Genomic DNA, 50,188 nt, shown 5'->3' on the forward strand with positions numbered 1-50,188 from the left:
CAGCAGCCAGGCGAAACTCGGCGAACCGATGGGTCTGGAAGAATTGTCAGGGCTGATCGACGAAGAACGCCCGAAGGCCTTCTACGATCACATCCGCAACAAGGATTACGGTCTGTCGCCGGAAATCCCGGCCGATAAACGCACCCTGAACCAGTTCCGCCGGTTCACTGGCCGCGCCGAAGGCCTGTCGATCAGTTTCGAAGCGCACCTGCTGGGCTCGAAGATCGAGTACGACGAAGAAGCCGGCACGTTGATCATCAAGGGCCTGCCCACTTCGCTCACCGATCAGTTGAAGCGTCGCAACTGATGCTCGGCGGCGTACTGAAAAAATTCCTGCTGATCCTGCTGGTGGTCGTGGCTTATCAGAACTGGGGCAAGATCGAGCGAGTGTTCAATCCTTCGCAGGTGGTGCCTGCGCAGACGGAGGCCCAGGCCAACGTCGTGCTCTACGCCACCGAGTGGTGTGGTTACTGCAAGCTGACCCGGCGCTTTCTCGATCAGAAAGGCATTCCGTACAAGGAATTCGATATCGAAAAGGATGCCGACGCTCGCAAGGACTATGCAGCCTTGGGTGGCGGCGGGATTCCGATCATCGATGTAAACGGAACCCTGATTCGCGGGTATGACCCGGATGCGATTTTGGCTGCGTTGAAATAACTGTGGGAGCGAGCTTGGTCCGGGCGGCGTTCCGACGATGAGGCCAACACATCCAACAATCTTGTTGAATGTCAGTCCGCCATCGCGAGCAAGCTCGCTCCCACAAGTTTCTTTCAGCAGGCTTCGATCCGGAAACCAAACCGCGGAAAGTGCACATGCACCACACCGCCACGCTCGTCCTTGCGTCGCACGATCAATTCTTCGCTACCGGCAAACAGCAGCTCTCCCACGACCGGATCAACGCCATAGTCCGTGGCCGCGATCACTACCTGTTGCCCCGCCTTGAATCCATTGGGATCGACAAACTGCTCATCCGGCAATGCCGCTGGCGTGGACGCGCGCGCCACTGCCAGAGCCTCCTCGGAGCTCATCTCGCTGGACGCACCATGACCGAAGCCCAAAACCCTCGCATGCCAGGCGACAACCGCCGGATAAGCATCGACCAGGGGCGCCGTGACCGGCGTCGCCTTGAGAAACCACAGCGAATGAGCCAAAGCGAAGTCGGCAATCGACGGTTCGCCAAACAGGTAATCGCCTTCTTCGCGCTGCAACTGTTGCTCCAGGCGAGACATGATCGTCGGCCACTGGTGTCTGGCCTGCTCGGCGGACAGTTTTGTCGCACTACCACCACTGAACAAACCGGCGCGGTCGGCCAGAAACGCCTTGATCGCTTCCGGCGACAAATTGCCAAAGCGCACCGCTATCGATTCCGGCTGGAACACCAGGCTGACCGCATGCTGGAACACCACCGAATCGGCCCAGGCAGCAAACGATGCGGCGATCATTTCCTGACCTTCCGGGAAGAACGCTGGCAAGGCTTTTTCCTGTTCCAGTCGCCGGGCGATCAATGCCGTGTCGCAATAAATATCGGCACCGACCTGCAACACCGGCGTCTTGCGATAGCCACCGGTCAACGCCGTGAGATCCGGTTTGGGCATCACTGGCGAGATCTTCACCGAACGCCAGGACAAGCCCTTGAAGCCCAGCAGCAGGCGAGCCTTCTCGGCAAAGGGGGACGTCGGGTAATGATGCAGAATCAACTCGGACATGCTCGGCTCCGCCGCAAGGATCAGGAATCCGCAGCTTAGCGCGCAATCAGCTGGCAGCCTACAGATCTGCCTGATGGGAACTGATCATTCAGGGTGATAAGCCAGAGGCGGCGCTCGCCACCAGGCATTCCTTTGCGCTCTTCTTGAGCTGCTTGATCAGCCGTTCCTGACGCAACGCATCGCTTTTGTCGCGACAGCGTTCGGTGTAGACCAGGGCCATGGCCGGGCTGGAAAGAAAGAATCGCGCGCCCTTGCCGCTTTGATGCTTGGCGAAACGACGCACGGGATCATCGCTGATCCCACAATAGAGCGAACCGTTCGCAGCACGAACGAGGTAGACGAACCAGGTTTTGCTCGCGGGGGTGTCGGCGGCGACGGGGCTTTCGCTGAGGGTGGTCACGTAACGTTCAGGGCTTGAAAGGAAACAAGCCGCGATCTTATCAGCGACTGGCCTGGAATGCCTTCAGCCCCTTCAGGGCCTGTGAGCGAACGGCGTTGCGGACAAGTGGCGTCCAGCCCAGCAGCAAGCCTTTGAAACCCAGGGCCTGACGCGACCATGTCCACAGGTCGAAACTGTCGTGATGCTCGCAGATCTTGCCATCGCGAAAGACAAAGCGTGCCTGGATGTCATTGACCACGGCATTGCCGGTCTGACTGAACAGATAGGTCGCGACCCAATGGGCGCTACCGGTACGTTCATCGGCACGGACATGATCGAAGGTCAGGGAGAAATCCTTGGCGCGGCTGGTGAGCATGCACCACATATCGCCAGCATCACGACCACGAAGCTCGCCGAACGCCGGGTCACTGAACACCACGTCATCGGTGTAGCAGGCAGCCATCGCTTCGCCATCGAGACGCTGGAAGGCTTGGTAGAACCGGGTGATCAAGGCGCTGTGGACTTCACTCATGGGCAGACTTCCTGTTGTGCAATGGGTATCGAAAGATTGCCAGCACGATAGTCTGCAAATGGGTCGAACACTATCGGCATTCGCAAGACGAATACCGACAGTGTGCGGGGATCAGACCTTTTCGCTTTCGACCTGCACGTACAACGCACGTCCGGCCCCCAGACCGGCGAGAATCGCACCAAGGCCGATGACACCGAAGATCCAGCCCACTGCCGTCCAGCCGCCGGTCCAGTCATGCACGATACCGACCGCGAACGGCCCCATGGACGCCAGGGTGTAACCGAAGCCCTGGGCCATGCTCGACAGGTTCGCCGCCACATGGGAGTCCCGCGAGCGCAGCACAATCAGGGTCAACGCCAGGCTGAACGTGGCGCCCTGCCCCAACCCGAGTACGATCGCCCAGCCCCACAAGCCTTCGATCGGTGCATACAGGCAACCAAACAGACCACCGAGGGTCAGGGCCATCACGATCACGATTGCCAGGCGCTGATCCTTGCCGCGCGTTGCCAGCCATGGCGCGGCGAGGGAACTGACCAGTTGAACGATCACCGAACCCGAGAGCACCAGCCCGGCCTGGGTCGGAGTCAGGCCGCGCCCGATCAGAATCGACGGCAACCAGCCGAACACGATGTAGGCCAGGGACGATTGCAGGCCCATGTACAGGGTCACCTGCCAGGCCAGCGGATCGCGCAGCAAGCCTCGAACGCGATAGGCGACGTTGTGCGCTCCGTGTTTCTGGCCGACTTGCGGCAGCCAGAACAGTGCCGCCGCAAATGCCGGAATGACCCAGAAGCCGAGACCCAGCGCCCAGCTTTTGTCGAAATGCTCGCTCAGCGGCACCGTCGCACCCGCCGCCATCGCCGCGCCCAGACACAGGGCCATGGTGTAGACGCCGGTCATGGTTCCGGCCTGTTTCGGAAAATCGCGCTTGACGATGCCCGGCAGCAACACGCCGATCACGCCGATGCTGGCGCCGGCCAGTACGCTACCGGCAAACAGGCCGATTTCACCGAACGAACTGCGCAGGATGATCCCGCCCGCCAGGGTCAAAAGAATGCCCAGCACCACCCGCTCCGCACCAAATCGTCGCGCCAGCACCGGCGCCAGCGGCGCAAACAGGCCCAGGCAAAGCACCGGCAACGTGGTCAGCAATCCTGCCGCGGACGCCGACAAACCAAGGGACTTCGAGACCTCACTGAGCATCGGCGCCATGCTCGACAGCGCCGGGCGCAGGTTCAGCGCCACCAGTATCAGGCCCATCAGCAACAGCCATGGCCGGCGCAAAACCGGGTGGGTTTGCTGGACCTGTTCGTCATCCGCCTCGGCGTCGATCAGCAGCTCTTCCAGCTCTGCCGAGCGTTTCAGGGTTGTGGATAACTCACTGCGGTGCATGGACTTCTCGGTTTCAAGGTTCATTGATCAACTGCCTCGACAGGGCTTTGGCCCGTTCCGGGTCGCGTTGTTCGACGGCATCGAGCAATTCGATGTGCAGGTCGAACACTTCCTGGCGGCGCGGGACGATGCTCAGGGTCTGGCGCAACTGCGCGCCGACGATGCTGGAGAAATAGCGGTACAACTCGCTGAGGGTCGGGTTGTGCGCGGCGTCCACCAGACGGCGGTGGAACACCAGGTCGCAGGCGATATAGGTATCGAGATCGCCGTGATAGTGGCTGCCGCTGACACCCAGGGCCTCGCGCAATGCCACCAGGTCCTCATCGGTACGGCGCACTGCCGCCAGGCCAATGGCCTCGACTTCGAGGATGTGCCGGGTTTCCCGGGCCTGTTCAAGGGAGCAACGGGACAGCGCCTTCAAGGTATCGAGCGGATCGATCACCGCGCGCAGGTAACTGCCGTCGCCCTGACGGATTTCGATCAACCCGGAAAACGCCAACACGCGCATGGCTTCGCGCACGGTGTTACGGCTGATGCCCAGCTCGGCGGACAACTCAGGCTCGGTGGGCAACCGCTGACCCACGACCCAAACGCCTTGGTTGATGCGCAGGCGCAATTGATCCAAAGCCTGATCGACCAGGGATCGTTTTACTAATGGAGAGATTTCTGACATGGAATTCGCCCTCTCATCCAATCATAGGATGAATTTTCTGACATGGTAGTCAGCTTCATCCAATCAGGCAAGCCATCCTCTATCGCGTCTCACCCTGAGGCCTGAAGTCTCCTTAAGGCAAAAGATGAAATTCCTGACGACTGAAAGTGATTTCCCACCCAGGCCACACGAAAGAGCTGACATCCGAAATTGAGACAGACCATCAGACTTTCGGACTTTGAATGCGGGCACTTACGCTCGAATATCCAAAGGGAATGGGAGCAGCCAATGGAAGAAGTCATTTTCGGCAAGAAGCACAGCCGTCGTTTTTTACTGGAAAAGGATCGGCAACTGCTCGTTGTACGCAGTCAGGCCGGGAGCAAGCTTGATGAGACGTTACGCTGCAAAAAAGCTCGACAGGCATTGGCCAACAGTGAGTTGGTACTGCACATCGAGGACGCCGACGTTCAGCTATTCAAACTGCCGGACAATTCAGATGTAGCCCAATGCAAGGCATTGCTGCGCGAGTTGCCAGACGTACGCTTCGCCGGCAGCGCCCTGGTCGATCCTCATACCCGGGAACCTGTTTTCTACACCGAAAACATTTTCCTGAAGTTCGTCGATCGACTCACTGCGACAGAGTGCCTGGTTATCCTCGACGAATTGGGTTTGACCATCAAACAGCAGGTTCCCTACGCGGCCAACGCCTTTTTCGTATATCACGCACATTGTCACGGCACTGAAGTCTGCTCATTTACACTTCAATTGCTCGATCGTCAGGACGTCGACTACTGCCACCCGGAAATACTGCGTCCGGGGCAACGCCGGGCCATCCATGACAACCAATGGCACCTGAAAAAAACCACCGTCACCTATCAAGTTCAGGTCGATGCCAGCGCCAATGTCGAGGCAGCCCATGCCTTGGCCCAAGGTGAAGGCATCGTGATCGCGATCATCGACGATGCCTTTGATATCGATCACCCCGAGTTCGCCAGTACCGGCAAAATCATCGGAGCGAGAAACTTTGACCGCCATAACGCCCGTCAAGGCCCTCGGCCGAAAAACCCCCTTGAGCGCCACGGTACGGCAGCAGCCGGTGTTGCATGCGCCAATGGTGAAGCCGGCGCCAGCGGCGTGGCCCCTCGAGCCAGTCTCATGCCGTTGAAACTGACCAAGCCACTAGGCGCCCGGGCCGAAGCAGATGCGTTTTTCTGGGCCGCGGACCAAGGGGCCGATATCATTTCCTGCAGTTGGGGGCCGCCGGAAGGACATTGGGCTGACCCTACCGACGCCAGGCACTCTCAGGAGTTTGCGCTGGCCGCGAGCACCCGCCTGGCCATAGAGTACGCAGCGACCAAGGGCCGCCAGGGGAAAGGCTGCGTCATTTTTTTTGGTGCCGGCAACGGCAACGAAAGCGTGGACAACGATGGCTATGCCAGCCATCCCATGGTTATTGCCGTGGGTGCCTGCAATGATCAAAATCGTCGCAGTGCCTACAGTGACTACGGCAAAGCACTGTGGTGTTGCTTCCCCAGCGGGGACCAGCCACACCCGGATCCAAAGTTTAAACCCGCCACCTCAACCCCCCAGACTCGAGGCATTCGAACCACGGATCTGAGCGGCCGGTTTGTCGACCCGATCAATGCTGCCTACACCGATTTGTTCAGCGGCACTTCCAGTGCCTGTCCTGGAGCCGCGGGCGTGGCAGCTCTGGTACTGGGGGTCAACCCGGCACTGGACCGCGGGCGGGTTCGACAGCTCCTCGCCGATTGCTGTGACAAAATCAGCCACGCCGACGACGGTCCCCTCGGTCAATACGATCAAAACGGCCACAGTCATTACTACGGCCATGGTCGCCTCAATGCCCTCCGGGCAGTGCAATTGGCACTGGAACGCGGCAAAACCGCAGACTGACCCAAACACGTAAAAAAAAAAGCCCCGCCGATCAATCGGCGGGGCTCTTTGAGACAGTCACTGACCAATCAATGCAGGATCTGGCTCAGGAACAGCTTGGTGCGTTCATTCTGCGGCTTGTCGAAGAAGTCGTTCGGTGCAGCCTGTTCGACGATTTCGCCCTTGTCCATGAAGATCACGCGGTTGGCCACGGTGCGGGCGAAGCCCATTTCGTGGGTCACGCAGAGCATGGTCATGCCGTCTTCGGCCAGGCCGATCATGGTGTCCAGTACCTCTTTCACCATCTCCGGGTCGAGGGCCGAAGTCGGTTCGTCGAACAGCATGATTTTCGGTTTCATGCACAGCGCACGGGCGATCGCCACACGCTGCTGCTGACCGCCGGACAGTTGCCCCGGGAATTTATGCGCCTGCTCCGGAATGCGTACGCGTTCCAGGTAGTGCATGGCGATTTCCTCGGCCTTGCGCTTGGGCATCTTGCGCACCCACATCGGCGCCAGGGTGCAGTTCTGCAAAATGGTCAGGTGCGGGAACAGGTTGAAGTGCTGGAACACCATGCCGACTTCACGACGGATCGCTTCGATCTGCTTGAGGTCGTTGGTCAGTTCCACGCCATCGACCACGATGCGGCCCTGCTGGTGCTCTTCCAGTCGGTTGAGGCAGCGGATGGTGGTGGACTTGCCCGAACCCGACGGCCCGCACAGCACGATACGCTCGCCCTGCTTGACGTTGAGATTGATGTCTTTGAGCACGTGGAACTGGCCGTACCACTTGTTCACGCCCTGCATCTGAATAATGCCTTCAGGGCTCACAGGCTTTTTGATTGCTTCGCTCATTGGAGAACTTCCTAAATTAGGTAGCGACTTAGCGCTTGTGGCCTGTGTCGAGCTTGCGTTCCAGATGCATGGAATAGCGCGACATACCAAAACAGAAAATCCAGAACACCAGGGCGGCGAACACATAGCCTTCGGTGGCCATGCCCAGCCATTTCGGATCGGCGGCGGCTTGCTTGACGCTGTTGAGCAGGTCGAACAGGCCGATGATGATCACCAGGCTAGTGTCCTTGAACAGCGCAATGAAGGTGTTGACGATGCCGGGGATCACCAGCTTCAGGGCTTGCGGCAGAATCACCAGGCCCATGCTGCGCCAGTAGCCCAGCCCCATCGCCGCAGCCGCTTCGTACTGCCCCTTGGGAATCGCTTGCAGACCGCCGCGCACCACCTCGGCCACGTAGGCCGACTGGAACAGGATCACGCCGATCAGCGCCCGCAACAGCTTGTCGAAGTTCATGCCTTCGGGCAGGAACAGCGGCAGCATCACCGAGGACATGAACAGCACCGTGATCAACGGCACGCCGCGCCAGAACTCGATGAAGGTCACGCAGACCACGCGAATCGCCGGCATGTTCGAACGACGGCCCAGAGCCAGGACAATCCCCAGTGGCAGCGCGCCGGCGATGCCGACGGTGGCGATCACCAGGGTCAGCATCAGGCCGCCCCACTGGCTGGTCGCCACGCTGGTCAGGCCGAAGATACCGCCATTCAGCAGGAAGTAGGCAAAGATCGGGTACAGCACCAGGAAGCCCAGCCCGTACACCGCTTTATGGTGAAAGCGCGAGATGAACAATGGCGCCACGCCGACAATCGCCAGCCACACCGTCAGGTCCACGCGCCAGCGCATTTCCGGCGGGTAGTAGCCGTACATGAACTGGCCGAAACGCTGTTGGATGAACACCCAGCAGGCGCCATCCTTGGTGCAGTCGGCGCGGGTGGAGCCCACCCAGTTGGCGTCGAGGATGGCCCAGTGCAGAATCGGCGGCACCACCAGGTAGATCAGGTAGAACGCAAACAGGGTCAGCAGAGTGTTGAGCCAGCTGGAGAACATGTTCGCGCGCATCCACGCCACCGGCCCGAAGACTTTGCTCGGTGGCGGCATGTCAGGTTTGAAAGTATGAGTGCTCATGCGCTTTTCCTTACCGCTCGATCAGCGCAATGCGCTTGTTGTACCAGTTCATCAGCAGGGAAATGCTGATACTGATCGCCAGGTACACGCTCATGGTGATCGCAATCACCTCGATCGCCTGCCCGGTCTGGTTGAGCACGGTCCCGGCGAACAGCGACACCATCTCTGGATAACCGATACCGGCCGCCAGCGAAGAGTTCTTCGCCAGGTTCAGGTATTGGCTGGTCAGCGGTGGAATGATCACGCGCAGGGCTTGCGGGATGATCACCTTGCGCAGGGTCGGGCCGTTGCGCAGCCCAAGCGAATGCGCCGCCTCGGTCTGGCCATGGCTGACCGACTTGATGCCCGAGCGCACGATCTCGGCGATGAACGCCGCGGTGTACACGGTCAGGGCCAGGGTCAGCGCCAGCAGTTCCGGGATCAGCACCCAGCCACCAACGAAGTTGAAGCCTTGCAGCTTCGGCATTTCCCAGTGCAGCGGCGCGCCGAAGATCAGGGCGCACAGCGCCGGGATCACCAGGAACAGCGCAAGGCCGACCCAGAACTTGTGGAACGGCACACCGGTTTCTTCGAAGCGCTTGGTGGCCCAGCGGCTCATCAGCACGATGGCGACGATGGCCACCACGACGCTGACTACGAACGGCCAGAAACCATCCGCCATCAGAGCGGCCGGCATGTTCAAGCCGCGGGCGCTGACAAAGAAGGTGTCGCCGAAGTTATGGCTGTTGCGCGGCCCCGGCATGGTCAGGAACACCGCGAAATACCAGAACAGGATCTGCAGCAGCGGCGGAATGTTGCGGAAGACTTCCACATACACCGTCGCTACCTTGCTGATGATCCAGTTCTTCGACAGCCGTGACACGCCGACGATGAACCCGAGGATCGTCGCCAGGATCACGCCGATGAAGGTCACCAGCAGCGTGTTGAGCAGGCCGATGACAAACACTCGGGCATAGGTGTCCGATTCGGTGTAGTCGATCAGGTGTTGAGCGATGCCGAAACCGGCACTGCGCTCCAGAAAGTCAAAACCGGAGGTAATGCCCCGGTGTTGCAGGTTGGTCTGGGTGTTATCGAACAGATACCAGCCCATCGAGACCACCGCCACAATGGTGATGATCTGGAATAGCCACGCACGCACTTTAGGATCGCTGAGGCTGAGCCTCTGCTTTGGTGCGCCGATTGAATTTTGCATGAAGTGCCCCGCAAATAATGGAACAGAACATCACCCGGCGGTTGGCCCACCGGGTGATAGAACCATCAGCGCACTGGTGGTGCGTATTGAATGCCGCCAGCGTTCCACAGAGCGTTCAGCCCGCGGTCGATTTCCAGCGGAGTGCCCTTGCCGAGGTTTTTCTCGAACACTTCGCCGTAGTTACCCACTTGCTTGACGATCTGCACGACCCAGTCTTTCTTCACTTTCAGGTCTTTGCCGTATTCACCGTCGGTACCCAGCAGACGGGCAACGTCCGGGTTCTTGGTGCCCTTGGCTTCGGCTTCGACGTTCTTCGAAGTGACGCCGGCTTCTTCAGCGTTGAGCATGGCGTAGCCAGTCCAGCGCACGATGGCCAGCCACTCGTCGTCGCCATTACGCACGACCGGGCCCAGAGGTTCCTTGGAAATGGTTTCCGGCAGAACCACGTAGTCCTTCGGCGAAGCCAGCTTGCTGCGTTGGGCGAACAGCTGGGATTTGTCCGAGGTCAGTACGTCGCAACGACCGGATTCCAGCGACTTGGCGCTTTCGTCGGAGGTGTCGAAGGTGATCGGGGTGTATTTCAGGCCGTTGCCGCGGAAGTAGTCGGAAACGTTCAGCTCGGTAGTGGTACCGGCCTGGATGCAGATGGTTGCACCGTCCAGTTCCTTGGCGCTCTTGACGCCCAGCTTGTTGTTTACCAGGAAGCCGATGCCGTCGTAGTAGGTGATGAAGCCCGGGAATTTCAGGCCCATGCCCGCGTCACGGGAGCTGGTCATGGTGGTGTTGCGCGACAGGATGTCGATTTCGCCGGATTGCAGCGCGGTGAAGCGCTCCTTGGCGTTCAACTGGCTGAACTTGACCTTGGTCGCGTCGCCGAAGACAGCCGCCGCTACTGCACGGCAGTAGTCAGCATCGATACCGACGATCTTGCCGGTGGAATCCGGAACCGAGAAGCCTGGCAAGCCATCGCTGACGCCACACTGCACGAAACCTTTCTTCATTACTGCATCCAGGGTTGCGCCCGCCTGGGCAAACCCGCTGACACCGAGTACCGCGGCTGCAGTCACGATAGCCAGGGTGGATTTCAACATCTTCATTCAAACCTCCAGTTTTGCTCTTGTTGTGTCGGAGCGTGAGTCCTGTCGCACCCTTTTGAGGCGTAGTCGACCCGTGTTGGCTTTTTTTGGGGTCAACCGACGTAAGACGTTAGCTATGATTCTAGTAGGAGAAAATCCACATCATGGATTACTCACTTCTCACCAATCGGCCGAACGGGCTGTAGCCCTTTCACGTTCGCGAAGCCCCGTAGCGGCCCTTGGCGAACATCCATCACCGGATTCATTGCTATCCCACAGTCGGCAGTACACTGATAGTGTTACCGCCGGGCGCGAGATGTGTTGCACCGTTTCTCCATAGCAAAGCCCGTACCACACCGCCTGCCAAAGCGCTTCAGCTGCAGGTCAATAGCAAAACTTGTACCCTTGCGACATCTTCTTAACGGATCAACCTGACGCGCACTTCGATCACGCACTTAATGAGCGCGCACGCACAACATTGGAGCAGCCATGACCAACCCCTTGATTCTTGAACCCGTCAAGACCGCAGACGCCTGCGTCATCTGGCTGCATGGCCTGGGCGCCGACCGCTATGACTTCCTGCCGGTGGCCGAAGCGCTACAGGAAAGCCTGTTGAGCACCCGCTTCGTTTTGCCCCAGGCACCGAGCCGCGCCGTGACCATCAATGGCGGTTACGAGATGCCAAGCTGGTACGACATATTGGCCATGAGCCCGGCGCGCGCAATCAATCGCGAACAACTCGAAGAGTCGGCCAACTGGATCATCGAACTGGTTGAGACGCAGCGCGCCAGCGGAATAGACGCCTCGCGGATTTTCCTGGCAGGTTTTTCCCAGGGCGGTGCCGTGGTGTTCCACACCGCATTCCTGAAATGGCAGGGACCACTGGGTGGCGTAGTTGCCCTTTCTACTTATGCACCGACCTTCAGCGACGAACTCCAACTGTCCGCCAGCCAGCAGCGCATTCCGGTGCTGTCGATGCACGGCCAGTATGACGATGTGGTGCAAAACTCGATGGGACGCAGCGCCTACGAGCATTTGAAGCTGCGTGGTGTCACCGTGACATGGCAGGAGTACCCAATGGGTCACGAAGTGTTACCCGAAGAAATTCGCGACATCGGCGTCTGGCTCGCCGAACGCTTGCGCTGAGCATTCAGGATTAAAAGCCCCCTTTGATCCATCCCACTACGCCGCGCCCGCTTCTTGCATTACACTGGCCGGCGTACATTCCTTAACCAATTGATGAGATGACCGTGCTCAAAGCACTCAAGAAAATGTTCGGTAAAAGCGAGACTGAGCAACTCGCGCCAGTTCCCAGCCCTGCGTCTTACGCTCCCGGCCACCGCACCGACGGTAATCTGTCTGAACGGGCCGCCCCTGCTGCGGCACCCAAGCATGAGCCAAAGACCGCAGAAGCTGCCCAGCCTGCGGCAGTAACAGCCCCGGAACAGCCACACAGCGAAACGCCGAAACCCGCCAAACCGCGCCGCGAACCCAAGCCCAAGGCGCCGGTCATCCCATGGAAACTCGAAGACTTCGTCGTCGAACCCCAGGAAGGCAAAACCCGCTTCCACGATTTCAAACTCGCCCCTGAACTGATGCACGCCATCCAGGACCTGGGCTTCCCGTATTGCACGCCGATCCAGGCACAGGTGCTGGGCTTCACCCTCGCGGGCAAAGACGCCATCGGCCGCGCCCAGACCGGTACCGGCAAAACCGCTGCGTTCCTGATCTCGATCATCACCCAGTTGCTGCAAACCCCGCCGCCGAAAGAGCGCTACATGGGTGAACCACGGGCGCTGATCATCGCGCCGACCCGCGAACTGGTAGTACAGATCGCCAAGGACGCCGCCGACCTGACCAAATACACTGGCCTCAACGTCATGACGTTCGTCGGCGGCATGGACTTCGACAAGCAGCTCAAGCACCTCGAGGCCCGCCACTGCGACATCCTCGTGGCCACGCCGGGCCGTCTGCTGGACTTCAACCAGCGCGGCGATGTGCATCTGGACATGGTCGAAGTGATGGTGCTGGACGAAGCCGACCGCATGCTCGACATGGGCTTCATCCCGCAAGTGCGCCAGATCATTCGCCAGACACCGCCGAAGTCCGAGCGTCAGACGCTGCTGTTCTCCGCGACCTTCACCGAAGACGTGATGAACCTGGCCAAGCAATGGACCACCGACCCGTCGATCGTCGAGATCGAAGCGCAGAACGTGGCCAGCGAAAACGTCGAGCAGCACATCTACGCGGTGGCCGGTGCCGACAAATACAAACTGCTCTACAACCTGGTCAACGACAATGGTTGGGAGCGGGTGATCGTGTTCGCCAACCGCAAGGATGAAGTGCGACGCATCGAAGAACGCCTGGTGCGCGACGGCATCAACGCCGCGCAACTATCCGGCGACGTGCCGCAGCACAAGCGCATCAAGACCCTGGAAGGCTTCCGCGAAGGCAAGATCCGCGTGCTGGTGGCCACCGACGTGGCCGGCCGCGGCATCCACATTGACGGCATCAGCCACGTGATCAACTTCACCCTGCCGGAAGTGCCGGACGACTACGTGCACCGCATCGGTCGTACCGGTCGCGCCGGTGCCGACGGTGTGTCCATCAGCTTTGCCGGTGAAGACGACTCCTACCAGCTACCGTCCATCGAAGAACTGCTGGGGCGCAAGATCAGTTGTGAAACGCCACCGACGCATCTGTTGCGGGCCGTTGAACGCAAGCGTCCCCATTAAGCGACGCTGAAAAGACAAGCGCAGCCGGAAACGGACTGCGCTTTTTTTTGCTTTGGATATTGCTCGCGATAACTAAAAGTCCATAATAGACAAATTAGTTTACTTTCAATTCCGGAGCCGACCATGTCCAGTACGCCCCAAGTGATCAACCAGAACCAGGCTCGCGAGTTGCTGGCGCAGGTCGACGTACCGCAGATCCTGCGCAAAATGTTCCGTGACCTGGCGACCGGGCAAGCAGTGCAACCGGCGCAGCAACTGGTGGAGTTCCCACAGGCTGCCGGCGACTTCATCAACTACTTGGGTGTGTTGGCCGAAGACGGCGTGTACGGGATCAAGACTTCGCCGTACATCGTCCGTGATCAGGGACCATTGGTGACCGCGTGGACTCTGCTGATGTCGACGCAGACCGGCCAGCCGCTGTTGCTGTGCGACGCCGGTGAACTGACCACCGCACGCACCGCCGCGACCACCGCCGTAGCGGTCGACGCCCTCGCGCCGCTCTCAGCCAATCGCCTGGCCATCATCGGCAGCGGTAAAGTGGCCCAGGCGCACCTGCACTACGTGAAAGGCCTGCGCGACTGGCAAAGCATCAACCTGTACGCGCCGAGCCTGAGCGACGATCCTGACACCGTCGGTCTGCTGAAAAACATCGAGCCACGCCTGAACATCCTCGACAGTCGCGAAGCCGCCGTTGAGGACGCCGACGTGATCATGCTCTGCACCTCCTCCCCCGGCCCGGTGATCGACCCGTCTCACTTACGCAAACCGGCACTGATCACCTCCATCAGCACCAATGCGCCGCGCGCCCACGAAGTGCCGCCCCAGAGCCTCAACGATATGCAGGTATTCTGCGACTATCGACTGACCACCCCGGGCTCGGCCGGAGAAATGCTGATCGCCACCGAGCAGCACGGCTGGGACACGAGCGCGATTGTCGGCGACCTGCCCGACCTGCTCAGCGAAAAAGTCCTGCGACCGGATTACGATCGCCATGTGTTTTTCCGCTCCATCGGCCTGGGTCTGGAAGACATTGCGCTGGCCAATGCGATCTATCGCCTATCTCACTAACACTTAGATCCTGTGGGAGCGGGCTTGCTCGCGATAGCGTCAAGTCAGTCGACATCCATGCTGAATGATTGACCGCAATCGCGAGCAAGCTCGCTCCCACAGGTGATCACCACAATTTCGGCATCGCACTTCACTGGAGACGTTCATGAGCCAGGCAGATTTCATCATCATCGGCGGCGGGATTGCCGGTGCTTCCACGGGTTTCTGGCTGTCGCAGCACGGCCGCGTGATCGTGCTCGAACGCGAATCCCATCCGGCCTATCACTCCACCGGCCGGTCGGCGGCGCTGTACACCGCGGCCTACGGCACCCCGCAAGTGCGGGCGTTGACCCTGGCCAGCCGGGATTTTTTCGACAACCCACCCAGCGGTTTCTGCGAACACCCGCTGCTGACTCCGCGCGGCGAAATGACCGTGGACTTGACCGGTGACCCGGATGAACTGAACAGGCAATACCAGAGCGCAAAAACCACGGTGCCGGAAATGCAATTGCTCGACGTCGACGAGGCCTGCGCGTTGGTGCCAATCCTGCGCCGGGAAAAGGTCCATGGTGCCATCTACGACCCGACCGCCAGCGACATCGACACCGATGCCCTGCACCAGGGCTATTTGCGCGGTATCCGCCGTAACCAGGGCGAAGTGCATACCGACAGCGAAGTCATCAGCCTGAGCCGCGACCGCCAGGGTACATGGCACGTCCAGACCGGCAGCCAGACGTTCAGCGCGCCGATCATCATCAACGCCGCCGGCGCCTGGGCCGACAAGATCGGTGAATTGGCCGGCGCGAAGCCCCTGGGCCTGCAACCCAAACGTCGTGCCGCATTCATCTTCGCCGGCCCCGAAGGCGTGGACATCCACCATTGGCCGATGCTGGTCAGCCTCGACGAATCCTTCTACATGAAACCCGACGCCGGGATGTTCCTCGGCTCGCCGGCCAACGCCGACCCGGTGGAACCCCACGATGTGCAGCCCGAAGAACTGGACATTGCCATGGGCATCTACCAGATCGAAGAAGCCACGACCCTGACCATTCGCCGCCCGACCCGCACCTGGGCCGGCCTGCGCAGCTTCGTCAGCGACGGCGACTTGCTGTCCGGCTTCGATCCACAGGTACCGGGGCTGTTCTGGGTCGCGGCACAGGGCGGTTATGGCATTCAGACTTCGCCGGCCATGGGCCAGGCCAGCGCAGCGCTGGTGCGCGGCGCCGCATTGCCCGAGTCGCTCGGCCGTTTCGGCCTGAATGCCGAAATGCTCTCCCCTGCCCGCCTCGGCTGACCCTGATCCTCAGGTGACGTGCCCCCACGATTACGGCACACTTTCAGCGCCCCTTTGATAGGGCGCTGACGCTGCCTGGAGTTCCACTGTATGAACGCCCCCGAAATAGACTCGGTCCCGAACACTGCGTCGCTGGATAACTTCCGGGCGATCGCCGATGCCATCGCCACACTGTTCTTTCCCCACGCCGAAGTGGTGCTGCACGACCTGCGCACGCAAAAGGTCGACTACATCGCCAACAATCTGTCCAAGCGGGAAATCGGCGACGACTCGGCGCTGGAAGACATGCTCAGCGACAATGTCAGCGAACGAAACATCGGGCCGTACGAAAAGCTCAACTGGGATGGTCAGAAGATTCGTAGCCTCAGCACAGTGCTACGGGACAGCGAAGATCGTCCGCTGGCGATGTTGTGCATCAACTTGAATATTTCGTTGTTCGAAAATGCCAAGGCCGCTTTGGACCTGTTCCTGTCGCCGACCAAGCTGATCCCGCAACCGGATGCACTGTTCCGCGATGACTGGCAGGAACGGATCAACACCTTCCTCCACGCCTGGTTGCGCGAGCGCCAGCTGAGCCTGAACCTGCTGACTCGCGACCACAAACGTGAGCTGGTGCTGGCGTTGCACGCCGAAGGCGCGTTCAAGGGCAAAAGCGCATCGAACTACGTGGCCAATGTGCTGAACATGGGCCGGGCAACGGTGTACAAGCATTTGAAGGAATTGAAGGGCTAGGCCCTGAGATTTGTATTGTTTGATCTGACCTCATCGCGAGCAAGCTCGCTCCCACATTGGTTCTGCGTAAAACACAAATTCTGTGTTCTGCAGAGATCCCTGTGGGAGCGRGCTTGCYCGCGATGGCGATCTATCAGTCGCCGTAGATATCGGACTTGAAATACTTATCGGAAATCTTCTGGTACTCGCCACTGCTGCGAATGCCATCAATGGCCGTGTTCAGCTCACTGACCAACTCGGTATTGCCCTTGCGCACGGCAATCCCGGCCCCCTCGCCTACATACTTCGGATCTTTCAGCTCCGGCCCGACAAAGGCGTAACCCTGGCCACGGGGCATCGACAGGAAATCATTCAGCGGAATGGTGTCGGCAAAAATCGCGTCGAGGCGACCGGCTGCCAGGTCCATGTAGATTTCTTCGTTGTTGCTGTAGCGCTTGACGTTGATGCCCTTGGGTTCGAACACCTCGGTGGCGTAACGGTCGGTGGTGGTGGCGCGCTGCACGCCGACGGACTTGCCCTTGAGGCTGGCGTACTGGTCATCCACCACCGCGCCGTCCTTCATTACCAGACGCGACGAGGTGAAATAGTACTTGTGGGTGAAGTCCACCGACTTCTTGCGGTCTTCGTTGATGGTCATGGACGACAGCGCCATGTCGATTTTCTTCACCTTCAGAGAAGGAATCAGACCGTCGAACTCGCCTTCGACCCACACACACTTGGCCTTCATCTGCGCGCACAGGGCATTGCCGATGTCATAGTCGAAACCGACGATTTCGCCTTTGTCGGTTTTCGAGGCGAACGGTGGGTAAGCGGCTTCAATGCCAATGCGCAGGGTTTTCTCGGCGGCGAATACAGAACTGCACGCCAACAGGCTCAAGGCCAGACCGGTGATGAGGGGGAACTTCTTCATGTTCGTTTTCTCGCGGTTGTTGTTGGTTTGGCAAGACAGAAGAAAAAGCTGAAACGGGTCGAAACCTTTTTTGTACTTATAATTCCATACTGGACTTTTATGTATAAATCGTCAATGAGGCAAATGCAGCCCGTGCCGGCCGATGGTCGGGTGGTGAATCATCAAGATTTTTAGTGGTGCCAATGACGCCATCGCGAGCAAGCTCGCTCCCACAGTAGATCTGGTTGAACACAAATTTTGTGTACGACACAGAACCCTGTGGGAGCGAGCTTGCTCGCGATGACTGACTCAAGAACGCCGCAGAAACTACTGCTTCCAGCGATCCGCCGCCGCATGATCACTGTCACGCCCCTCAACCCATCGCGGCCCATCACTGGTGTTTTCTTTCTTCCAGAACGGTGCACGGGTTTTCAGGTAATCCATGACAAAGGCGCAGGCGTCGAACGCCGCCTGACGATGGGCACTGGCCGCGCCGACGAAGACAATCGGCTCGCCCGGTTCCAGGGCGCCGATGCGGTGCAACACTTCGAGCTTGAGCAGCGGCCAGCGCTGTTCGGCCTCGGTGGCTATCTTGCCGAGGGCCTTTTCGGTCATGCCCGGATAATGCTCGAGGAACATCCCGGCAACGTCGAGGCCGTCATTGAAATCACGTACGTAGCCGACAAAACTCACCACCGCCCCCACGCCGACATTGGCGTCATGCATGGCGTTGACCTCGGCTCCCGGATCGAATGCTGTGGATTGCACGCGAATGGCCATGGCTCAGCCTCCGGTCACGGTCGGAAAGAACGCCACTTCATCGCCCTCGCTGACCGGCTCGTCGAGCTGGCAGAGGTCTTCGTTGCGGGCGCACATCAGGTTTTGCTCGCTCAACACCTCGGCACCGTCGCGTTGAGCCAACAATGCGCGGACGTCATCAATGGTGGCAAAATCGCCTTGAACCTTCACAGAGTCCAGGCCTAGCGCTTCACGATAACGAGCGAAAAATTTCACGGTAACGTTCATGACTGCTCCGCCTGGAAATGCCCGCTCTTGCCGCCGACCTTCTCCAGCAGACGCACGCTTTCGATGGTCATGCCGCGGTCCACGGCCTTGCACATGTCGTAGATCGTCAGCGCGGCGACACTGGCAGCGGTCAGCGCCTCCATCTCGACGCCGGTCTGCCCGGACAGCTTGCAGCGCGCCACGATGCGCACCGAATCGTCGCCTTCGGCACTGAGCTCGACCTTGACGCCGGTCAGCATCAGCGGATGGCACAGGGGAATCAGATCGCTGGTTTTCTTCGCCGCCTGAATGCCGGCAATGCGCGCCACGGCAAACACATCACCCTTGGGGTGGCCACCGCTGACGATCATCTGCAGGGTTTCGGGCAGCATGCGCACCAGCGCTTGGGCGGTCGCCTCACGGAACGTCACGGCTTTTTCAGTGACGTCGACCATGTTGGCGCGACCTTGGGAATCGAGATGAGTCAGCACGGGATTACTCCTGATCAGGAGCGTCGATTGTAAACCTGCGGGTCAATTTTTCGCACGCTTGATTATCGGCACACCACAAACCAATGTGGGAGCGAGCTTGCTCCGGGCGGCGTTCCGACGATAGTGGCCTGTCATTAACCCGAGATGTCGACTGACACACCGTCATCGCGAGCAAGCTCGCTCCCACAGGTTCTTCATACACACGGACTCGGTGGACAGTTTCAGATGCGATTCCTTATTAAGTTTTAAAAACACAAATTAAAGTCATACCAAACAACAGAAAGAAATGTAACAAAAGCCTACTGAAAATTCGCTTTTCCTGACATCACTGATCAATTTTAATGGGTGCGCCAGCCGATAAGTTACTGATTATTTTATAACAAATTTCGACGTGAGAATTTTCCGTAAGTACGCACTCATGGCCGCCATGAAACTTCCTACAACTAAATATTAGACCGATTTGTTAATTCGAGAAAAAATGACCAGCAAAGCTAACGATCTTAAAAATTTCAGCACTGAGGTATCGCATTAGGTTTTTTCTACTGACCTCCGGCAGCAGCTCAACGGGGCAGGTCCTACACTTCAACCATGGTGGCACACGGGAGACCAGTCATGTCAGCGCGGACAATTCACTCAGGAAAACACATCGTAATCTCTCACTGCCGGGACTGCGACATCCCTGGCTACATGATTATTTCTCTTAAGCGGGACATATCAAGACTCGCAGAACTAAATCCGGCTGAAAGTGCTGAACTGATGAAAGGCTTGGCATTTACGGAGCGAGCTTTAAATACTCTATTTTCTCCTGAGAAAATATACATAATGCGTATTTCCGAGCTCAATCATGAGCTACATTTTCATGTTTTCCCCAGGTATGCCTCCGTGACCCAGTTATATTTGGCGGAACACAATGAACGCATTATTGATGGCCCTTTCTTTTTCAGCTGGACGCGAAAAAAGTTTAGTAGCTCACAATCTGAGCCGACCCAAGAGGTATTGAACGCTCAATCAATTCTTACGGAAACCCTCAAGAGCTATTTTTCGCAATCTCTGTAAATAAGACTGCTTTCGCACCAGGCTTTGCAGAAACACATTCATCGGTATTGGGTATGCCCTGAGGCACGGGCCTTTACGTCGAGTACAAAAAAACCGGGCAACCTCGCGGCCGCCCGGTTTCGGTGGACAGTTACAAATGCGATTCGGCGTATTCGGCCAGGATCGAGCGTGGTACCCCTTGCAGGGTGATGTGCACCCCGTTCGGGAAGTCCTTGAAGCGTTCAGTGAGGTAGGTCAGCCCGGAGCTGGTCGCGGACAGGTAAGGGGTATCGATCTGCGCCAGGTTGCCCAGGCACACCACTTTGGAACCGGCGCCGGCACGGGTGATGATGGTTTTCATCTGGTGCGGCGTGAGGTTCTGGCATTCGTCGATCAGAATCAGGCTCTGCTGGAAGCTGCGGCCCCGGATGTAGTTGAGGGATTTGAACTGCAACGGCACTTTGCTGAGGATGTAGTCGACGCTGCCATGGGTGCTTTCGTCATCCATGTGCAAGGCTTCGAGGTTGTCGGTGATGGCGCCCAGCCACGGCTCCATTTTTTCCGCCTCGGTGCCGGGCAGGAAGCCGATTTCCTGGTCCAGGCCCTGCACGCTGCGGGTGGCGATGATGCGGCGATAACGTTTGCTGACCATGGTCTGCTCGATCGCAGCGGCCAGCGCCAGGATGGTTTTACCCGAACCTGCGGCACCCGACAGGTTGACCAGGTGGATATCCGGATCGAGCAAGGCGTACAACGCCAGGCTCTGATAGATATCACGCGGCTTGAGGCCCCAGGCTTCCTGGTGCAGCAGCGGTTCCTGGTGCAGGTCGAGAATCAGCAAGCGGTCCTCTTCGATCTCCTTGATCCAACCGACAAAGCCCTGTTCATCAATGATGAATTCGTTGATGTGCACCGCCGGCAGGTTGTCGATCAACTGCACCTGATGCCAGGTGCGGCCGTGGTCCTGACGGGTTTCGACCTTGCTCACGCGGTCCCAGAAAGAGCCGGTCATGTTGTGGTAGCCGTTGGGCAGCAAGGACACGTCATCGACCAGTTGGTCGGTGCTGTAGTCCTCGGCCTCGATCCCGCAGGCGCGCGCCTTGAGGCGCATGTTGATGTCTTTGGTGACCAGCACCACGGGCTTTTTCGGGTCGCGCGCGTGCAGGTCGATCAGCTGGTTGATGATTTTGTTGTCGTTCAGGTGCTCGGGCAGAATCAGATGCGGCTCGGCATTCCTGATCATCAGAATTGACAGCAAACCCTTGGGTCCGCTTTTGCCACGCTGGATCGGCACACCCTGCTCGACATCCTCGGGTGAGGCATCGCCCAGGGTCTTGTCGATCAGGCGGATGGCCTGGCGGCATTCGGCGGCAACGCTGTGATGCCCGCTCTTGAGCTTGTCGAGCTCTTCAAGCACGGTCATCGGGATCGCGACGTGGTGTTCTTCGAAGTTGAGCAGCGCGTTTGGATCGTGAATCAATACGTTGGTATCGAGTACATAAAGGATTGGCTGGTTGGAAGAAGAGCTACGTCCGTGATCATCCATACTCGGTCACCTTTGTGGGAGCCAGTCGACGCAATACCTTGACGGTGCTGCGCCTCGAAGTGACTGCCGAATACACCTGCGGGGACTCAAGTGTTCTGCATACATGCGGGGTCTTGGAAGACGCCACCTGTGTTGCAGGTTTCGGCGGTCTGTCTTCGTAATACTCCAAAACGTATGACAGAAAAAAGTACTTTGACGCTTTTTTGAAGTTTATTTTTCAGAATGACCAATAGCACTTGGCGGACTGCCATCACCCGTTTACAGTCGTAAGTCGACCTGCAACGAATCCCCTTCCAAAATCGCCAAAAACCCGATGTCTACGGGGTTTTGTCGTTTTCAGCGAAACGCATCCTGGCAATCTTCCCAGCCGATTCCGACCGGCGCCGCTTGCGTGACCAGCCACGGCAACGCCGTTTTCACCCCATCCTGCTTCACATTGAAATTGATCACCCCGTGCCGCCACAGCAGCATCAGGGTCAGCACCCGTTGCGCGCTCGGGTTGCCCTTGAGTCTGCCGGCGCCGTCCTGGGCGTCGATGTCCCACAGCGCTACCTGTAAACCCTGAGCCTTGAAGAAGCCTTCGGCATCGGCACGGCGCTGTCCATCAGGCGGACGGAACAGGGGCACGTAGTTCTCCGGCAGCTTGCTTTTGACCAGTTCGGCGCTGCGGCGCACCGAGTCCTGCCAGTCCTGCCAGTGGCTGTGGGAACGGAACTCCCAGCCTTGTACGCCGATGCACTGGCTCGAGTAGGTCGCTTGCAGGTTACTCACCGAATGCTCGGCCAAACGCGCCTGGATGTCCTTGCCGAGGACGAAGAACGTCCCGCTCATGTTCGACTTGCGCAGGTACTCGGTGACCCAGGCGGTGTTATCCGGCGCGGCGTTGGCGGCGCTGTCGAAAGTCAGCAGAAACAGCCGGTCATGCATCTCGTCGCCGGTGCGCTCATAGTCGCCGAAGCGATCGACTTCACTGCTGGTTTGCGGGAACAACGCGGCCTTGCGCAACTGCTCGTCCAGGTATTGGGTGTGAAACACACGGCTCGGCTCGGCCCACTTGATGTAGTAGCTGTCTGCGCCGACCTGGAACCTGGCGGCCTGCTCGCGCAGGGTGGGCATGTCTTCGACCAGAAAACAGAAGGAGGCATCCTGGTCGCAACTCTGTTGGGCGAAGTTGTAGTTGGCCAGCAGCCGTTGCCACATGCGCTGGCGAACCCGGTTGACCGACTCCAGGTTGATCGTGCGCAGGCCCAGGCGCTGGGCCAGGGCGGGTTCATCCAGCGACTCGCTGGCCAACAGGACACTGGAAAACATGAGGATCTCGGCCCTGGACGCCACGTCGAACAACGTCGGGTTGCCGAGTTTTTCTGGCCAGGTGCTGCGATCGAGCGTCGCCACATCGCCCGGTGCCGCGAGGGCAGCGACGCTCAGTAGCCAGATCGAGATGAGAAAAGCGATACGCAATGGGATGTCTCCATAACAAAACCCGCGCGGCACTATAGCTGATCCACACACACCTCCTGCAGCAACACTGAACCACTGTGGGAGCGAGCTTGCTCGCGATAGCAGTAGTTCAGGCACCATCTTTGGTGAATGTCATACCGCAATCGCGAGCAAGCTCGCTCCCACAGGGTTTTACGCAATCCACCGGCCATCACCTATGGACGCCATAGCTGGAGTCAACACCGACAACCCCCTAGAATCGCCACCACGATTAAAGGAGACGACTTCATGCTGATGGTGATTTCACCCGCCAAGACCCTCGACTATGAAACACCGCCGGCGACCCAGCGCTTCACCCAGCCGCAGTACCTCGACCATTCCCAGGAGTTGATCCTGCAATTGCGTGAGCTGTCCCCGGCGCAGATCAGCGAGTTGATGCACGTCTCCGACAAGATCGGCGGGCTCAACGCCGCGCGCTTCGGCAGCTGGACCCCGGCGTTCACCCCGGAAAACGCCAAGCAAGCTCTACTGGCCTTCAAGGGGGATGTGTACACCGGCATGAATGCGCAAACCCTCAGCGAAGCCGATTTCGATTACGCCCAAAAACACCTGCGCATGCTCTCGGGCCTCTATGGCCTGCTGCGCCCGCTGGACCTGATGCAACCCTACCGCCTGGAAATGGGCACCAGGCTGGCCAACGCCCGGGGCAAGGATTTGTATGCTTTCTGGGGCACACGCATCAGCGAATGGCTGAACGAAGCCTTGGTCGATCAAGGCGATGACGTGCTGCTCAACCTGGCGTCCAACGAGTATTTCTCTGCGGTCAAACGCAACGCCTTGAACGCGCGCATCATCAATACCGAATTCAAGGACCTGAAGAACGGCCAGTACAAGATCATCAGCTTCTACGCGAAAAAGGCCCGCGGCTTGATGAGCCGCTTCGTCATCGACGAACGCATCAACGACCCGGCCACCCTCAAGCAGTTCGACGTTCAGGGCTATCGCTACAGCGCCGAACAGTCCAAGCCGGACAATCTGGTGTTTCTGCGCGATCACGCACCAGAGTGATGCATCCGGTAGGCGCACGACCTCCACAAACCCTCGTGCGCCGACCCTTGACTCACTTCAGCCTTCCCCGCCTTTTCGCCATATTTATGGCGCCAAAAATTCATCACTTGATTTCCTAACTTTAGTTTCACTCGACTTCGATCTTTTTTTTGCGTAGTGGCACTGACTTTTTTTAACAGTAGTGGCAAAAAAATATCTCCGCGGTTGAGCCGCCTATATATAAAGGGCGAAACGGCAAGTGCTATCAATTTGAGAGCAGTGCCATCTTTCTCAATATTTCAAGAAATTTCAGATTTGACGATGAGCGGACTGGAACTATGTCCAAATACGCCGCTCATACCACCGGTAACGATTCTCGCCGAGCGTGTACGAGATAACTTACGCAGATAAGCGATTCATGTAGCGAAGTTGTAACACTAACTTGCGCTGACTAATCACTGATTTGGACAACAGCAATCGGACAGGAGATAACGCTATATGACTATCCCCTACAAGGCCACGGCAGCGCCCCTATAAACGTGCTCACCCGAGCACCAGAACGCTTGATCCACGGGCTTTCGGCCTGACATCAAGCGTGCAGGACCTTTGCACCTGCATCTTCTGAAAAGAGGATCTGCTGCATAACAGGGCAAATCATAACAACAAGGCCTAGTTGCGCACACCTTGAGTGCATTTATTTAGCCACTCGTAACTTATATGCCAGCACAGGGCATTGTTGTGCCTGTAAGGCACACTTGCGAGTGCACTAAAACACGCTGAACACCATTAACTCCGGCCATCTAATGGCTTGATCAATACAGAGGTAATTGCGATGCGCATCAGCATTTTTGGTTTGGGTTACGTCGGCGCAGTCTGTGCCGGTTGCCTGTCTGCACGGGGCCATGACGTCGTTGGCGTCGATGTGGCCAAAGACAAGATCGATATGATCAATGCCGGCAAATCGCCGATCGTTGAACCAGGCCTGGGTGAACTTCTGGCCCAGGGCATCCAGACCGGTCGTCTGCGTGGCACCACCAACTTCGCCGAGGCGATTCGCGACACCGACCTGTCGATGATCTGCGTGGGCACGCCGAGCAAGAAGAACGGCGATCTGGAACTGAACTACATCGAGGCGGTGTGCCGCGAAATCGGTTTTGTCCTGCGTGACAAGACCACCCGCCACACCATCGTCGTGCGTAGCACCGTGCTGCCGGGTACCGTGGCCAACGTGGTCATCCCGATTCTCGAAGACTGCTCCGGCAAAAAGGCCGGCGTTGATTTCGGCGTGGCCGTGAACCCTGAGTTYCTGCGCGAAAGCACCGCGATCGCCGACTACGACCAGCCGCCAATGACCGTCATCGGCGAATTCGACAAGGCTTCCGGCGACGTTCTGCAATCGCTGTACGAAGAGCTTGACGCACCGATCATCCGCAAGGACATCGCGGTCGCCGAGATGATCAAGTACACCTGCAACGTGTGGCACGCCACCAAGGTCACCTTCGCCAACGAAATCGGCAACATCGCCAAGGCAGTCGGCGTCGACGGTCGCGAAGTGATGGACGTGGTCTGCCAGGACAAGACCCTCAACCTGTCCCAGTACTACATGCGCCCAGGCTTCGCTTTCGGCGGCTCGTGCCTGCCAAAAGACGTGCGTGCCCTGACCTACCGCGCCGGTTCCCTGGACGTGGAAGCGCCGTTGCTCAACTCGCTGATGCGCAGCAACGAATCCCAGGTGCAGAACGCTTTCGACATCGTTTCCAGCCACGACAAACGCAAAGTCGCCCTGCTGGGCCTGAGCTTCAAGGCCGGCACCGACGACCTGCGTGAAAGCCCGCTGGTTGACCTGGCGGAAATGCTGATCGGCAAGGGCTACGACCTGAGCATCTACGACAGCAACGTCGAGTACGCCCGCGTTCACGGCGCGAACAAGGATTACATCGAGTCGAAGATCCCTCACGTCTCGTCCTTGCTCAACTCCGATTTCGACGCGGTGATCAACAACTCCGACGTGATCATCCTCGGCAACCGTGACGAGAAGTTCCGCGCTCTGGTGCAGGACGTTCCACATGGCAAGCAAGTGATCGACCTGGTCGGTTTCATGTCCAAGGCCACCAGCGTGACTGGCCGGACTGAAGGTATCTGCTGGTAAAGCAGCCGCAAGCTTCAAGCTCCAAGCCGCAAGTTCAAAGCTCCTCGCTTGGGGCTTGAAGCTTGGGGCTTGCAACTGACTTTAGGATTCCGATTATGCACAGGCTAAAACACGGCCTACTCCAGGCCGCCGGGTGGCTGTTCTACCTGAGTTTACTGATGGGCCTCGCCATGGCGTTGCCCGTGTCCACGTTCGACTCCGAGTCGAAGGACTTCATTTTCCTGATCGGTATCGTCGGTATCTGGCGCTACTCGATGGGTGCCACGCACTTTGTGCGCGGCATGATTTTTCTGTACATCGTCTACCCGCACCTGCGGCGCAAAGTGCGCAAGCTGGGTAAAGCGGCTGACCCGTCCCATGTGTTCCTGATGGTCACCAGTTTCCGCATCGATGCCCTGACCACTGCGCAGGTCTACAGTTCGGTGATCCGCGAAGCCATCGACTGCGGCCTGCCGACCACCGTGGTCTGCTCCATCGTGGAAATGTCCGATGAACTGCTGGTCAAAAGCCTGTGGAACCGGATGAACCCGCCGTCCCGGGTGAAACTCGACTTCGTGCGCATTCCCGGCACCGGCAAGCGCGATGGCCTGGCCTACGGCTTCCGCGCCATCTCCCGGCACCTGCCGGATGATCGCGCCGTGGTCGCAGTGATCGATGGCGACACCGTGCTTGCCGAAGGCGTGGTGCTCAAGACCGTGCCGTGGTTCCAGATGTTCGGCAACGTCGGTGGCCTGACCACAAACGAATTCTGCGAGGTGCGCGGCGGCTACATCATGAGCGAATGGCACAAGCTGCGTTTCGCCCAGCGCCACATCAACATGTGCTCGATGGCCTTGTCAAAGCGCGTGCTGACCATGACCGGCCGCATGTCGGTGTTCCGCGCCACCGTGGTCACCAACCCGGACTTCATCGCCGACGTGGAAAGCGATTCGCTGCAACACTGGCGCCTGGGTCGCTTCAAGTTCCTTACCGGCGATGACAAGTCGAGCTGGTTCAGCTTGATGCGCCTGGGCTACGACACGTTCTACGTGCCCGACGCGGCGATCAACACCGTTGAACACCCGCCGGAAAAGAGCTTCATCAAGGCCAGCCGCAAACTGATGTTCCGCTGGTACGGCAACAACCTGCGGCAGAACTCCCGTGCCCTGGGCCTGGGGATCAAACGCCTCGGCGTGTTCACTTCGGTGGTGCTGTTCGACCAGCGCGTGTCGATGTGGACCTCGCTGCTGGGCCTGACCGTGGCGTTGATCGCCAGCTTCAAGTACGGCACCGCGTTCATCCTGGTGTACCTGCTGTGGATCGGCATTACCCGCCTGATCCTGACCGTGCTGCTGTCCTGCTCCGGTCACCGGATCGGCCCGGCTTACCCGGCGATTCTCTATTACAACCAGATCGTCGGCGCGCTGGTGAAGATCTACGTGTTCTTCCGCCTCGACAAACAGTCCTGGACTCGCCAGCCCACTTCTCTGACCCGTGATCTCGCCAGCTTTCAACGTTGGTTCAACACCTGGTCGTCTCGGACCATGACCTTCTCTGCCGGCAGCATTTTTGTCGCCGTGCTGCTGTTGATGGTCTGACCGAACTCGCCTGAATTAACTAGGAAAACGCCCTTATGAATACCGCCGTCAACGCCAACGTAGTGCATGAATCCGAAGCCCAGCGCCAACACGCCCGAGTGAAAATCCCGGCCAAGCTGCGTTTCTTCGGCCCCGACCGGACACCGGTCGAAGCCCGGGTGATCGACCTGTCCGCCGGTGGCCTGGCGTTCAACGCCGGTCAGTTGCCGCTGAAGATCGGTGACGTGTACAAGGCCCGCCTGCAATTCCTCATCGACAACCTCGGCCTGGCCATCGACGTCGAGTTGCAGGTCCGCTCCTTCGATCGCGAGACCGGACGCGCCGGCTGCCAGTTCCAGAACCTGGAACCACGGGACATCTCGACCCTGCGTCACCTGATCACTTCGCACCTGGCTGGCGACATCGTCAGCGTGGGTGAAATGCTGGCGACCCTGCAGCGCGACAACTTCACCAAAGCGCGCAAGTTGAAGGACGGCGGCCACGGCATGACCGCGTTCGGCCGCATGAAAGCCGTAACCTTCAGCCTGGGGGTCTTCGTTGTCGGCCTGGCTGCATTCGGTTTTGTTTTCAAATCGGTGTACGGCATGTACTTCGTCAGCCACGCCCAGGCCGGTCTGGTCAGCGTGCCGGGCGTGAACATCACCATGCCCCGCGACGGCACCGTGCAGAGTCTGGTGAAAGCCGACGGCGTGGCCGCCAAGGGCGCACCGCTGGCGACCTTCAGCACCAGCATGCTCGACGTGCTCAAGGGTCATCTCGACGAAGACCAACTGGCCCCGGCCAAGGTTGCAGAACTGTTCGGCAAGCAGATGACCGGCACCCTGACCTCGCCGTGCGACTGCACCGTGGCCCAGCAAATGGTCGCCAACGGTCAGTACGCCAGCAAGGGCGACGTGATCTTCCAACTGGTCCCGCGCAACAGCGAAGCCAACGTTGAAGCGCGCTTCTCCTATCGCCAGTTCGGCGAGGTGCGCCCGGGTACTTCGGTGCGCTTCCAGATCGCCGGCGAGGACAAGAGCCGCACCGGCAAGATCGTCAGCAGCACCAGCCTGAAAAGCGCCGACCTGTCTTCGGACATCCGCGTGCTGATCCAGCCGGACGAAACCCTGGACAGCTCCCTCGCCGGCCGCCCGGTGGAAGTCAGCAGCGACCGTGGCCCGAACCTGAACTGGCTGATCGACAAAGCCATGGCTGTCGGTCTTTAAGTCGAGGACATGCCTGTGACTACTCCAACCCTCAACACGCCGCCGACCCTGTGGGAGCGAGCTTGCTCGCGATGGGATCGACGCGGTCTGTCTGATGCACCGAGCCAGCCGCATCGCGAGCAAGCTCGCTCCCACATGGGATTTGCGTTCTGTTCGCTAGCCCTGGCGGTCAGCCTCAGCGGTTGCGCCGGCCTGCCCGACCAGCGCCTGGCCAACGAAGCACTCAAACGTGGCGATACCGCCACCGCCGCGCAGAACTACCGGCAACTGGCCGACCTGGGCTACAGCGAAGCCCAGGTCGGCCTGGCCGATATCCAGGTCGACAGCCGTGACCCGGCGCAGATGAAACAGGCCGAGGCGACCTACCGCGCCGCAGCCAGCGTTTCGCCGCGCGCCCAGGCACGTCTCGGTCGACTGCTGGTAGCCAAGCCCGGTTCCACCGAAGCCGAGCAGCACGAAGCCGAAACCCTGTTGAAAAAAGCCGCTGCGGCAGGCGAAGGCAACACGCTGATCCCGTTGGCGATGCTGTACCTGCAATACCCGCACAGTTTTCCCAACGTGAACGCGCAGCAGCAGATCAGCCAATGGCGTGCCGAGAACAAACCGGAAGCCGGTCTGGCGCAGGTGCTGCTCTATCGCACCCAGGGCACCTACGACCAGCATCTGGATGACGTGGAAAAAATCTGCAAGGCCGCGCTCAACACCAGCGACATCTGCTACGTCGAGCTGGCCACGGTCTATCAGAAACAGGCCAAGCCAGAGCAACAGGCCGAGCTGATCAAGCAGATGCAAGCGGCGCACGCCCAAGGCCGCGTTTCGGCGCAGCGCGTGGACAGCGTCGCCCGCGTGCTCGCCGATGCGTCCCTGGGCAAGACCGACGAGAAGACCGCACAGTCGCTGCTCGAACCGATTGCACCGGGCTACCCGGCGTCATGGGTCAGCCTCGCGCAACTGCTCTACGACTTCCCGGAACTGGGCGACGTCGACCAGATGATGAAGTACCTGGACAACGGCCGCGCCGCCGACCAGCCCCGCGCCGAACTGTTGCTGGGCAAGCTCTACTTCGAAGGCAAGCTGGTGCCGGCTGACGCCAAGGTCGCCGAAGCGCATTTCCAGAAAGCCGTTGGTCGCGAAGTCGCCGCCGATTACTACCTCGGCCAGATCTACCGCCGTGGCTACCTGGGCAAGGTCTATCCGCAGAAGGCCCTCGATCATCTGTTGACCGCTGCGCGCAACGGCCAGAACAGCGCCGACTTCGCCATCGCCCAACTGTTTTCCCAAGGCAAGGGCACCAAGCCTGATCCACTCAACGCCTACGTCTTCAGCCAATTGGCCCTGGCCCAGAACACCCCGCAAGCCACCGAGCTTGCGCAAACAATCCAAACGCAATTGCCGCCCGACCGGTTGGCCGAAGCCCAACGCCTGTTGAAACAAGAACAGGCCGTGCGCGGTGCCCTGAGCCCGAACACGCCGGAACTGCACACCCTGCAAGAAGAAGTCAGCGAGGAATCCCAATGAAGTTGAATCCATTCATGAAGGCCGGCATCGGCCTGACATTCGCGCTGATCTGGTCTTGCCCGACGCTCGCTGCGATGACTGAAACCAAGAACTTCGGCCTGGACGTGAAAATCACCGGCCAGTCCGAAGACGACCGTGACCTCGGCACCGCTCCCGGCGGCGACGTCAACGGCGTCGGCCTGGACCTGCGTCCGTGGGTCTACGGCGAAAGCGGCGCGTGGAGCGCCTACGCCATGGGGCAGGCGGTGACGTCCACCGACATCATCGAAACCGACACCCTGCAACAGTCCGATGGCGCCGAAAACACCGACAGCAATGATCGCCAGACCAAGAAAAACTACCTGGCCATGCGTGAGTTCTGGGTCGGTTACAGCGGCTTCACGCCCTACCCTGGCGAGATCCTGAAGTTCGGTCGCCAGCGCCTGCGCAACGACGACGGCCAATGGCGCGACACCAACATCGAAGCCCTGAACTGGACCTTCGACACTACCCTGCTGCGCGCCAACGTCGGTATCGCCGAACGCTTCAGCGAGTACCGTACCGACCTCAAGGAGCTGTCACCGCAAGACAAGGATCGCCTGCACGCCTACGCCGATGCCGCGTACCAGTGGACCCCGGGCAACTGGGTTGGCATTCGCGGTCATCACACGCACGACAACGGCAAGCTCGACTTCCCGGAGCCGGGTGTGCCGGCGGATTCGCTGGACAAGAAACAGAACGGCGACATCAGCTGGCTCGGCCTGACCGCCGACAGCGACGCGTACAACTGGCGCAATACCAACACCGTCAATTACTGGGGCAGCATCACCGGCATGAGCGGCGACGTCGACAAGGTCAACCCGCTGAACGCCGATGGCACGCCGCCGGCTGAAGCCAAGCGCGGTGAAAACCTCAATGGCTGGGCCACCGATCTCGGCGTGCGTTTGCGCCTCGATCCGCAATGGCAAGTCGGTGCCGCCTATGCCCGCGCCAGCGCCGAGTACGAACAGAACGGCCTGGAAAGCAACCGCTCGAACTACACCGGCACCCGCTCGCGCGTGCACCGTTTCGGCGAAGCCTTCCGTGGCGAAATGAACAACATGCAGAGCGCCACCCTGTTCGGTTCGTGGATGCTCAACGACGAATACGACGCCAGCCTGATCTACCACAAATTCTGGCGTGTCGACGGCAACAAGCCGGTCGGCAGCAATGGCATCAACGCCGTCCAGAACAACACCGACGACGTCACCGGCGCGATCCTTTCCAGCACTTCGCTGCCGCTGAACGATGGCGAAAAAGACCTCGGTCAGGAAATGGACCTGGTGGTGACCAAGTACTTCAAGCAAGGCCTGTTGCCGGCGTCGATGAGTCAGGCGATCGATGAGCCTTCGGCTCTGGTGCGTTTCCGCGGCGGCGTGTTCAAGCCGGGTGATGCGTACGGCAAGGAAGTCGATTCGTACATGCACCGCGCGTTCATCGACGTGATCTGGCGCTTCTGATGCACATTGCGAAGGGAGTCCCCGACATGAACAGAGCCAAGAAAGGTTCCATGACCTTGCTGGCCGGCGCGATGCTGCTGGCCAGCGCGGCTGCCTTCGCCAACGTGGAGCCGGCCAAGGCGCCGGCTGGCGCGCAACAAGGCAAACCGGCGACCATCGCCAAGGAACTGCAACAGGCCAAGACCTATACCGTCAGCAGCGCACCGACCGCGCCGCTGGAACTGGCCACGCCGAAGTTGCCTGACATCTCCGGCTACACCGCCGAGGCCATCGCGGCAAAAATCGTACGCAGCAAACCGGGCAAGATCAGCGTGCGCCGGATGATGCAGGAAGACGCCCTGAAGGACTTCATCGGTGGCGACAACAAGATGGCCGAGTGGGTGGTGCGTCAGCACGGCATCCCCCAGGCGATCTTCGTCGACGACGGCTACATGAACCTCAAGGACCTGGCGAAGAAGCTGCCCAAGCAGTACTTCAGTGAAACCTCGCCGGGTGTGTTCCTCTCGCGGTTGCCGATCGTGGTCGGTCGCCACGGCATCCTGGAAATCGACAAGCAGACCCAGGAACTGCGCCTGTCCCAGGAGGCCGGTGCGTTCCTGGTCAACGACGGCCAGCTGTTCGTTCGCGATACCAAAATCACTGGCTGGCGCGAGAAGGACAACGGCCCGGCGACGTTCACTTCGCCCAAGGAATTCCGTCCGTTCCTGCTGGCCTGGGGCGGCACCGAGACCTACATCGCCAACAGCAAGATCGCCAGTTTCGGCTACGCCAACAGTAAGTCCTACGGCGTGAGTATTTCCCAGTACACGCCGAACATGGCCAAGGTGCTCAAGCGTCCTGAGCCGACCGGCTGGATCGTCGGCTCCGAATTCTCGGACATGTGGTACGGCTTCTACTGCTACGAAACCCGCGACTTCGTGGTCAAGGGCAACACCTACAAAGACAACATCGTCTATGGCATCGACCCGCACGACCGCTCCCACGGCCTGATCATCGCCGACAACACGGTGTTTGGTACGAAGAAGAAGCACGGGATCATTATTTCCCGTGAGGTCAACGACAGCTTCATCTTCAACAACCGCAGCTACGACAACCACCTCTCGGGGCTGGTGATCGACCGTAACAGCGTGAACAACCTGATCGCCCACAACGAGATCTACCAGAACCACACCGACGGCATCACCCTCTACGAGAGTGCCGACAACCTGCTGTGGGGCAATCGCGTGTTGAGCAACAAGCGCCACGGCATCCGCATTCGTAACAGCGTGAACATTCGCCTGTACGAAAACGTCGCCATGGCCAACGGCCTGACCGGCGTCTATGGCCACATCAAGGACCTGAGCAACACCGACCGTGACATCAAGCTCGACCCGTTCGACGCCCAGGTGTCGCTGATCGTGGTCGGCGGTGAACTGGCGGCCAACGGCAGTGGCCCGCTCTCCATCGACTCGCCGCTGAGTGTCGAGCTGTATCGCGTGTCGATGCTCGCACCGACCAAATCCAGCGGCATCAGCTTCACCGGCATCCTTGGCGATCGTCAGGATGAAATTCTCGACCTGCTGGTACGCCAGCAGAAAGCCGTGCTGATCGACCCTGTCGAACGCCAGACCGAAATGCGGGACTGAGGATAATCTTATGCACCCACACTTGATCAAATTACTCAGCCTGTCGGCCCTGACCGCCGGCATTCTCGCGGCCAGCGGTGGCGCGCGTGCCGATGAAGCTGCCGTTAAAGCAAGCCCACCGAAATTCAGCGCCGAACCGTGCTGCAGCCTGTGCCCGGCCGCCCACGACGCGAAGAACTACACCACCCGTTACCAGCAGAACTTCACCACGCTGGTGCAGGCCCAAGGCGACTGGTTGTTCCGGACCCAGGAAGACCTGCGCACCGAATTCGACACCACGCCCGCCGGCTACAAGCGCATGAAGCAACTGCACGATGCGTTCAAGAGCAAAGGTGTGGAGCTGGTTGTCGTGTACCAGCCGACCCGTGGCCTGGTGAACCGCAACAAGCTCAACCCGGCGGAGAAAGCCAGCTACGACTTCGACAAGGCACTGAAGAACTACAAGTCCATGCTCGGTCGTTTCGCGCAGATGGGCTATGTCGTTCCGGACTTGTCGCCACTGACCAACGAGTCGTTGCCCGACACCCTGCCCGCCCACGATTTCTACTTCCGCGGCGACCAGCACTGGACGCCGTACGGTGCTCAGCGCACGGCGAAAATCGTCGCTGAGAAGGTCAGGCAATTGCCTGAATTCGCCGACATTCCCAAGCGCGAATTCGAGACCCACAAGTCGGGTCGCATGGGCAAGACCGGAACATTGCACAACATGGCCGGTCAACTCTGTGGCACCAGCTACGCGATCCAGTACATGGATCAGTTCACCACCGAGCCGAAGGGCGAAGCGGGCGATGGCGATCTGTTCGGCGAGTCCGGCAACCCGCAGATCACCCTCGTCGGTACCTCCCACAGTGGCAAGAACTACAACTTCGCCGGTTTCCTCGAAGAGGCCATCGGCGCCGACATCCTCAACGTGGCGTTCCCCGGCGGTGGCCTGGAAGGTTCGATGCTGCAGTACCTGGGCAGCGACGAATTCCAGAAGAACCCGCCGAAGATTCTCATCTGGGAATTCTCGCCGCTGTACCGCCTCGACCAGGAAACCATCTACCGCCAGATGATGGCGCTGCTGGACAACGGTTGCGAAGGCAAGGATGCGCAGATGTCCGGCAGCGCCACGCTCAAACCGGGCAAAAACGAGTTGATGGTCAACAGCAAGAACATGGACTTGCGCAACGGTAGCCACCAGCTCGACATCCGCTTCGCCGACACCTCGGTGAAAACCCTGCAAGCCACCCTCTGGTACATGAACGGTCGCCACGAGGACATCAAGATCGACAAACCGGAAACCTCCGAGACTGACGGGCGTTTCGCTTTCGAGTTGCGCACGGACGAAGACTGGGCCTCGCAGAACCTGCTGGCCGTTGAAGTCCAGGGCCCCGAAGCCGGTGCCGCGCCACAGAAAGTCGAAGCGAAAATTTGCAAACGCAACGTGTTCCCGGGCGCCGAGCAGCGTACTGCTTCGGTCGGGCAATGAGGTCTGCCATGCGCAATCCGAAATTTTCAACACTGTTGGCACCGACGCTTTTGAGCCTGGCGATGTTCGCCGGAGCCACACAAGCGGCTGCGCCACTGCGTCCACCCCAGGGCTATTTTTCACCTGTGGATAAATTCAAGACGGGCGACAAGAGCGAAGGCTGCGATGCAATGCCGACGCCGTACACCGGCTCGTTGCAATTTCGCAGCAAGTACGAAGGTTCGGACAAGGCCCGCGCGACCCTGAACGTGCAGTCGGAAAAAGCCTTTCGCGAGAGCACCGCCGACATCACCAAGATCGAGCGCGGCACCAGCAAGCGCGTGATGCAGTTCATGCGGGACGGTCGCCCGGAACAACTGGAATGCACATTGAGCTGGCTGGCGGCCTGGGCCCAGGCCGACGCGCTGATGTCCAAGGACTTCAATCACACCGGCAAGTCGATGCGCAAATGGGCATTGGGCAGCATGGCTTCGGCGTATATCCGCCTGAAGTTTTCCGACTCCCATCCCCTGGCCACCCATCAACAGGAAGCCCAGTTGATCGAAGCCTGGTTCAGCAAGATGGCCGACCAGGTGGTCAGCGACTGGGACAACCTGCCGCTCGACCAGACCAACAACCACTCGTACTGGGCAGCCTGGTCGGTGATGGCCACTTCCGTCGCCACCAACCGTCGCGACCTGTTCGACTGGGCGGTGAAGGAATACAAGGTCGGCGCCAATCAGATCGACGCCGACGGCTACCTGCCCAACGAACTCAAGCGCCAGCAACGGGCCCTGGCCTACCACAACTACGCCCTGCCGCCGCTGGCGATGATCGCCAGTTTCGCCCAGGTCAACGGTGTGGATCTGCGCCAGGAAAACAATGGCGCACTGAAACGCCTGGGTGATCGGGTGCTGTCCGGGGTTAAAGACCCGGAGCAGTTCGAGAAAAAGAACGGCAAGGACCAGGACATGACCGACCTGAAAGAGGGCATGAAATTCGCCTGGCTCGAACCGTTCTGCTCGCTCTACACCTGTACGCCGGACGTGCTGGACAAAAAGCACAAGATGCAACCGTTCAAGAACTTCCGCCTCGGCGGTGACCTGACCAAGGTCTACGACCCGGCCAATGACAAGGGCAGCAAGGGTTCCTAGGGCAAACACAAACCTTTGTAGGAGTGAGCCTGCTCGCGATGACTGAGTGTCAGGCAACACCAATGCTGAATGTCAGTCCGCTATCGCGAGCAGGCTCACTCCTACAGGTTCAGTGTCGAGTTTGAGATTTGTGAGTTAGCCCCCCAGTTTTTCCATGGGGGGTTTGGGGGGGCCGTTGGCCCTTGACTGTTGGTTCAAACAAGGAGAGACCGGGATGGTTTTTTCATCCAACGTGTTCCTGTTTTTGTTCTTGCCGATCTTCCTCGGCTTGTACTACCTGAGCGGGCAACGCTATCGCAATCTGCTGCTGCTGATTGCCAGTTACGTGTTCTACGCCTGGTGGCGCGTGGACTTCCTCGCGCTGTTCGCCGGCGTCACGCTGTGGAACTACTGGATCGGCCTGAAAGTCGGTGCCGCCGGGGTCAGGACCAAACCGGCGCAGCGCTGGCTGCTGCTCGGCGTGGCCGTCGACCTGTGCATCCTCGGCTACTTCAAGTACGCCAACTTCGGCGTCGACAGCATCAACGCGATGATGACGTCGGTGGGTCTTTCGCCCTTCATCCTGACCCACGTGCTGTTGCCGATCGGCATCTCGTTCTACATTTTCGAGTCCATCAGCTACATCATCGACGTCTACCGTGGTGATACCCCGGCGACCCGCAACCTGATCGACTTCGCGGCATTCGTGGCGATTTTCCCGCACTTGATCGCCGGCCCCGTGTTGCGTTTCCGCGACCTGGCCGACCAGTTCAATAACCGCACCCACACCCTCGACAAGTTCTCCGAGGGCTGCACGCGGTTCATGCAGGGTTTCATCAAGAAAGTCTTCATCGCCGATACTCTGGCGGTGGTGGCCGACCACTGCTTCGCCCTGCAAAACCCGACCACGGGCGATGCCTGGCTCGGCGCACTGGCGTACACCGCGCAGCTGTATTTCGACTTCTCCGGTTACAGCGACATGGCCATCGGCCTGGGCCTGATGATGGGTTTTCGCTTCATGGAAAACTTCAAGCAGCCTTACGTCAGCCAGTCGATCACCGAGTTCTGGCGGCGCTGGCACATCAGCCTGTCGACCTGGCTGCGTGACTACCTGTACATCACCCTCGGCGGTAACCGCAAAGGCACGCTGATGACCTATCGCAACCTGTTCCTGACCATGCTGCTCGGCGGTCTGTGGCACGGCGCGAACATCACCTACATCGTCTGGGGTGCGTGGCACGGCATGTGGCTGGCGATTGAAAAAGCCATCGGCCTGAACACCTCGCCACGCAGCTTCAACCCGATCCGCTGGGTGATGACCTTCCTGCTGGTGGTGATGGGCTGGGTGATCTTCCGCGCGGAAAACCTGCACGTCGCCGGGCGCATGTACGGCGCGATGTTCAGCTTCGGCGACTGGTCGCTGTCGGAACTCAACCAGGCCAGCCTCACCGGCCTGCAAGTGGCAACCCTGATCGTGGCTTACGTGACCCTGGCGTTCTTCGGCCTGCGCGACTTCTACACCAATCAGCCACCGGCCAAGACCAAGCCTGCAGTGAACGTCGACGCCGACGGCCCGGCCGCTGCGACACCGGGAACGATCAAGGCCGTGCCTGGGGATAACCCGGCGAACATCCACCAGCCTGGCTACACCGTCGGCGTCGAAGCCCAGGTGCAACCGGCCTACCGGACCGCTGACTGGTCGCGCTACGTGATGCGTGCGCTGGTGCTGCTGCTGTTCATCGCCTCGATTCTCAAACTCTCGGCGCAAAGCTTCTCGCCGTTCCTTTACTTCCAGTTCTGAGGGATCTGACCATGACCCGCTCATTACGCATTTTCTACATCGCGCTGTTCCTGGTGACCCTGCTGGTGCTGGGTCTGTGGTCGGTGCGCAGCTTCTTCGGCTTCAGCACCAACGCCGATGCGACGGTGCTCAACGGTCGCTGGACCAAGGCCGTGGAAACCCACTACGACGATGAGTTCCCGATCAAGCGCCTGGGCACCAATCTCTGGGCCGCGCTGGATTTCAAACTGTTCAACGAAGGTCGTCCGGGCGTGGTGCTCGGTCGCGACCAGTGGTTGTACAGCGATGAAGAATTCCACCCGGTGGTCAACGAAGAGTTGAACCTGCAAGGCAACTACGCGCTGGTCGAAGGCGTGCGCCAGACCCTGAAAGAGAAAGGCGTGCAACTGGTGATGGCGGTGGTGCCGGCCAAGGTGCGCCTGTACCCGGAACACCTCGGTGAGGTGAAACCGGCGAGCATCCACGCCAACCTCTACAAGGACTTCCACCAGCGCCTGGCCGCCGACCGGATTCCGGCCCCTGACCTKCTCGGCCCGCTGCAACAGGCCAAACAGGATGGCCAGCAAGTGTTCCTGCGCACCGACACCCACTGGACCCCGCAAGGCGCCGAGATCGCCGCCATCCGTCTGGCCAAGACCATTGCCGACAAGTACCCGCTGAGCGGCGAGCCGCAGCGCTTCGTCACAGAACCTGCGGAGACCATCACCCACAAGGGCGACCTGCGCCTGTTCCTGCCACTGGACCCGCTATTCGAAAACCTGATGCCCAAGGCAGAACCCTTGCAGAAGCGCAATACGGTCGCAGCTGAAGATCAGCCCGCCGGCGACGACGCGCTGTTCGCCAACAACGAAGTGCCGGTGGCTCTGATCGGCACCAGCTACAGCGCCAATCCCAACTGGAACTTCGTCGGTGCACTCAAGCAAGCGCTGAACAGCGACGTGGTCAATTACGCCGAAGACGGCCACGGCCCGATTCTGCCGATGCTCAGCTACCTGAAAAGCGATGCCTTCAAGAACAGCCCGCCACAGGTGCTGATCTGGGAGTTCCCTGAACGATATCTGCCCGTGAACAACGAAATCGGCGACGCCGACCCGCAGTGGGTCGCAGAGCTTAAACAAGCCGGCGCCCGCCAACAAAACGTAGCCAACATCAACAAATCCGAGACGCCCGACCGGGCGCAAAACTGAAAGAGAGGTACACCATGACTTTCACTACAACTCCTCGTCGTCTCGCTAAAAGCTTTGCCCTGGTTGCCGGCCTCAGCGTGCTGTCGGTACAGGCTTTCGCCGGTGGCGACGCCGCCCTGTACGGCCCGACCGCGCCGAAAGGCTCGACCTTCGTGCGCATCTACAACGCCAGCAACGCCGAAGTCAGCGCCACCGTCGGCAGCACCAGCCTGAGCGACGTCGCGCCGCTATCGAGCAGTGACTTCAGCTTCATGCCGGGCGGCGACTACAGCGCCAAGGTCGGTAGCCAGAGCCTGCCGGTGAAACTGGCCGGCGACCACTATTACACCCTGGTCAACAACGCCAGCGGCGCACCGCAACTGATCGAGGAGCCGCCGTTCAAGAACAAGCAGAAGTCCCTGGTACGCGTGCAAAACCTCAGCGACAAGGCGCTGACCCTGAAGACCGCCGATGGCAAGACCGACGTGGTCCCGAACGTTGCGCCCAAGGGTCGCGGCGAGCGTGAAATCAACCCGGTGAAGGTCAGCCTGGCCTTGTACGACGGCACCACCAAAGTCGGTGACGTGAAACCGGTCGCCCTGGAACGCGGTGAAGCTGCGGTGCTGTACGTCACCGGCAGCGGCAGCAGCCTGTCGCCGGTCTGGGTGAAACGCCCGGTGTCGACGCGCTAACAAATTATCCGGACTGGCACATGTCCCCCCTGTAGGAGCGAGCCTGCTCGCGAAAAACGTCAGGGCAACGCGTTTAGCCAGACAGAACGCGTTTTCGTTGACGTCCATCGCGAGCAGGCTCGCTCCTACAGAGGACCGCCGCGCCAGCCCGGACACGAGACAAAAACAAGAGTGAAACGACAGAACGCAGTAGCTCTAACCAATCGATATTCAAGGAGTAACAACATGATTCCGGTGATCTTGTCAGGTGGTAGCGGCTCACGTCTTTGGCCGCTTTCCCGCAAACAATTCCCCAAGCAGTTCCTGGCCCTGACCGGCGAACACACCCTGTTCCAGCAAACCCTGGAACGCCTGGTGTTCGAAGGCATGGACACGCCAATCGTGGTCTGCAACAAGGACCACCGTTTCATCGTCAACGAGCAGTTGGCCGCGCGCAAACTCGAAACCCAGCGCATCCTGATGGAGCCGTTCGGGCGCAACACCGCGCCAGCCGTGGCCCTGACCGCGATGATGCTGGTCAGCGAAGGTCGCGACGAGCTGATGCTGGTGCTGCCGGCCGACCACGTGCTGGAAGACCAGAAAGCCCTGCAGCGTGCACTGGCCCTGGCCACCGTCGCCGCCGAAAACGGTGAAATGGTGCTGTTCGGCGTGCCGGCCACCAAGCCGGAAACCGGTTATGGCTACATCAAGTCGACCAACGACTCGCTGCTGCCTGAAGGTGTCAGCCGCGTCTCGCACTTCGTCGAAAAACCTGACGTGAAGCGCGCCACCGAGTTCGTCCAGTCCGGCGGTTACTTCTGGAACAGCGGCATGTTCCTGTTCCGCGCCAGCCGCTTCCTCGAAGAGTTGAAGAAGCACGATCCGGACATCTACGACACCTGCCTGCTGACCCTGGAACGCAGCCAGCAGGATGCCGACACCATCACCTTCGACGAAGCCACCTTCGCCTGCTGCCCGGACAACTCCATCGACTACTCGGTGATGGAAAAAACCCAACGCGCCTGCGTCGTGCCATTGACCGCTGGCTGGAGCGATGTCGGTTGCTGGTCGTCGCTGTGGGAAGTCAATAAAAAAGACGCCAACGGCAACGTCACCAAAGGCGACGTGGTGATCCAGGACAGCAAAAACTGCATGATCCACGGCAACGGCAAACTGGTGTCGGTGATCGGCCTGGAAAACATCGTCGTGGTCGAAACCAAGGACGCCATGATGATCGCCCACAAGGACAAGGTCCAAGGCGTGAAGCAGATGGTCAACACCCTCAACGAACAGGGCCGCAGCGAAACCCAGAACCACTGCGAGGTCTACCGTCCGTGGGGCTCCTATGACTCGGTGGACATGGGCGGGCGCTTCCAGGTCAAGCACATCTCGGTCAAACCGGGCGCTTGCCTGTCGCTGCAGATGCACCACCACCGCGCCGAACACTGGATCGTGGTCAGCGGCACCGCCGAAGTGACCTGTGACGAGAACGTGTTCCTGCTGACCGAGAACCAGTCGACCTATATTCCGATTGCTTCGGTTCACCGTTTGCGCAACCCGGGCAAGATCCCGTTGGAGATCATCGAGGTTCAATCCGGCAGCTACCTGGGCGAGGACGATATCGAGCGGTTTGAAGATATCTACGGGCGCTCGACGCCGGTTGAGCGTGGCGTGGCGGTGAAAACCATCGCGCAGTAACACTCAGTAAAACAAGAAGCCCTCGTCCAGCCTGCTGCGTCCCTATCCGCAGCAGGCTGGGCGGGGGCTTTTTTTGCACTGGGTTTTGTATTGCCTTGCCTGACCTCATCGCGAGCAAGCTCGCTCCCACAGTGGACTGAGGCGAACACAAATTCTGTGATCAACCACAAAACCCTGTGGGAGCGAGCTTGCTCGCGATGAGGCCAAAACATCCTCCACAGTAATCAAGTTCATCGCCAACCTTACCTGCGCTTAGGTAGGATGACCCTCTCTGTCCCCGAGAATTCACGTCATGTTCATCGGCGTCCTGCTGGTCATCACTTGGCTGATCCTGTTGCTGCGCTATCCGGCCAAGGCCTTGCCCGTTTCCATGGCCGCCGCCGCGGGGTTGGGCATCGTCGCCACCTGGGTCATCTGGATGGACCACCGCGAACTCAAGCAGCTGCAACGCCTGGAGTTGCGCATCAGCTACGCGCCGCAGCAATGTCCCGCCGACCGCCCATTGCAATTGACCTTGAACAACGGCAATGACGTGCCGCTAACCGAGCTGCGCTGGCGAGTCGCGGCCTATGCACCGGGCGATACGGTGAACCTGGCCGACAATCAATACACCGCCCCGCGCTACCGTGGCCCCGGCGAATTGCAGGCCGGTGGCAACTGGGAAGATTGCTTGCCGCTGCCGCCATTGCGCCCTGGCTACCGTCCGGAAACCCTGGAGTTTCGCGCCGAGCGATTGCAGGGTAGTTTTTCCGACTGATCCCTCTCCCATTTTTTGCACAAGGAATGCGCCATGCCCGTCGCGTTGATTACCGGTTGTTCCAGTGGCATTGGCCGCGCCCTTGCCGATGCGTTCAAGGGCGCCGGCTATGAAGTCTGGGCCAGTGCGCGCAAGGCCGAAGACGTCGCCATGCTGAGCGCTGCCGGATTTACCGCCGTGCAACTTGACGTAAACGACGGTGTTGCCCTTGAGCAGTTGAGTGACCGCATCAACCAGGAGCGCGGTGGTCTCGACGTGCTGATCAACAACGCGGGTTATGGCGCCATGGGACCACTGCTCGATGGCGGCGTACCGGCCATGCAGCGCCAGTTCGAAACCAATGTGTTCGCTGTCGTTGGCGTCACTCGCGCGATGTTTCCCGTGCTGCGCCGGACCAAAGGACTGGTCGTGAATATCGGCAGCGTTTCGGGTGTGTTGGTCACGCCATTCGCCGGCGCCTACTGCGCCTCGAAAGCCGCCGTGCATGCCTTGAGCGATGCCTTGCGCATGGAACTGGCGCCGTTCGGCGTGCGGGTCATGGAAGTCCAGCCGGGGGCCATCGCCTCCAGTTTCGCCAGGAATGCGGGGCACGAAGCGGAGCAACTGATCAGCGAACAATCGCCATGGTTCCCGCTGCGCGAAGGCATTCGTGCCCGGGCCAGGGCTTCCCAGGACAAACCGACCCCGGCCAGTGAATTCGCCGCCGGGTTACTCAAGGCTGTACAGCGGAGCAAACCTGCGCGCCTGGTGCGCCTGGGCAATGGCAGTCGTGCGTTGCCGCTGCTCGCCGGGTTGTTGCCCAAGGGGCTGCTGGAATCGGGGCTGATGAAGCGGTTCGGGTTGCGTGGGCAGCTCTGAGACCGAGTCGCCTGCAATCGCGAGCAAGCTCGCTCCCACAGGTCATGCGCAGATTTTCAGATGGCGCTAATCCTGTGGGAGCGAGCTTGATCGCGATGGCGTCAGAACAGACACCACAGAATTTCAGGAAACAACATGACCGACTACACCGAATACTTCGACGAAGTGATCCAGGCCCACGTGGCCATCGAGCAATGGCTGGCCGAAGAACGGGACGCGTCTGAACTCGAACAACTGCTGACCCGTTTTTCGCCGCAGTTTTCCATGGTCTCGCCGCTCGGTCGGGTGCTGGATTTTGACGCGCTGAACGAATTGTTCATGCTGGCGGGCGGCAAGAAACTCGGGTTTCGCATCGAGCTCAGCGAGTTGCGTGGTATTGCGTTGTACGACGGCGGCGCGACCGTGAGTTACCGCGAACAACAAACCGATGCGACCGGACTGCACTCGGATCGTCGCTCCACGGTCGTGTTCGAGAAGCAGGCGGATGGCCGGGTGATCTGGCGGCATTTGCATGAGACGTTTTGCAAGGAGTGAACCGCTGTTTTATACCTGCTCAACCGAGTCGTTCCCATCGCGGGCTTGCCCGCGATGGGGCCACCCGGTCTACAAGTCATGCCCCTCCATCCTGCTTCACCACCACCGTACAAGTAATCCCCGCCGCCAACACCACACCCTCCGGCACTTCATCGATGTGAATGCGCACCGGCACCCGTTGCGCCAGGCGAACCCAGTTGAAGGTCGGGTTTACATCGGCGATCAACTCGCGGCTTTCCGGGTTGTCGCGGTCGTAGATGCCGCGGGAGATGCTTTCCACATGGCCCTTGAGCACTTCGCCGCTCATCAGTTGCATGTCCGCCTTATCACCGACGCGCACATGGGGCAGCTTGGTTTCTTCGAAGAAGCCGTAGACCCAGAACGAGTTCATGTCGACCACGGCCATTTTCGCCTCGCCGATGCGCGCATAGTCGCCGCGATGCACGTTGAGGTTGGTGACGTAGCCGTCCACCGCCGCGCGCACTTCAGTGCGTTTGAGATTGAGTTCGGCGGCTTCCAGTTGCGCCTGGGCCTGCTGGTAATCGGCCAGGGCCGAGTCAGCAAGATTGCTGGCATCGTCACGGTTTTCCCGGGAGATCACCAGGTTGTCCATATCGGCGCGACGGTGGGCGTTGACCTTGCGCATCTCCCAGGTCGCCTTGCGCGATGCCACCAGGCTCTGAGCCTGCTTGACTGCCAGACGGTAGTGCTCGGGATCGATCTGCATCAGCAAATCGCCCTTCTTCACCAGTTGGTTATCGCGCACCGGCACGTCCACCACTTCGCCTGTGACGTCTGCGGCGACGTTGATGATATCGGCGCGCACGCGGCCGTCACGGGTCCACGGCGTGTTCATGTAGTGCTCCCACAAGGAGCGGCCGATCCACAGCGCGAGGGCCAGCACCAGCAAGGTCGCGAGCAGGCTGAAAAACTTTTTCATCGGGGCATTCTTCAGAGATAGAGAGTCAGTGATAGAGAGTCAACGGTAGACAGTCAGCGCCATGGCGCCGAACAGACAAGTAAACAGACTCAGGCGCAGCAACGCCGGGTGCCAGAAAAAACGGTACAGGTCGAACCCGGACAGGAACCGGTCGAGCGCCCAGGCAAGCGCCGCCGCGATGAAAAACATCAGGGTCATGGTCGGCATGTACACGCCGTGGAAGGCGATTTCACGAGGCATGCTCAAGTCCTTGGGGCTGGCTGTTTGCGAAGGCCGCAAGCGGTGATTGCGGATCAAGTAGAGAGGTGCGGATGAAGTGCAGGTAACTCTTCACCCGGCGCAACGCCGAAGTATCGAAGTGCGGGGCGAAGGGTTCGTCGGTGGACTGCACACGGCTGATGGCATGATCGACCGCGATCAGCGCGCGTTCGAGGTTGCTGCTGTTCGGTTGCAGGAACAACCGCACCAGCGCACGCCCCATCACCCGGATCGCCTGGCGCCACGGCTGGGATTCGGCATAGGCCGAATGCACCGGCAAAATCGCCTGTTCCTTGCGCAATTCGATGATCGCGTGACCGACTTCCAGCACCACGAACATCCAGCGCAACAAGTCCCGCTGCACTTGCGGTTGACCCGCCGCGAAGCCGTAGGCCTGATGCACCAGATCGCGGGTGCGGCTTTCAAAACTCGAGGCCAAACCCTTGAGCTTGCCACTGATGGCGTACACCACCTGAGCGCGCAGGTCCTGCTCCAGCCGACGCCACAGCCAGCGGCTGTTGGGCGGTAGAATGATCGCTCCGGCCGCTGCGCACACCAGCATGCCCATTACCATGGCGATGTAGTCGTTGATGAAGGTATAGGGGTTGTAAACCGTGAGGTTGTCCGGCACCGAACCGGTGCTGAAGAAGATCAGCAAGCCCAGGCCGACGCCGACGTATTGCGGCCGCGAGGTCAGGAACGAACCCAGTACGATCACCGGCGCGAGCATCACACACAACAACGGAAATCCGTCGATCCACGGGAAAATGAAAAACATCTCGACGAAGCCGATCAGCGCCCCGAGCAATGTCCCGCACGCCATCTGAAAGGCCATGCGTTTCGGGTTCGGGGTGGCGGCGGACAGGCCCACGGTCGCGGCGGCAATCAGGGTCATGGTCGCGCCGCTCGGCCAGGCGGTTGCCACCCAGTAGCTGCCCAAAACCACCAGGATGAACGCTGCGCGAATCCCCGATGCTGCCGCTGCCATCCAGTTGGTTTGCGGAGTGAACGGCTCGTCCCAGCGCTCCCGTTCATGACTGTGATCGGCCAGGGAGGCGTGGGTCTGTGCATAACCGTGCAGGTCGTCGACGAAACGATAGAGCAACTCGTAGGCGGTGTGAAAATCCAGTTGTTCGGCATCGCTCGGATTGCTCTGTTGGAACGTCGCCCGCAGACAACGCACCCGCGCCGGCAAATCTTCCTTGTAGGCGCTCAACACTGTGACCAGCCGCGCCGCATCGGCGCTGGTCAGGGCTCGACCGCTGAAGCCGTCGAGCAGCTCGGCGAGGTCCTGCAGTCCCGGTTTGATCGCCGCTACTACCTGATCCGCTGCGCTGCTGCGCAGGCGTTCGAGCAACTGATGCAAGGCGTTGAAACGCGTGGTGATGCCCATGAACTCGCTGTTCAGGCGACTGAGGCGGCCATTGCGCCGACGCATGTGCGGGTCTTCAAACACAGTGACGCTGCGCAAGCCTTCCAGGCCCACGGCTTCGGCGATGAAACGCACGTTGCCGGCCTCGAACGCCTCGCGTTGACTGCGGCCACGCAAGCCGTCGGTGACGAACAGGGCGAACACGCCAAAGCGCTGATACAAGGCATTGCGCATCGCCGCGCTGGCCGATTGCGGCAGGATCGCAGCACTGATCAGGGTCGAACAGAGAATGCCCAACGAGATTTCCAGCACCCGCCAGACCGCCGCCATGAACGCACCCTCCGGATGGGCCAATGCGGGCAAGCCGACCATCGCGGCGGTGTATCCGGCGAGTACGAAACCGTAGGCGCGGAAGTTGCGGCAGCGGGCGGCGCCGGCCGTGCAGATACCGACCCAGATCGCCAGCGAACCGAGGAACAGCTCAGTGTTCTGCGCAAACAGGGCGATCAGCGCGACCATCACCGCCGACCCGGCCAGGGTGCCGAGAAAACGATAGAAACTCTTGGCGAACACCTGGCCGCTCTGCGGCTGCATGACGATGAACACGGTGATCATCGCCGTGCGCGGTTGCGGCAGTTCCAGGCGCATGGCCAGCCACAGCGTCAGGAATGCGGAGAACAACACCTTGAAGATGTAGACCCAGGTCACGCCGTCGCTGCGTGCCCAGTCGAAGAGCCCCCGGCGCCATTCCAGGGAGTACAGCCAGCGCAAGGGTGCGGGCAAGGGAGTCATCAAATCCTGCTCAATAAATTCCAGGGAAAACCGGAACCTGTAGGAGCGAGCCTGCTCGCGATAGCGGTGTGTCAGGCGACATGATTGCTGACTGACACGCCCTCATCGCGAGCAAGCTCGCTCCCACAGGTGTTGTGTTCAACGCAAAAGGCTCGGGGTTTTCGGCGCTTGGGTCTGGCTGTCTTTTGGCACGTCGTTGCCGGCACCGAGGCCACCGCCCAACGCCGTCACCAACTCGGCATGGGCACTCAAACGCGCTGCCTGAACCTGCTGCTGCACCTGCTGCTGCTTGAACAACAAGGTCTGGGCATTAAGCACGTTGAGGTAGTCGGTCAGGCCGCGCTGGTAGGCAATCATCGCGATGTCGTAGGTCTTCTGCGCAGTGGCCACCGACTCGGCGGCGAAAGCCTGTTGCTTGTCCATGGACTCGCGGCGGATCAACTGGTCGGAGATGTTTTTCAGGGCATTGACCAGGGTCTGGTTGTACTTGGCCACGGCGATGTCATACCCGGCCGAGGCTTCCCCCAATTCCCCACGCAATCGCCCGCCATCGAAGATCGGCAATGAAATCGCCGGCCCCACGCTGTAGTTGAGTTTCTTGCCGGTCAGGAACTCCAGCGCCCCGCCGCCGGTGGCCATGTAGCCGAGGCTGCCGACCAGGTCGACGTTCGGGTAGAAACCGGCATGGGCGACATCGATGCCCCGCGCCTGCGCCGCCACTTGCCAGCGGCTGGCGACCACGTCCGGGCGTTGGCCGAGCAATTGCGCCGGCAGCGACGACGGCAGTTTCAGTGGCGCCCCCAACGACAACGTTGGCCGCTGTAACTGCGCGCCCTCCCCCGGCCCCTTGCCGGCGAGGGCGGCGAGCTGGTTGCGGCTCAAGGCGATCTCTTCGTCGAGGGCGTCGATCTGGCGATGGGTTTCCGGCAGCGGCGTCTCGGCCTGGCTGACTTCGAAATGGGTGCCGATGCCCCCGCTCAGGCGTTTTTGCGCCAGCTCAAGGATCTGCTGTTGCTGCTTCAAGGTCGCCTCGACGATGTCCCGCTGGGCGTAATGCAACGACAACTCGATGTAGACCCGTACGATGTTGTCCTGCAATTCGAGCTGGGCCTGGCGTGCTTCGGCGACGGTCATGTGCGCCATGTCCACGGCGCGCTCGGTGGCATTGCTTTCCCGGCCCCAGAGGTCGAGGGCATAGCTGAAACCCAGCGCCGCGTTATTGTCCCAGGTGGTGCTGTTGGCCAGCTCGCCGGGGCCATAGAACTGGTCGGTAGGCCAGTTATGGCGCTTGAGGGTCGACTCGCCATTGATCTGCAGCGACTCGGCGGCTTCGGCCACACCGGCCATGGACCTGGCCTGACGCACCCGGGCGGCGGCCATGGCCAGGGTCGGACTGCCTTGCAGGGCGAGGTCGATCCAGCGATTCAGTTGCGGGTCACCATAGGCCTGCCACCATTGCGCGGTGGGCCAGTGCGCATCTTGCGCGGCGCTCTGGATCGCTTCGTCGGTGGCCAGTGAATTGGCCTCCAGCGCCTTGCCCTGTGGGGCAATACCTCCGGTTCCGATGCAGCCGCTGATTGCCAGGGTTAAAGCCAAAACACTGAGCGACTGAAGCGCTCTGCTGATGCGACGCGGCACTGCTGCGATTTCCTGAGGTGGGGTGTTCTTGAGGTGAGCGCAATTCTATGGGGCGGCCTGAAGGGCGATAAGCTGGGATTCCTGTGAATCTTTGTTACCGTTAACGAGATAATCCGTAGGTAGATCCTTAGTCGCCTGTAAATAAACAGAAACTTCGTGTCACAATTTGTCATTCGACGAGAGAGCACCCCATGGACACTTTGCAAAACATGCGCGCCTTCAGTTACGTGGCCGAAGCGGGCAGCTTCACCGCCGCCGCCGTGCAACTGGACACCACCACGGCCAACGTTTCGCGCGCGGTCTCCAACCTGGAAGCCCACCTGCAAACCCGTCTGCTCAACCGAACGACCCGTCGTATCGCCCTGACCGAAGCCGGCAAACGCTACCTGCTGCGCTGCGAGCAGATCCTGGCCTATGTCGAAGAAGCCGAAGCCGAGGCCAGCGACGCCCACGCCCGCCCGGCCGGGCAACTGAAAGTGCACACCATGACCGGCATCGGCCAGCACTTCGTGATCGATGCCATCGCCCGCTACCGCAAGACCCACCCGGACGTGACCTTCGACCTGACCATGGCCAACCGCGTGCCGGACCTGCTCGACGAAGGCTACGACGTGTCCATCGTCCTGGCCCGCGAACTGCCGGATTCGGGTTTCGTCTCCCAGCGTCTGGGCATCACCTACAGCATCGTTTGCGCCTCGCCGGCCTACGTCAAAGCCAACGGCTGCGCACAAAAACCCAGCGACCTGCTCAACCACGCCTGCCTGCGCCTGGTCAGCCCGGTGATTCCGCTGGAGAAATGGGCCTTCGACGGTCCCGACGGCCAGGAAATGGTCACCATCAACAGCTCACCGTTCCTGGTGAACTCCGCCGACGCGATGAAATCCGCGATCATCAGCGGCATGGGCGTTGGCGTCCTGCCGCTGTACGCCGCGATAGAAGGCCTGCGCAACGGCACGCTGGTGCGCATGATGCCCAAATACCGCTCGCAGGAACTGAACCTGTACGCCATCTACCCGTCGCGCCAGTACCTGGATGCGAAGATCAAGACCTGGGTCGAGTATTTGCGCGGATCGTTGCCGGAATTGCTGGCGGCGCATCAGGCGGAACTGGCGGCGTATGAACTGAGCGGGAGTCTGGGTGGGGTTCGGGTGGCGAATTGATCCATCGGTTCAAGGATTGATCCCTTGTGGGAGCAAGCTCGCTCCCACATTTGGATTTGCATAAATCTGCCAGAAATTGACCGGCTGTCAGGCCACCTTCGCGGGCAAGCCCGCTCCCACATCTATGGTTACCCCCTTTTCTGCAATACTGTTGTTGATGTCGTGTTTGGCTTGCTTTCATCTATCCGGCGTCTGAGTTGGGGTTGTGGCCCCCGCGCCTCGATGAGAATCGATGCCCAACGACCCTAATTAGGGGAACGGCCTTGCAGCCGTGTGAGAGCCCAGGGTTGTCGTCAGGCCGGTTGGCCGTTCATGTCATCAGTTATCCAGCATCGCAAAACCAGG

At 59.9% G+C, this 50,188-nt stretch carries 45 protein-coding genes (1 of these 45 running past the window's edge); 26 read left to right on the forward strand and 19 right to left on the reverse strand.

Annotated features, from left to right (window positions below; genetic code table 11):
• Window positions 1-307 carry the end of a nucleoid-associated protein YejK gene (yejK, locus tag AC1DRN_RS06945; protein WP_008018580.1) on the forward strand. 698 nt of this gene lie to the left of the window's left edge, so the window shows 307 of its 1,005 coding nt (coding positions 699-1,005); its start codon lies off the left edge, out of view; its stop codon occupies window positions 305-307.
• Window positions 307-657, forward strand: coding sequence for a glutaredoxin family protein (locus AC1DRN_RS06950; RefSeq protein ID WP_223459889.1), 351 nt, complete (start codon window positions 307-309; stop codon window positions 655-657). Before yejK ends, AC1DRN_RS06950 begins: the two co-directional genes overlap by 1 nt.
• Before the next feature lie 113 nt (window positions 658-770).
• Here the strand turns inward: AC1DRN_RS06950 and AC1DRN_RS06955 are convergent, their stop codons facing one another.
• The 5 genes from AC1DRN_RS06955 to AC1DRN_RS06975 all read right to left on the reverse strand — a co-directional run bounded on the left by AC1DRN_RS06955 (window position 771) and on the right by AC1DRN_RS06975 (window position 4,682).
• On the reverse strand, window positions 771-1,706 hold the full coding sequence (locus AC1DRN_RS06955) for a glutathione S-transferase family protein (RefSeq protein WP_223459887.1): 936 nt from the start codon (window positions 1,704-1,706) through the stop codon (window positions 771-773).
• An 88-nt stretch (window positions 1,707-1,794) separates the two neighbouring features.
• Entirely contained in the window at window positions 1,795-2,106 is a 312-nt protein-coding gene (locus tag AC1DRN_RS06960) for a GIY-YIG nuclease family protein (protein ID WP_223459885.1), read from the reverse strand.
• A 40-nt stretch (window positions 2,107-2,146) separates the two neighbouring features.
• Window positions 2,147-2,617, reverse strand: coding sequence for a nuclear transport factor 2 family protein (locus AC1DRN_RS06965; protein ID WP_223459883.1), 471 nt, complete (start codon window positions 2,615-2,617; stop codon window positions 2,147-2,149).
• 111 nt (window positions 2,618-2,728) lie between these two features.
• A complete protein-coding gene (locus AC1DRN_RS06970) occupies window positions 2,729-4,033 on the reverse strand; it encodes a CynX/NimT family MFS transporter (RefSeq protein WP_223459881.1) in 1,305 nt (434 codons plus the stop codon).
• A complete protein-coding gene (locus AC1DRN_RS06975; protein ID WP_223459879.1) occupies window positions 4,023-4,682 on the reverse strand; it encodes a FadR/GntR family transcriptional regulator in 660 nt (219 codons plus the stop codon). The genes AC1DRN_RS06970 and AC1DRN_RS06975 overlap by 11 nt, the downstream gene beginning before the upstream one ends.
• Before the next feature lie 267 nt (window positions 4,683-4,949).
• Between AC1DRN_RS06975 and AC1DRN_RS06980 the strand changes: the two genes are divergently transcribed.
• Window positions 4,950-6,575 (forward strand): S8 family peptidase, encoded by a 1,626-nt coding sequence (locus AC1DRN_RS06980; RefSeq protein ID WP_223459877.1) that lies wholly within the window; start codon window positions 4,950-4,952, stop codon window positions 6,573-6,575.
• Between the two features lie 68 nt (window positions 6,576-6,643).
• On the opposite strand, the gene AC1DRN_RS06985 is transcribed toward AC1DRN_RS06980, so the two are convergent.
• From AC1DRN_RS06985 to AC1DRN_RS07000, 4 genes are all read right to left on the reverse strand, one after another.
• The gene (locus AC1DRN_RS06985; RefSeq protein ID WP_223459875.1) at window positions 6,644-7,408 is read right to left on the reverse strand and encodes an amino acid ABC transporter ATP-binding protein; all 765 of its coding nucleotides are present in this window, start codon (window positions 7,406-7,408) and stop codon (window positions 6,644-6,646) included.
• Window positions 7,409-7,436: 28 nt separating this feature from the next.
• Window positions 7,437-8,534 carry an amino acid ABC transporter permease gene (locus AC1DRN_RS06990; RefSeq protein ID WP_223459873.1) on the reverse strand — a complete coding sequence of 366 codons (1,098 nt, stop codon included), beginning with the start codon at window positions 8,532-8,534 and terminating at the stop codon, window positions 7,437-7,439.
• A 10-nt stretch (window positions 8,535-8,544) separates the two neighbouring features.
• Window positions 8,545-9,726: an amino acid ABC transporter permease gene (locus tag AC1DRN_RS06995; protein WP_223459871.1), complete on the reverse strand. Its 1,182-nt coding sequence runs from the start codon at window positions 9,724-9,726 to the stop codon at window positions 8,545-8,547.
• A gap of 65 nt (window positions 9,727-9,791) precedes the next feature.
• Complete coding sequence (locus AC1DRN_RS07000) at window positions 9,792-10,823, reverse strand: amino acid ABC transporter substrate-binding protein (RefSeq protein WP_223459868.1); 1,032 nt, start codon at window positions 10,821-10,823, stop codon at window positions 9,792-9,794.
• Between the two features lie 468 nt (window positions 10,824-11,291).
• On the opposite strand from AC1DRN_RS07000, the gene AC1DRN_RS07005 reads away from it, so the two are divergent.
• The 5 genes from AC1DRN_RS07005 (at window position 11,292) to AC1DRN_RS07025 (ending at window position 16,610) form a co-directional block, all read left to right on the forward strand.
• Window positions 11,292-11,948 carry an alpha/beta hydrolase gene (locus AC1DRN_RS07005; RefSeq protein ID WP_223459866.1) on the forward strand — a complete coding sequence of 219 codons (657 nt, stop codon included), beginning with the start codon at window positions 11,292-11,294 and terminating at the stop codon, window positions 11,946-11,948.
• 98 nt (window positions 11,949-12,046) lie between these two features.
• Window positions 12,047-13,537: an ATP-dependent RNA helicase RhlB gene (gene rhlB / locus AC1DRN_RS07010; RefSeq protein ID WP_223459863.1), complete on the forward strand. Its 1,491-nt coding sequence runs from the start codon at window positions 12,047-12,049 to the stop codon at window positions 13,535-13,537.
• A gap of 123 nt (window positions 13,538-13,660) precedes the next feature.
• Entirely contained in the window at window positions 13,661-14,605 is a 945-nt protein-coding gene (locus AC1DRN_RS07015; RefSeq protein WP_223459861.1) for an ornithine cyclodeaminase family protein, read from the forward strand.
• Window positions 14,606-14,750: 145 nt separating this feature from the next.
• Window positions 14,751-15,878, forward strand: coding sequence for an NAD(P)/FAD-dependent oxidoreductase (locus AC1DRN_RS07020; RefSeq protein WP_223459859.1), 1,128 nt, complete (start codon window positions 14,751-14,753; stop codon window positions 15,876-15,878).
• 90 nt (window positions 15,879-15,968) lie between these two features.
• Window positions 15,969-16,610: a helix-turn-helix transcriptional regulator gene (locus AC1DRN_RS07025; protein ID WP_223459856.1), complete on the forward strand. Its 642-nt coding sequence runs from the start codon at window positions 15,969-15,971 to the stop codon at window positions 16,608-16,610.
• Window positions 16,611-16,743: 133 nt separating this feature from the next.
• Here the strand turns inward: AC1DRN_RS07025 and AC1DRN_RS07030 are convergent, their stop codons facing one another.
• The 4 genes from AC1DRN_RS07030 to moaC all read right to left on the reverse strand — a co-directional run bounded on the left by AC1DRN_RS07030 (window position 16,744) and on the right by moaC (window position 18,995).
• Window positions 16,744-17,520, reverse strand: coding sequence for an ABC transporter substrate-binding protein (locus AC1DRN_RS07030; RefSeq protein WP_223459854.1), 777 nt, complete (start codon window positions 17,518-17,520; stop codon window positions 16,744-16,746).
• 306 nt (window positions 17,521-17,826) lie between these two features.
• Window positions 17,827-18,279: a molybdopterin synthase catalytic subunit MoaE gene (moaE, locus tag AC1DRN_RS07035; RefSeq protein ID WP_033042207.1), complete on the reverse strand. Its 453-nt coding sequence runs from the start codon at window positions 18,277-18,279 to the stop codon at window positions 17,827-17,829.
• 3 nt (window positions 18,280-18,282) lie between these two features.
• Window positions 18,283-18,525 (reverse strand): MoaD/ThiS family protein, encoded by a 243-nt coding sequence (locus AC1DRN_RS07040; RefSeq protein ID WP_223459852.1) that lies wholly within the window; start codon window positions 18,523-18,525, stop codon window positions 18,283-18,285.
• Entirely contained in the window at window positions 18,522-18,995 is a 474-nt protein-coding gene (gene moaC, locus AC1DRN_RS07045; protein ID WP_056726185.1) for a cyclic pyranopterin monophosphate synthase MoaC, read from the reverse strand. The genes AC1DRN_RS07040 and moaC overlap by 4 nt, the downstream gene beginning before the upstream one ends.
• A 612-nt stretch (window positions 18,996-19,607) precedes the next feature.
• On the opposite strand from moaC, the gene AC1DRN_RS07050 reads away from it, so the two are divergent.
• Complete coding sequence (locus tag AC1DRN_RS07050; protein ID WP_223459850.1) at window positions 19,608-20,051, forward strand: HIT family protein; 444 nt, start codon at window positions 19,608-19,610, stop codon at window positions 20,049-20,051.
• A 130-nt stretch (window positions 20,052-20,181) separates the two neighbouring features.
• On the opposite strand, the gene AC1DRN_RS07055 is transcribed toward AC1DRN_RS07050, so the two are convergent.
• Together AC1DRN_RS07055 and AC1DRN_RS07060 are read right to left on the reverse strand one after the other, a co-directional pair.
• A complete protein-coding gene (locus AC1DRN_RS07055; protein WP_223459847.1) occupies window positions 20,182-21,576 on the reverse strand; it encodes a PhoH family protein in 1,395 nt (464 codons plus the stop codon).
• A 336-nt stretch (window positions 21,577-21,912) separates the two neighbouring features.
• On the reverse strand, window positions 21,913-23,037 hold the full coding sequence (locus tag AC1DRN_RS07060) for a polysaccharide deacetylase family protein (protein ID WP_223459844.1): 1,125 nt from the start codon (window positions 23,035-23,037) through the stop codon (window positions 21,913-21,915).
• Window positions 23,038-23,304: 267 nt separating this feature from the next.
• On the opposite strand from AC1DRN_RS07060, the gene yaaA reads away from it, so the two are divergent.
• The 16 genes from yaaA to AC1DRN_RS07140 all read left to right on the forward strand — a co-directional run bounded on the left by yaaA (window position 23,305) and on the right by AC1DRN_RS07140 (window position 43,683).
• A complete protein-coding gene (gene yaaA / locus AC1DRN_RS07065) occupies window positions 23,305-24,084 on the forward strand; it encodes a peroxide stress protein YaaA (RefSeq protein ID WP_223459842.1) in 780 nt (259 codons plus the stop codon).
• Window positions 24,085-24,895: 811 nt separating this feature from the next.
• On the forward strand, window positions 24,896-26,212 hold the full coding sequence (locus AC1DRN_RS07070; protein WP_223459840.1) for a nucleotide sugar dehydrogenase: 1,317 nt from the start codon (window positions 24,896-24,898) through the stop codon (window positions 26,210-26,212).
• 95 nt (window positions 26,213-26,307) lie between these two features.
• Window positions 26,308-27,789 (forward strand): mannuronan synthase, encoded by a 1,482-nt coding sequence (alg8, locus tag AC1DRN_RS07075; RefSeq protein ID WP_263289699.1) that lies wholly within the window; start codon window positions 26,308-26,310, stop codon window positions 27,787-27,789.
• A gap of 35 nt (window positions 27,790-27,824) precedes the next feature.
• Window positions 27,825-28,994 (forward strand): alginate biosynthesis protein Alg44, encoded by a 1,170-nt coding sequence (locus AC1DRN_RS07080; protein ID WP_223459837.1) that lies wholly within the window; start codon window positions 27,825-27,827, stop codon window positions 28,992-28,994.
• Between the two features lie 15 nt (window positions 28,995-29,009).
• Window positions 29,010-30,512 carry an alginate biosynthesis TPR repeat lipoprotein AlgK gene (gene algK, locus AC1DRN_RS07085; RefSeq protein ID WP_223459834.1) on the forward strand — a complete coding sequence of 501 codons (1,503 nt, stop codon included), beginning with the start codon at window positions 29,010-29,012 and terminating at the stop codon, window positions 30,510-30,512.
• On the forward strand, window positions 30,509-31,990 hold the full coding sequence (locus tag AC1DRN_RS07090) for an alginate export family protein (RefSeq protein WP_223459832.1): 1,482 nt from the start codon (window positions 30,509-30,511) through the stop codon (window positions 31,988-31,990). Before algK ends, AC1DRN_RS07090 begins: the two co-directional genes overlap by 4 nt.
• Before the next feature lie 26 nt (window positions 31,991-32,016).
• A complete protein-coding gene (gene algG, locus AC1DRN_RS07095; RefSeq protein ID WP_223459829.1) occupies window positions 32,017-33,615 on the forward strand; it encodes a mannuronan 5-epimerase AlgG in 1,599 nt (532 codons plus the stop codon).
• A gap of 10 nt (window positions 33,616-33,625) precedes the next feature.
• Window positions 33,626-35,086, forward strand: coding sequence for an alginate O-acetyltransferase (locus tag AC1DRN_RS07100; protein WP_223459827.1), 1,461 nt, complete (start codon window positions 33,626-33,628; stop codon window positions 35,084-35,086).
• Between the two features lie 8 nt (window positions 35,087-35,094).
• Complete coding sequence (locus AC1DRN_RS07105) at window positions 35,095-36,219, forward strand: mannuronate-specific alginate lyase (protein WP_223459825.1); 1,125 nt, start codon at window positions 35,095-35,097, stop codon at window positions 36,217-36,219.
• A 214-nt stretch (window positions 36,220-36,433) separates the two neighbouring features.
• Window positions 36,434-37,999, forward strand: coding sequence for an MBOAT family O-acyltransferase (locus AC1DRN_RS07110; RefSeq protein WP_223459822.1), 1,566 nt, complete (start codon window positions 36,434-36,436; stop codon window positions 37,997-37,999).
• 11 nt (window positions 38,000-38,010) lie between these two features.
• Window positions 38,011-39,186 (forward strand): alginate O-acetyltransferase, encoded by a 1,176-nt coding sequence (locus AC1DRN_RS07115; protein ID WP_223459820.1) that lies wholly within the window; start codon window positions 38,011-38,013, stop codon window positions 39,184-39,186.
• Between the two features lie 14 nt (window positions 39,187-39,200).
• Entirely contained in the window at window positions 39,201-39,857 is a 657-nt protein-coding gene (locus tag AC1DRN_RS07120; protein ID WP_223459819.1) for an alginate O-acetyltransferase AlgF, read from the forward strand.
• 225 nt (window positions 39,858-40,082) lie between these two features.
• Window positions 40,083-41,534 carry a mannose-1-phosphate guanylyltransferase/mannose-6-phosphate isomerase gene (locus AC1DRN_RS07125; RefSeq protein ID WP_223459818.1) on the forward strand — a complete coding sequence of 484 codons (1,452 nt, stop codon included), beginning with the start codon at window positions 40,083-40,085 and terminating at the stop codon, window positions 41,532-41,534.
• A 292-nt stretch (window positions 41,535-41,826) separates the two neighbouring features.
• The gene (locus tag AC1DRN_RS07130; RefSeq protein WP_108214937.1) at window positions 41,827-42,291 is read left to right on the forward strand and encodes a multidrug transporter; all 465 of its coding nucleotides are present in this window, start codon (window positions 41,827-41,829) and stop codon (window positions 42,289-42,291) included.
• A 33-nt stretch (window positions 42,292-42,324) separates the two neighbouring features.
• Window positions 42,325-43,149: an SDR family oxidoreductase gene (locus AC1DRN_RS07135; protein ID WP_223459816.1), complete on the forward strand. Its 825-nt coding sequence runs from the start codon at window positions 42,325-42,327 to the stop codon at window positions 43,147-43,149.
• Window positions 43,150-43,284: 135 nt separating this feature from the next.
• Entirely contained in the window at window positions 43,285-43,683 is a 399-nt protein-coding gene (locus AC1DRN_RS07140) for a DUF4440 domain-containing protein (RefSeq protein ID WP_223459814.1), read from the forward strand.
• A gap of 76 nt (window positions 43,684-43,759) precedes the next feature.
• Here AC1DRN_RS07140 and AC1DRN_RS07145 read toward each other — a convergent pair whose 3' ends face one another.
• From AC1DRN_RS07145 to AC1DRN_RS07160, 4 genes are all read right to left on the reverse strand, one after another.
• Window positions 43,760-44,623 carry an efflux RND transporter periplasmic adaptor subunit gene (locus tag AC1DRN_RS07145; protein WP_223459812.1) on the reverse strand — a complete coding sequence of 288 codons (864 nt, stop codon included), beginning with the start codon at window positions 44,621-44,623 and terminating at the stop codon, window positions 43,760-43,762.
• A 39-nt stretch (window positions 44,624-44,662) separates the two neighbouring features.
• Window positions 44,663-44,863, reverse strand: a complete 201-nt coding sequence (locus AC1DRN_RS07150; protein ID WP_015096751.1) for a DUF1656 domain-containing protein — start codon at window positions 44,861-44,863, stop codon at window positions 44,663-44,665.
• A complete protein-coding gene (locus AC1DRN_RS07155; protein ID WP_457266027.1) occupies window positions 44,853-47,045 on the reverse strand; it encodes an FUSC family protein in 2,193 nt (730 codons plus the stop codon). Before AC1DRN_RS07155 ends, AC1DRN_RS07150 begins: the two co-directional genes overlap by 11 nt.
• A 138-nt stretch (window positions 47,046-47,183) precedes the next feature.
• Window positions 47,184-48,683, reverse strand: coding sequence for an efflux transporter outer membrane subunit (locus AC1DRN_RS07160; protein WP_223459807.1), 1,500 nt, complete (start codon window positions 48,681-48,683; stop codon window positions 47,184-47,186).
• 191 nt (window positions 48,684-48,874) lie between these two features.
• Here AC1DRN_RS07160 and AC1DRN_RS07165 point away from each other — a divergent pair, with 191 nt between their 5' ends.
• Window positions 48,875-49,843 carry a LysR family transcriptional regulator gene (locus AC1DRN_RS07165; RefSeq protein WP_223459805.1) on the forward strand — a complete coding sequence of 323 codons (969 nt, stop codon included), beginning with the start codon at window positions 48,875-48,877 and terminating at the stop codon, window positions 49,841-49,843.
• Window positions 49,844-50,188 lie beyond the last annotated feature (345 nt).

Source organism: Pseudomonas sp. P5_B3, from assembly GCF_056400405.1.

Excerpts from the sequence above, each read along its gene's own strand:
- AC1DRN_RS07165 (WP_223459805.1), top strand. The coding sequence starts at position 48,875 with ATGGACACTTTGCAAAACATGCGCGCCTTCAGTTACGTGGCCGAAGCG.
- AC1DRN_RS07135 (WP_223459816.1), top strand. The coding sequence starts at position 42,325 with ATGCCCGTCGCGTTGATTACCGGTTGTTCCAGTGGCATTGGCCGCGCC.
- AC1DRN_RS07105 (WP_223459825.1), top strand. The coding sequence starts at position 35,095 with ATGCGCAATCCGAAATTTTCAACACTGTTGGCACCGACGCTTTTGAGC.
- yaaA (WP_223459842.1), top strand. The coding sequence starts at position 23,305 with ATGCTGATGGTGATTTCACCCGCCAAGACCCTCGACTATGAAACACCG.
- AC1DRN_RS07125 (WP_223459818.1), top strand. The coding sequence starts at position 40,083 with ATGATTCCGGTGATCTTGTCAGGTGGTAGCGGCTCACGTCTTTGGCCG.
- AC1DRN_RS06955 (WP_223459887.1), bottom strand. The coding sequence starts at position 1,706 with ATGTCCGAGTTGATTCTGCATCATTACCCGACGTCCCCCTTTGCCGAG.
- AC1DRN_RS07140 (WP_223459814.1), top strand. The coding sequence starts at position 43,285 with ATGACCGACTACACCGAATACTTCGACGAAGTGATCCAGGCCCACGTG.
- AC1DRN_RS06950 (WP_223459889.1), top strand. The coding sequence starts at position 307 with ATGCTCGGCGGCGTACTGAAAAAATTCCTGCTGATCCTGCTGGTGGTC.
- AC1DRN_RS07145 (WP_223459812.1), bottom strand. The coding sequence starts at position 44,623 with ATGAAAAAGTTTTTCAGCCTGCTCGCGACCTTGCTGGTGCTGGCCCTC.
- AC1DRN_RS07110 (WP_223459822.1), top strand. The coding sequence starts at position 36,434 with ATGGTTTTTTCATCCAACGTGTTCCTGTTTTTGTTCTTGCCGATCTTC.
- alg8 (WP_263289699.1), top strand. The coding sequence starts at position 26,308 with ATGCACAGGCTAAAACACGGCCTACTCCAGGCCGCCGGGTGGCTGTTC.
- AC1DRN_RS07050 (WP_223459850.1), top strand. The coding sequence starts at position 19,608 with ATGTCAGCGCGGACAATTCACTCAGGAAAACACATCGTAATCTCTCAC.
- rhlB (WP_223459863.1), top strand. The coding sequence starts at position 12,047 with ATGACCGTGCTCAAAGCACTCAAGAAAATGTTCGGTAAAAGCGAGACT.
- AC1DRN_RS07100 (WP_223459827.1), top strand. The coding sequence starts at position 33,626 with ATGCACCCACACTTGATCAAATTACTCAGCCTGTCGGCCCTGACCGCC.
- AC1DRN_RS06995 (WP_223459871.1), bottom strand. The coding sequence starts at position 9,726 with ATGCAAAATTCAATCGGCGCACCAAAGCAGAGGCTCAGCCTCAGCGAT.
- AC1DRN_RS06985 (WP_223459875.1), bottom strand. The coding sequence starts at position 7,408 with ATGAGCGAAGCAATCAAAAAGCCTGTGAGCCCTGAAGGCATTATTCAG.
- AC1DRN_RS07080 (WP_223459837.1), top strand. The coding sequence starts at position 27,825 with ATGAATACCGCCGTCAACGCCAACGTAGTGCATGAATCCGAAGCCCAG.
- AC1DRN_RS07030 (WP_223459854.1), bottom strand. The coding sequence starts at position 17,520 with ATGAAGAAGTTCCCCCTCATCACCGGTCTGGCCTTGAGCCTGTTGGCG.
- AC1DRN_RS07025 (WP_223459856.1), top strand. The coding sequence starts at position 15,969 with ATGAACGCCCCCGAAATAGACTCGGTCCCGAACACTGCGTCGCTGGAT.
- moaE (WP_033042207.1), bottom strand. The coding sequence starts at position 18,279 with ATGGCCATTCGCGTGCAATCCACAGCATTCGATCCGGGAGCCGAGGTC.
- AC1DRN_RS06980 (WP_223459877.1), top strand. The coding sequence starts at position 4,950 with ATGGAAGAAGTCATTTTCGGCAAGAAGCACAGCCGTCGTTTTTTACTG.
- AC1DRN_RS07150 (WP_015096751.1), bottom strand. The coding sequence starts at position 44,863 with ATGCCTCGTGAAATCGCCTTCCACGGCGTGTACATGCCGACCATGACC.
- AC1DRN_RS07090 (WP_223459832.1), top strand. The coding sequence starts at position 30,509 with ATGAAGTTGAATCCATTCATGAAGGCCGGCATCGGCCTGACATTCGCG.
- AC1DRN_RS07155 (WP_457266027.1), bottom strand. The coding sequence starts at position 47,045 with ATGACTCCCTTGCCCGCACCCTTGCGCTGGCTGTACTCCCTGGAATGG.
- AC1DRN_RS06965 (WP_223459883.1), bottom strand. The coding sequence starts at position 2,617 with ATGAGTGAAGTCCACAGCGCCTTGATCACCCGGTTCTACCAAGCCTTC.
- AC1DRN_RS07130 (WP_108214937.1), top strand. The coding sequence starts at position 41,827 with ATGTTCATCGGCGTCCTGCTGGTCATCACTTGGCTGATCCTGTTGCTG.
- AC1DRN_RS06990 (WP_223459873.1), bottom strand. The coding sequence starts at position 8,534 with ATGAGCACTCATACTTTCAAACCTGACATGCCGCCACCGAGCAAAGTC.
- AC1DRN_RS07015 (WP_223459861.1), top strand. The coding sequence starts at position 13,661 with ATGTCCAGTACGCCCCAAGTGATCAACCAGAACCAGGCTCGCGAGTTG.
- AC1DRN_RS07120 (WP_223459819.1), top strand. The coding sequence starts at position 39,201 with ATGACTTTCACTACAACTCCTCGTCGTCTCGCTAAAAGCTTTGCCCTG.
- AC1DRN_RS06970 (WP_223459881.1), bottom strand. The coding sequence starts at position 4,033 with ATGAACCTTGAAACCGAGAAGTCCATGCACCGCAGTGAGTTATCCACA.
- algG (WP_223459829.1), top strand. The coding sequence starts at position 32,017 with ATGAACAGAGCCAAGAAAGGTTCCATGACCTTGCTGGCCGGCGCGATG.
- AC1DRN_RS07020 (WP_223459859.1), top strand. The coding sequence starts at position 14,751 with ATGAGCCAGGCAGATTTCATCATCATCGGCGGCGGGATTGCCGGTGCT.
- AC1DRN_RS07040 (WP_223459852.1), bottom strand. The coding sequence starts at position 18,525 with ATGAACGTTACCGTGAAATTTTTCGCTCGTTATCGTGAAGCGCTAGGC.
- AC1DRN_RS07055 (WP_223459847.1), bottom strand. The coding sequence starts at position 21,576 with ATGGATGATCACGGACGTAGCTCTTCTTCCAACCAGCCAATCCTTTAT.
- AC1DRN_RS07005 (WP_223459866.1), top strand. The coding sequence starts at position 11,292 with ATGACCAACCCCTTGATTCTTGAACCCGTCAAGACCGCAGACGCCTGC.
- AC1DRN_RS07000 (WP_223459868.1), bottom strand. The coding sequence starts at position 10,823 with ATGAAGATGTTGAAATCCACCCTGGCTATCGTGACTGCAGCCGCGGTA.
- AC1DRN_RS06975 (WP_223459879.1), bottom strand. The coding sequence starts at position 4,682 with ATGTCAGAAATCTCTCCATTAGTAAAACGATCCCTGGTCGATCAGGCT.